Source organism: Rhodococcus sp. NPDC006774 (assembly GCF_040636045.1).
GTDB lineage: Bacteria > Actinomycetota > Actinomycetes > Mycobacteriales > Mycobacteriaceae > Rhodococcoides.
In genome coordinates this window covers 171,203-224,196 of record NZ_JBEYIW010000011.1, presented here as the reverse complement: position 1 = coordinate 224,196, position 52,994 = coordinate 171,203, and the positions used below count along the sequence as shown (strand labels likewise).

Annotated in this window: 54 protein-coding genes (1 of these 54 cut by a window edge); 39 read left to right on the top strand and 15 right to left on the bottom strand. The window is 64.0% G+C overall.

The features are described from left to right. Positions 1-264: 264 nt before the first annotated feature. The gene (locus tag ABZ677_RS18395) at positions 265-1,773 is read left to right on the top strand and encodes a diguanylate cyclase (RefSeq protein ID WP_358371862.1); all 1,509 of its coding nucleotides are present in this window, start codon (positions 265-267) and stop codon (positions 1,771-1,773) included. Positions 1,774-1,854: 81 nt separating this feature from the next. Here the strand turns inward: ABZ677_RS18395 and ABZ677_RS18390 are convergent, their stop codons facing one another. Then, positions 1,855-2,688 carry an NAD(P)-dependent oxidoreductase gene (locus tag ABZ677_RS18390; RefSeq protein ID WP_358371859.1) on the bottom strand — a complete coding sequence of 278 codons (834 nt, stop codon included), beginning with the start codon at positions 2,686-2,688 and terminating at the stop codon, positions 1,855-1,857. A gap of 229 nt (positions 2,689-2,917) precedes the next feature. On the opposite strand from ABZ677_RS18390, the gene ABZ677_RS18385 reads away from it, so the two are divergent. Beyond that, positions 2,918-3,511 carry a TetR/AcrR family transcriptional regulator gene (locus ABZ677_RS18385; RefSeq protein WP_052047980.1) on the top strand — a complete coding sequence of 198 codons (594 nt, stop codon included), beginning with the start codon at positions 2,918-2,920 and terminating at the stop codon, positions 3,509-3,511. A gap of 60 nt (positions 3,512-3,571) precedes the next feature. On the opposite strand, the gene ABZ677_RS18380 is transcribed toward ABZ677_RS18385, so the two are convergent. After that, on the bottom strand, positions 3,572-3,811 hold the full coding sequence (locus ABZ677_RS18380; protein WP_358371856.1) for a hypothetical protein: 240 nt from the start codon (positions 3,809-3,811) through the stop codon (positions 3,572-3,574). 133 nt (positions 3,812-3,944) lie between these two features. On the opposite strand from ABZ677_RS18380, the gene ABZ677_RS18375 reads away from it, so the two are divergent. Beyond that, a complete protein-coding gene (locus ABZ677_RS18375; RefSeq protein ID WP_358371853.1) occupies positions 3,945-4,865 on the top strand; it encodes an oxygenase MpaB family protein in 921 nt (306 codons plus the stop codon). After that, entirely contained in the window at positions 4,862-6,697 is a 1,836-nt protein-coding gene (locus ABZ677_RS18370; RefSeq protein ID WP_358371850.1) for a long-chain fatty acid--CoA ligase, read from the top strand. Before ABZ677_RS18375 ends, ABZ677_RS18370 begins: the two co-directional genes overlap by 4 nt. A gap of 20 nt (positions 6,698-6,717) precedes the next feature. On the opposite strand, the gene ABZ677_RS18365 is transcribed toward ABZ677_RS18370, so the two are convergent. Continuing rightward, positions 6,718-7,563, bottom strand: coding sequence for an acyl-CoA thioesterase domain-containing protein (locus tag ABZ677_RS18365; protein ID WP_358371847.1), 846 nt, complete (start codon positions 7,561-7,563; stop codon positions 6,718-6,720). 253 nt (positions 7,564-7,816) lie between these two features. Here ABZ677_RS18365 and ABZ677_RS18360 point away from each other — a divergent pair, with 253 nt between their 5' ends. From ABZ677_RS18360 to ABZ677_RS18335, 6 genes are all read left to right on the top strand, one after another. Beyond that, positions 7,817-8,593, top strand: coding sequence for a hypothetical protein (locus ABZ677_RS18360; protein WP_032367208.1), 777 nt, complete (start codon positions 7,817-7,819; stop codon positions 8,591-8,593). Further along, the gene (locus ABZ677_RS18355; RefSeq protein WP_358371844.1) at positions 8,590-9,171 is read left to right on the top strand and encodes a cytochrome c oxidase subunit 3; all 582 of its coding nucleotides are present in this window, start codon (positions 8,590-8,592) and stop codon (positions 9,169-9,171) included. Before ABZ677_RS18360 ends, ABZ677_RS18355 begins: the two co-directional genes overlap by 4 nt. Beyond that, complete coding sequence (locus ABZ677_RS18350; protein WP_358371841.1) at positions 9,132-9,446, top strand: cytochrome C oxidase subunit IV family protein; 315 nt, start codon at positions 9,132-9,134, stop codon at positions 9,444-9,446. Before ABZ677_RS18355 ends, ABZ677_RS18350 begins: the two co-directional genes overlap by 40 nt. 95 nt (positions 9,447-9,541) lie before the next feature. Next, complete coding sequence (locus tag ABZ677_RS18345) at positions 9,542-10,270, top strand: hypothetical protein (RefSeq protein WP_358371839.1); 729 nt, start codon at positions 9,542-9,544, stop codon at positions 10,268-10,270. Between the two features lie 16 nt (positions 10,271-10,286). Then, positions 10,287-10,937: a cytochrome c oxidase subunit 3 gene (locus ABZ677_RS18340; protein WP_358371836.1), complete on the top strand. Its 651-nt coding sequence runs from the start codon at positions 10,287-10,289 to the stop codon at positions 10,935-10,937. Continuing rightward, positions 10,934-11,215, top strand: a complete 282-nt coding sequence (locus tag ABZ677_RS18335; protein ID WP_052073961.1) for a cytochrome C oxidase subunit IV family protein — start codon at positions 10,934-10,936, stop codon at positions 11,213-11,215. The genes ABZ677_RS18340 and ABZ677_RS18335 overlap by 4 nt, the downstream gene beginning before the upstream one ends. A gap of 13 nt (positions 11,216-11,228) precedes the next feature. Here the strand turns inward: ABZ677_RS18335 and ABZ677_RS18330 are convergent, their stop codons facing one another. Both ABZ677_RS18330 and ABZ677_RS18325 read right to left on the bottom strand, forming a co-directional pair. Beyond that, the gene (locus ABZ677_RS18330) at positions 11,229-11,960 is read right to left on the bottom strand and encodes a nitroreductase (RefSeq protein ID WP_256986279.1); all 732 of its coding nucleotides are present in this window, start codon (positions 11,958-11,960) and stop codon (positions 11,229-11,231) included. After that, positions 11,957-12,931 carry an NADPH:quinone oxidoreductase family protein gene (locus tag ABZ677_RS18325; RefSeq protein WP_358371833.1) on the bottom strand — a complete coding sequence of 325 codons (975 nt, stop codon included), beginning with the start codon at positions 12,929-12,931 and terminating at the stop codon, positions 11,957-11,959. The genes ABZ677_RS18330 and ABZ677_RS18325 overlap by 4 nt, the downstream gene beginning before the upstream one ends. Positions 12,932-13,025: 94 nt before the next feature. Here ABZ677_RS18325 and ABZ677_RS18320 point away from each other — a divergent pair, with 94 nt between their 5' ends. Then, complete coding sequence (locus tag ABZ677_RS18320; protein WP_032367205.1) at positions 13,026-13,460, top strand: nuclear transport factor 2 family protein; 435 nt, start codon at positions 13,026-13,028, stop codon at positions 13,458-13,460. Positions 13,461-13,542: 82 nt separating this feature from the next. Here ABZ677_RS18320 and ABZ677_RS18315 read toward each other — a convergent pair whose 3' ends face one another. Continuing rightward, on the bottom strand, positions 13,543-14,583 hold the full coding sequence (locus tag ABZ677_RS18315; RefSeq protein WP_094737148.1) for an LLM class F420-dependent oxidoreductase: 1,041 nt from the start codon (positions 14,581-14,583) through the stop codon (positions 13,543-13,545). Positions 14,584-14,713: 130 nt separating this feature from the next. On the opposite strand from ABZ677_RS18315, the gene ABZ677_RS18310 reads away from it, so the two are divergent. The 3 genes from ABZ677_RS18310 to ABZ677_RS18300 all read left to right on the top strand — a co-directional run bounded on the left by ABZ677_RS18310 (position 14,714) and on the right by ABZ677_RS18300 (position 19,042). Continuing rightward, on the top strand, positions 14,714-16,366 hold the full coding sequence (locus ABZ677_RS18310) for a class I adenylate-forming enzyme family protein (protein WP_358371829.1): 1,653 nt from the start codon (positions 14,714-14,716) through the stop codon (positions 16,364-16,366). 122 nt (positions 16,367-16,488) lie between these two features. Beyond that, on the top strand, positions 16,489-17,649 hold the full coding sequence (locus ABZ677_RS18305; RefSeq protein WP_032367203.1) for an acyl-CoA dehydrogenase family protein: 1,161 nt from the start codon (positions 16,489-16,491) through the stop codon (positions 17,647-17,649). 70 nt (positions 17,650-17,719) lie between these two features. Continuing rightward, positions 17,720-19,042 (top strand): FAD-dependent oxidoreductase, encoded by a 1,323-nt coding sequence (locus ABZ677_RS18300; protein ID WP_037194320.1) that lies wholly within the window; start codon positions 17,720-17,722, stop codon positions 19,040-19,042. Between the two features lie 84 nt (positions 19,043-19,126). Here the strand turns inward: ABZ677_RS18300 and ABZ677_RS18295 are convergent, their stop codons facing one another. The 8 genes from ABZ677_RS18295 to ABZ677_RS18260 form a co-directional block, all read right to left on the bottom strand. Continuing rightward, on the bottom strand, positions 19,127-20,689 hold the full coding sequence (locus ABZ677_RS18295; RefSeq protein WP_052047986.1) for a carboxyl transferase domain-containing protein: 1,563 nt from the start codon (positions 20,687-20,689) through the stop codon (positions 19,127-19,129). After that, positions 20,689-21,846 carry an acyl-CoA dehydrogenase family protein gene (locus ABZ677_RS18290; protein ID WP_037194322.1) on the bottom strand — a complete coding sequence of 386 codons (1,158 nt, stop codon included), beginning with the start codon at positions 21,844-21,846 and terminating at the stop codon, positions 20,689-20,691. Before ABZ677_RS18290 ends, ABZ677_RS18295 begins: the two co-directional genes overlap by 1 nt. Positions 21,847-21,894: 48 nt before the next feature. Next, complete coding sequence (locus ABZ677_RS18285) at positions 21,895-22,911, bottom strand: acyl dehydratase (protein WP_358371825.1); 1,017 nt, start codon at positions 22,909-22,911, stop codon at positions 21,895-21,897. Continuing rightward, positions 22,908-23,756: a CoA ester lyase gene (locus ABZ677_RS18280; protein ID WP_037194662.1), complete on the bottom strand. Its 849-nt coding sequence runs from the start codon at positions 23,754-23,756 to the stop codon at positions 22,908-22,910. Before ABZ677_RS18280 ends, ABZ677_RS18285 begins: the two co-directional genes overlap by 4 nt. A 104-nt stretch (positions 23,757-23,860) precedes the next feature. Continuing rightward, positions 23,861-25,009: an acyl-CoA dehydrogenase family protein gene (locus ABZ677_RS18275; protein WP_358371823.1), complete on the bottom strand. Its 1,149-nt coding sequence runs from the start codon at positions 25,007-25,009 to the stop codon at positions 23,861-23,863. A 1-nt stretch (position 25,010) separates the two neighbouring features. Continuing rightward, positions 25,011-26,162, bottom strand: a complete 1,152-nt coding sequence (locus ABZ677_RS18270; RefSeq protein ID WP_037194328.1) for an acetyl-CoA C-acetyltransferase — start codon at positions 26,160-26,162, stop codon at positions 25,011-25,013. Positions 26,163-26,188: 26 nt separating this feature from the next. Continuing rightward, positions 26,189-26,863 carry a TetR/AcrR family transcriptional regulator gene (locus tag ABZ677_RS18265; protein WP_358371820.1) on the bottom strand — a complete coding sequence of 225 codons (675 nt, stop codon included), beginning with the start codon at positions 26,861-26,863 and terminating at the stop codon, positions 26,189-26,191. Positions 26,864-26,870: 7 nt separating this feature from the next. Beyond that, on the bottom strand, positions 26,871-27,668 hold the full coding sequence (locus ABZ677_RS18260) for an SDR family oxidoreductase (protein WP_094739954.1): 798 nt from the start codon (positions 27,666-27,668) through the stop codon (positions 26,871-26,873). A 92-nt stretch (positions 27,669-27,760) separates the two neighbouring features. On the opposite strand from ABZ677_RS18260, the gene ABZ677_RS18255 reads away from it, so the two are divergent. From ABZ677_RS18255 to ABZ677_RS18180, 16 genes are all read left to right on the top strand, one after another. Then, a complete protein-coding gene (locus ABZ677_RS18255) occupies positions 27,761-28,213 on the top strand; it encodes a MaoC family dehydratase (RefSeq protein WP_032367194.1) in 453 nt (150 codons plus the stop codon). Positions 28,214-28,224: 11 nt separating this feature from the next. Further along, positions 28,225-28,965, top strand: a complete 741-nt coding sequence (fabG, locus tag ABZ677_RS18250) for a 3-oxoacyl-ACP reductase FabG (RefSeq protein WP_358371878.1) — start codon at positions 28,225-28,227, stop codon at positions 28,963-28,965. Next, entirely contained in the window at positions 28,962-29,720 is a 759-nt protein-coding gene (locus tag ABZ677_RS18245) for an enoyl-CoA hydratase/isomerase family protein (RefSeq protein ID WP_358371816.1), read from the top strand. The genes fabG and ABZ677_RS18245 overlap by 4 nt, the downstream gene beginning before the upstream one ends. Before the next feature lie 30 nt (positions 29,721-29,750). Then, the gene (locus ABZ677_RS18240; protein WP_032367191.1) at positions 29,751-30,566 is read left to right on the top strand and encodes an enoyl-CoA hydratase-related protein; all 816 of its coding nucleotides are present in this window, start codon (positions 29,751-29,753) and stop codon (positions 30,564-30,566) included. 8 nt (positions 30,567-30,574) lie between these two features. Next, the gene (locus tag ABZ677_RS18235) at positions 30,575-31,357 is read left to right on the top strand and encodes an enoyl-CoA hydratase-related protein (protein ID WP_358371814.1); all 783 of its coding nucleotides are present in this window, start codon (positions 30,575-30,577) and stop codon (positions 31,355-31,357) included. A gap of 65 nt (positions 31,358-31,422) precedes the next feature. Beyond that, positions 31,423-33,162 (top strand): AMP-binding protein, encoded by a 1,740-nt coding sequence (locus ABZ677_RS18230; RefSeq protein WP_358371812.1) that lies wholly within the window; start codon positions 31,423-31,425, stop codon positions 33,160-33,162. A gap of 20 nt (positions 33,163-33,182) precedes the next feature. After that, on the top strand, positions 33,183-34,457 hold the full coding sequence (locus ABZ677_RS18225; protein WP_230592042.1) for an aromatic ring-hydroxylating dioxygenase subunit alpha: 1,275 nt from the start codon (positions 33,183-33,185) through the stop codon (positions 34,455-34,457). Continuing rightward, positions 34,454-34,984: an aromatic-ring-hydroxylating dioxygenase subunit beta gene (locus ABZ677_RS18220; RefSeq protein ID WP_358371809.1), complete on the top strand. Its 531-nt coding sequence runs from the start codon at positions 34,454-34,456 to the stop codon at positions 34,982-34,984. Before ABZ677_RS18225 ends, ABZ677_RS18220 begins: the two co-directional genes overlap by 4 nt. After that, entirely contained in the window at positions 34,981-35,241 is a 261-nt protein-coding gene (locus tag ABZ677_RS18215) for a hypothetical protein (protein ID WP_052073958.1), read from the top strand. The genes ABZ677_RS18220 and ABZ677_RS18215 overlap by 4 nt, the downstream gene beginning before the upstream one ends. Continuing rightward, positions 35,231-36,529: an acetyl-CoA hydrolase/transferase C-terminal domain-containing protein gene (locus ABZ677_RS18210; RefSeq protein WP_358371805.1), complete on the top strand. Its 1,299-nt coding sequence runs from the start codon at positions 35,231-35,233 to the stop codon at positions 36,527-36,529. Before ABZ677_RS18215 ends, ABZ677_RS18210 begins: the two co-directional genes overlap by 11 nt. After that, positions 36,526-37,731, top strand: a complete 1,206-nt coding sequence (locus ABZ677_RS18205; RefSeq protein WP_358371802.1) for an acetyl-CoA C-acetyltransferase — start codon at positions 36,526-36,528, stop codon at positions 37,729-37,731. Before ABZ677_RS18210 ends, ABZ677_RS18205 begins: the two co-directional genes overlap by 4 nt. A gap of 1 nt (position 37,732) precedes the next feature. Continuing rightward, the gene (locus ABZ677_RS18200) at positions 37,733-39,130 is read left to right on the top strand and encodes an OB-fold domain-containing protein (RefSeq protein WP_358371799.1); all 1,398 of its coding nucleotides are present in this window, start codon (positions 37,733-37,735) and stop codon (positions 39,128-39,130) included. Beyond that, the gene (locus tag ABZ677_RS18195) at positions 39,127-40,323 is read left to right on the top strand and encodes an acetyl-CoA acetyltransferase (protein WP_358371796.1); all 1,197 of its coding nucleotides are present in this window, start codon (positions 39,127-39,129) and stop codon (positions 40,321-40,323) included. The genes ABZ677_RS18200 and ABZ677_RS18195 overlap by 4 nt, the downstream gene beginning before the upstream one ends. Positions 40,324-40,394: 71 nt before the next feature. Then, positions 40,395-41,603, top strand: a complete 1,209-nt coding sequence (locus ABZ677_RS18190) for an enoyl-CoA hydratase-related protein (RefSeq protein WP_358371793.1) — start codon at positions 40,395-40,397, stop codon at positions 41,601-41,603. A gap of 43 nt (positions 41,604-41,646) precedes the next feature. Continuing rightward, on the top strand, positions 41,647-41,838 hold the full coding sequence (locus tag ABZ677_RS18185; protein ID WP_032367183.1) for a ferredoxin: 192 nt from the start codon (positions 41,647-41,649) through the stop codon (positions 41,836-41,838). Between the two features lie 34 nt (positions 41,839-41,872). Beyond that, entirely contained in the window at positions 41,873-43,126 is a 1,254-nt protein-coding gene (locus ABZ677_RS18180; protein ID WP_358371790.1) for an FAD-dependent oxidoreductase, read from the top strand. A 28-nt stretch (positions 43,127-43,154) separates the two neighbouring features. On the opposite strand, the gene ABZ677_RS18175 is transcribed toward ABZ677_RS18180, so the two are convergent. Beyond that, the gene (locus ABZ677_RS18175; protein ID WP_032367181.1) at positions 43,155-43,871 is read right to left on the bottom strand and encodes a TetR/AcrR family transcriptional regulator; all 717 of its coding nucleotides are present in this window, start codon (positions 43,869-43,871) and stop codon (positions 43,155-43,157) included. A gap of 107 nt (positions 43,872-43,978) precedes the next feature. Between ABZ677_RS18175 and ABZ677_RS18170 the strand changes: the two genes are divergently transcribed. The 9 genes from ABZ677_RS18170 to ABZ677_RS18130 form a co-directional block, all read left to right on the top strand. After that, positions 43,979-45,187: a helix-turn-helix domain-containing protein gene (locus ABZ677_RS18170; protein ID WP_358371787.1), complete on the top strand. Its 1,209-nt coding sequence runs from the start codon at positions 43,979-43,981 to the stop codon at positions 45,185-45,187. Positions 45,188-45,504: 317 nt separating this feature from the next. Continuing rightward, positions 45,505-46,188, top strand: a complete 684-nt coding sequence (locus tag ABZ677_RS18165) for an ABC transporter permease (protein ID WP_094633173.1) — start codon at positions 45,505-45,507, stop codon at positions 46,186-46,188. Between the two features lie 72 nt (positions 46,189-46,260). After that, entirely contained in the window at positions 46,261-47,079 is an 819-nt protein-coding gene (locus ABZ677_RS18160) for an ABC transporter permease (RefSeq protein ID WP_052048012.1), read from the top strand. After that, positions 47,076-48,275 carry an MCE family protein gene (locus ABZ677_RS18155; RefSeq protein ID WP_358371785.1) on the top strand — a complete coding sequence of 400 codons (1,200 nt, stop codon included), beginning with the start codon at positions 47,076-47,078 and terminating at the stop codon, positions 48,273-48,275. Before ABZ677_RS18160 ends, ABZ677_RS18155 begins: the two co-directional genes overlap by 4 nt. Continuing rightward, positions 48,272-49,285: an MCE family protein gene (locus ABZ677_RS18150; RefSeq protein WP_358371782.1), complete on the top strand. Its 1,014-nt coding sequence runs from the start codon at positions 48,272-48,274 to the stop codon at positions 49,283-49,285. Before ABZ677_RS18155 ends, ABZ677_RS18150 begins: the two co-directional genes overlap by 4 nt. A gap of 16 nt (positions 49,286-49,301) precedes the next feature. Then, the gene (locus ABZ677_RS18145; protein ID WP_358371779.1) at positions 49,302-50,297 is read left to right on the top strand and encodes an MCE family protein; all 996 of its coding nucleotides are present in this window, start codon (positions 49,302-49,304) and stop codon (positions 50,295-50,297) included. Beyond that, positions 50,294-51,412: an MCE family protein gene (locus ABZ677_RS18140; protein WP_358371776.1), complete on the top strand. Its 1,119-nt coding sequence runs from the start codon at positions 50,294-50,296 to the stop codon at positions 51,410-51,412. The genes ABZ677_RS18145 and ABZ677_RS18140 overlap by 4 nt, the downstream gene beginning before the upstream one ends. Further along, entirely contained in the window at positions 51,412-52,512 is a 1,101-nt protein-coding gene (locus tag ABZ677_RS18135) for an MCE family protein (protein WP_358371773.1), read from the top strand. Before ABZ677_RS18140 ends, ABZ677_RS18135 begins: the two co-directional genes overlap by 1 nt. Continuing rightward, positions 52,509-52,994: the 5' portion of an MlaD family protein gene (locus ABZ677_RS18130; protein WP_358371771.1), read on the top strand. Its footprint extends 1,014 nt past the window's final position; 486 of the gene's 1,500 nt are visible here — the first part of the coding sequence; it begins with the start codon at positions 52,509-52,511; its stop codon lies beyond the right edge, outside the window. The genes ABZ677_RS18135 and ABZ677_RS18130 overlap by 4 nt, the downstream gene beginning before the upstream one ends.

The window sequence follows — 52,994 nt, the reverse complement described above, 5'->3', positions numbered from 1 at the left end:
CGCGGGCCGGTACGGGCCTACCTGGATGCGGTCTCGGTGCCGGGCACCGACGGCAGACTTCGGGTGCCGCACCCGGTCGACGTGTTCGCCGCGACCCGTCGTCGACCGGTCGAGCGAAGAGCGGGCCCGGCGACGGTCGTGTAGTGCTTGGGCTGTTCGGATACTCGGTGTCGTCCGTGCCCTCGTCGTGTACGAGCAGGAAACAAGCCCGAGATCCGCAGCCAATGAACAGACGGCGCACCGTTGCTGCTGGACAATGACCGCATGACTCGACGACTCACCCTCAGCGGGGACGCGCTCACGAAGATGATGAACGTTGCGCATCAGCTGGGTGGCGGTCGAGACCTCGACGACATCTTGCACATCGTTGCTCGCACTGTCATCGACGTGATCGGTTTCGACGCCGTCGCGGTCAACGTCCGCCGCGACGACGGCGATCTGGAAGTGAGGGCTGTCATCGGCCCACCCGAAGTGGAAGAGCTCCGTGGGGGCCGCATGTCGGAAGAGCAGTGGCGTGAGATGCTCGGGTCCTGCGAACGATGGGGCGGACTGTTCTTCTCTCGCGCCCTGGAACTTCCGCCCGACGTCCCGAGTGCCGACCCGTGGCGTGAGCGTCTGTCCGGTCGCGACAACCATCGCGTCTCGTCCTCGAAAGCGGACTCGTCCGAGCCCTGGCAGGCGGAGTTCGCTCTGCTGGCACCGATTTGGTCCGAGGGTCGAACCGGCGAAACTCTACAGGGCGTGATCAGCCTCGACCTGCCCAGGAGCGGCCGCACTCCCGACGCCGAACAGCGGATGTTGCTCCACCTCTTCGCAATTCAAGTCGGAATCGCCCTCGACCGGGTGTCCGAGGCGAACCATGCCTCCGATCGGGTCAGTCTGTACCGCTCGGCCTTCGCGGAGTCGCCGCTCGCAACGGTGCTGCTGGACGCACAGTTTCGCTTGACCGACGTCAACGACGCCTTCCTGCAGTTGGCCGACGCGGTACCCGGTGAGTTGGATCAGCGGCACCTGGACGATCTTCTCGACATCGGTTCGGCGGAATGGGCAGCGCGACTGGGGCGACTCGAACCGGGGAAGGCGGTGTCGGTGTCGAGCGAGCTCCGCCTGCACCATCCTCGCGGTATGCCATGGGACCGCTGGGTGGAAGTGACGGTCCGTCGAGTGGACAGCATGAACGACGAACCCCGGTACGTATGCACGCTCACCGATCGCACCGACGCTCGTAACGAGATCATGGCGATCCGTCACCGAGCCGACCACGACGCGCTCACCGGTCTCAGCGCCCGACCCGTCTGGCTCTCGGATCTCGAACATCGACTGACTCGGCGTAACGCCACGAGACCGGACGTTTTCGAGGTCGTGGGAGTCTTGTTCTGCGACCTCGATTCCTTCAAGCGGGTCAACGACATCTCGGGACATCACGCCGGTGACGAGACTCTCGTGACAATCGCTGGTCTGCTGATGCAGGTGACCGAGCCCGCTGATTCGGTATGTCGTTGGGGCGGTGACGAATTCGCGATAGTGACCACTCGTGACTCGGTTGCCGCACTGACGGGCCTGGCCGCGGCGATCACCTCTGCCATCGACGACATGGCGGCATCGGCCGATCCGGCGGACCCGGTTGCCGGAGTATCGATCTCGATCGGGATCGCGGCCACGCACGATACGACGCGCGTCGAATCGGCCACGATGTTCACCGAAGTCGCCGACAGGGCCCTGTACCGTGCCAAGAGCGACCCGCACAACCGGGTACGGGTCACCGAGATCTGAGATCGGTTGCCCGCCTGGCGTCGTGTGTGCTCCGGTGAAACGGATCCACCCGTACAGAACCTCGGCGGGGCCGATCGGCTGTCAGGGCGTGGGATCGACGAAGATGTCGAGAGAGATGGGTTCTTCCCCGCCGTACGGACCGAGATCGGTGATTCCGGATTCGGCAAGGACGTCGACGTCGATCAGAGTTCGACCGTTGATCTCTCCCTGTTTGCGATCGAGCACGGCGACCGCGGCGTCGGCCATGATTCGAGGGGATCGCGAATGTGCCACTCCGGCTTTGCCTCCGAGGAGGTTCTCCACTGCAGCCGTGGCGATCGTACTCTGCGGCCACAGGCAGTTGCTCGAAATCGGAAGGTGTGCAAATTCTGCAGCGAACCCGAGTGTCGCGAGCGTCATGCCGTATTTCGCGAGCATGTAGCCCGGATGTTCGCCGAGCCACTTCTGTGACATGTTCAGCGGCGGCGACAGCGTGAGAACGTGCGGGTTCGGTGACTCGACGAGGTGAGGGAGGCACGCCTGGGTCAACGCGAACGTGCCACGGACGTTCACCTGCTGCATGAGATCGAACCGCTTGAGCGGAAGCTCCTGCGTAGGAGCGAGATTGAGCACGCTGGCGTTGTTGACGACGATATCGATTCCGCCGAATCGGTCCACTGCCGTCGAAGCGGCCTTGGCGATGTCCTCGTCCTTGCGCACGTCGCCGACCACGGCAACTGCGTCGCCGCCGGCGGCGATGATGTCGGCGACCGCAGTGTGGACGGTGCCGGGAAGGCGGGGATCGGGGGTGTCCGTCTTGGCGAGGAGTACGACGTTTCCGCCGCGTTCGGCGATGGCGATGGCGATTGCCAACCCGATCCCACGACTACCTCCCGACATCACTGCGGTTCGTCCTTCGAAGCTTCGTTCGGTCATCGGTGACTGCTTTCGTTCGAGTACTGGCGGGCTGTGAAGAGGCGCGGTCGTCTGCCGGCGACTGCGGAGAGTCCCGTGCGTGCCTTTGGATTGAACATCGATTTCACCACACAGTCAAGACTGACTGCTTTTGGCTCGATGGTCCAGACACGCTCGCGCACGGCAGTATTGCGACACGTTCGCGAGTGGTGCGTTTGCTGTGGGCGCACTCAGCGGCAACACTCGACGTATGCAATCACGCAGCCTCGTCACGCAGAACCGCATTCTGAATGCCGCAGTGCAGGCCCTGGTCGAGTTCGGCTATGCGGGCGCGTCGACGGTGAAGATTCAGGAACTGGCGGACGTGAGCCGAGGCCGCATGCTGCACCAGTATCCGTCGCGGGACGAGCTGTTGGTCGCGGCCGTTCAGCACCTGGCGTCGGCTCGTGTCGATGACGCCGGCGCGCAGGTCGATTGGCCCGCCGCACCCGGCGCACGGATCTGTGCCGTGGTGGATGCGATGTGGTCGACGTACCAGCAGGACTATTTCTGGGCGGCGACCGAACTGTGGATCGGGGCTCGGCACAACGACGGACTCCGCCGTGCGCTGGTCCCGGTGGAACGCGCATTGAACAAGCGAGTCCGCACCGCGACCGATGCGATGTTCGGAGTGCCCTTCATCGACGCACCGGCATACCCGGTGGTGCGTGAACTGCTCAACACCAGCATGCGCGGTGTGGCGCTGACGTACGCGTTCGACCGACGGAGGCCGAGCAGCGAGCCGGATCTGGCGTTGTGGAAGGACTTGGCGCTGGACCGGCTGCTCGGGCCGGATTGCCGCTGATGGTCGGTCTGATCGTCTTCCTCGACGATCGAGACCTCGCGACGAAAAACTGAGCCCCTGTCATTCGCCGATGCGGCGTGAGCGCACGGGAGGTCGCGTCGAGTAGTTCAAGAGGCGTTCACGGAGCGCCGGTTCGAGGTGTTCCGTGCTCGGGCTTCTCAGCTGCTCGGCAAGCCGACGTCGATATTCGACCATGTGCAGCCCGAACTCCACGAACACATCTGCCGCCGACGCGCCTCCGTACGGCTCCCATGCCACCGCAAATGCCATCAATGGGTCGACCGAGTCGAGGGGTGTCATCGTTCGCTCCTGGTTCGTTCGATCCGTCCGATCGTCGATTAAATATTGACACGAAGGCGTTCCTAGTTGCATGGTGAACTGAGAACGGTGCCGTTCCTGATTGGTGCCGATGACGGAATGCGGAGGAACGGTCATGGCGTCGAGCGCAGCACTGATGTCTCGGAAATGGGTGACGGGTCGGGCGGTCGGCCGCCGGATCGAGGAACTCGACCCGGTCGTCGGCAATGAGGAAGCCACTCATCTGAGCCTCGAAGTGCGTTATGGGGACGCCGTTTTCGCTCACGCCGCATACACCGTGGCCTTTGCCCGTCAGGTGGCAATTCCGTCCATTGCGCGAATTCTGTACCGGACCGGAACCGGCGACATGATGCATGACGTACGCAGACGCAACGACGACACGTTGCTCTTCTTCGGAGAGATGCTCCATCACGGGCATTCGAGCGAATACGGCCGATCGGTCATCGACCGGATGGAGCAGATCCACTCGCGATTCGGAATCACCGACGACGACAAGCTGTACACACTGGGATCGCTGGCTTTCGAGCCGGATCGCATCGTCGAACACCTCGGGTTGAACGTCTTCACCGACAACGAGCGTGAAGCGCGCTTCCACTTCTGGCGCCAGGTCGGCGAATACATGGGACTCGACGTCCCGCAGACGCGGGAGGGGTTCTTGCGCTGGACCTTCGACTACGAGGCCGGCTACGAGCACACCGACGGGGCCCGCAAGATCGTCGATCAACTGTTCCTCGATTGGCAGGAGCGGTGGTTCCCCGGTCACACGAAGCGCCTCGCTGACGGCATTCTGCTGTCGGTGTTCTCCGAGGACCTGCGTGCACTCCATCGGCTGCCCGACCCGTCGGCCGGCTACCGGCGGGTGGTGCCGCCGGCAATCGGTGCCTACCTGGCATTTCAGGGCGTTCGCCCGCATCGGCCCCACCGATCCTGGTCCGATCACTTCGGAACGCGGCATCCCAAACCGCTGGACATACCGACGCTCGGCCACCGCAAGTCCATCGTGCGCGCGATCCGCCCGGCAGGAGAAGGCCGTTGAGCAGCACAGGGATCGGTTCGCCGCTGACGGTATGCGAGGCGTTTCAGCGGACCAGGAAGATCGATCCCGGTGCCGTCGCATTCCGTACCCCGGGTGACGCGGTCACGGTGACGTGGGCCGAGTACGACTCTCGGGTGCGGGCATTGGCCTCCGGTTTGCATGCGCTCGGTGTGCGCCGCGGCGACGTCGTTGCCCTGATGATGCGCAACCGTCCCGATTTTGCGCTCGTGGACACTGCCGCAATGCATGTGGGTGCTACGACACTGTCGGTGTACAACACGTCCTCCGCAGCGCAGGTAGCGTACGTTCTCGGTCATTCCGGTGCCCGAATCATGCTGTGCGAGAGCGGAATGGTCTCCACTGTCGTGGCCAGCGGAGCCGAGCTCGATCACCTCGTGTCGATGGATGGCCCCGTCGAAGGTGCGGACTTGACCTTCGCGGAACTGGAAACGATGCAGTCCACTACCCTCGATTTCGAAAGTAGCTGGGAAGCAACGAAACCGGACGACATCGTCACGCTCGTCTACACCTCGGGCACCACCGGCGATCCCAAGGCCGTCGAGATCTCGCACGCGAACGTCCTTGCTGCGGCCTTCGGCCTGAATGCGGTGATCCCCATCGAATTCGGCGATCGAATCACCTCGTTCATGCCTGCCGCGCACATAGCGGACCGGGTCTCGAGTCTGTACTGGATGGCGATCCTCGGCATGCAAGTGACCTACGTCGAGGACGCCAAGGCCATTCTCCCCGCGTTGATCGACACGCGGCCCACGGTGTGGTTCGCGGTTCCCCGGGTGTGGGAGAAATTTCGGGCAGCGCTCGAAGCGAAGGTCGATTCCATGACCGACGACTCCGCTCGGGAAACCACCCGTCGAGCAATCGAACTGGGGCGCCGGCGTTCACGCGCCCGGCTCGGCGGACCCGACTTGTCCGCCGAGGACGCCGCCGAGTGGCGGACGTTGGACGCTCGGGTGTTGTCGCAGCTGCGCGCCGCCATCGGCCTGGATCAGGCGCGTGCGTCGATTTGTGGCTCGGCACCCATTTCACCCGCGACGCTCGAGTTCTTCCTTGCCATCGGGATCACCGTCGTCGAGGTGTGGGGCATGACGGAGACCACCGGAATCGGAACGATGAACCCGCCGGACGCTATTCGGCTCGGTTCGGTCGGAAGGGTGTTCCCCGGAAACGAGATCTCGGTGGCCGAGGACGGAGAGCTGCTCGTTCGAGGGCCGGTCTGTTTCGGTCGTTACCGGCATGCGCCGGAACTGACCGTGGCGGCCATCGACGGTGACGGATGGGTGCGCACCGGGGACATCGCGACCATCGATTCGGACGGGTACGTGCGCATCGTCGATCGCAAGAAAGAAATTCTGATCAACGCTGCCGGTAAGAACATGTCGCCGGCGAACATCGAGAACGCAGTGAAGGCCGCGTGTCCGCTGATCGCCACCGTCGCCGTCATCGGCGATGCGAGACCGTTCAACGTGGCACTGGTGACGTTGGACCCGGACGCAGCCGCGGCGCTTGCCGCCAGGCTGGGAATCGGCGATATACCGAGCGAAGCTCTGGCACAGGACGAACGGATCGCGGCGGTGGTGGCCGATGGGATCGCAGCGGCGAACGAGAACCTCTCGCGGGTGGAGCAGATCAAACGTCACCGCATACTGGGTGGGGTCTGGGACGCCGGTGGTGACGAGCTGACCCCGACGCTCAAGCTGCGGCGCAAGCCGATCTCCGAGAAATACGCAACCGAGATCGAGGAGCTGTACTCCTCGGGCACCGTGCACACCGTGCACACCGTGCACACCCTGGACAGTCTGGGCGGGCGCTGACAGCCGGCTTCCGAACAGGGTCAGGTCAGCAGGATCGTGCCGTGGGATCGTACGAGGGTCTTACCGTCCGCGGTGCGCAGCTCCGAATCGAGTAGGCAGAATCGGCGACCCCGTCGCACCAGGGTGGTCTCGATGATCAACTCGCCCATGGACAGCGCGGGGGAGCGGATGAGATCGACGCCGACGTCGGCGAGATAGAAGCCCTGTCCTCGTTCGGCAAGTGGCCGGGCGGCCACTTCGGTGGCAGTAGCCATGAGGCCGACGAGAACACCGCCCTGTACCGAACCGAAGGGATTGAGCATCCAGGACTTCGGCTCGACGCTCGCCGTGGTTGTCCCTGCCGACCTGTCGACGACCGTCAGGCCGTAGACATCGGCCGGGCCGCCGCTGTCGGAGGTCGATGTCGGACCGAGAGGTAGATCGGCGGGGGATAGGGCCGGTATGCCGTCGATCATCGACCGCTCCACCTTCGCGGCGCGGGCGGTCGCGGTTGCCAGCACCACCCCGTCGCCGGTCCGAACTTCTGCGCGGCCGAGCGCTGTGCCCGTCGTGTCGTCTACGTGGACTGGCCAACCGTCGGCGACCAGTTCCGCGGAGTGGGACGTCGCGCCGGTCAGCGCGATCGACATGCTGGCGACCACGGCAATCGGTTGCGTCTCGCTTGCGCAATACCCTGCGGACCCGACTGTGCAATCCAAGAGCACACCGAACATCGGGAGTCCGAATCGGCCCACGTCGTCGGCGAGGGAAGGAATCGTGTTCTGCGCGAACGACACCGAACCGTGGTCCGATCGCACGTAGCGCACGCCCATGGCGGCGGCCGCCGCATCGCGACTCAGTAGCGCCGATGTTGCCGAATCTTGCATCAGGAATTGTCCCCTCGTAGACGTTCTCCTGGGACTGTAGCTCAAATTTACGTACCGTTATATTTCTCGCTCACCACTCGTTCTCGCTGGGGTGCGACCGCTCGAGTGTTGTCAGGGGCGGTCGCCTCGGCTAAGTTCCATGTGACCCAGGACATAGCCGCGTAAACATCAGGCATCAGAATTGAATACAGATTCGATTCTCTGAGAATTTCGGCGGTGTCCCACCTCTCCGAACCTCGAAGGAGCTCATGCTGTGGCAACTCCGACCACCCCGCCGGGCGTCAGTCCGATCGACCGATCACCTGCCGTCACTGCGAGCCACGGCATCGACTACACAATTCTCCGCGTCTGCGTGTACTCCGGAGCCGCCTACGTGGTGCTCGGCCTGCTGGGATTTGCGGTGTTCGCCGGATTCTGGCCGCCGCCTGCGGAGAGCCTGACGGCGCGGGAGATCGGAGACTTCTTCCGCGAGAACAGCGTCGACATCCGCATCGGGATGGTGTTGATGGCAATGTGTGGGCCGTTCTACTTCGTCTGGAGCGCAGTGCTTTCCAAGATCGTGAGCCGCATCGAGGGTCCGATGGGCGTGCTGTCGAGCGTCGAACTGCTGGGCGGACTGCTGACCGGGCTCGTCACGTTCACCCCCGCAGTCATCTGGGCGACGGCCGCATTTCGCGTCGACGCTCGGTCGGACGAGACGATTGCGCTCTTCTACGACTACGGCTGGCTGTTCTTCGACCTGACCTTCGTCTGCTCGTCGTTGCAGAGTGTCGCGTTGGGAGTGGCAATCCTGCGGGATCGACGCTCGACGCCTCTGTTCCCCAGCTGGGTCGCGTGGGTGTGCTTCCTCACCGCAGTGACCTATGTGCCTTTGGTCGGGGTCCCGTTCTTCCAGTCGGGTCCCTTCGCATGGCATGGCCTGATCAACTTCTGGGCCGTGTTCGTCATGTTCTTCATCATGATCTTCGTCGTGAGTCCGTACGCGTACAGAGCATTGCGCGTTCTGCAGGCGGAAGATTCACGAGTGTGATCGACGTCGGACATGCTCGTGCGAAATCCGGGCGGTTGCCCGGTATCGAGGGCGTGTGGGTGCTCATCTGTGGTGACCTGGCCATCTTCACCCTCCTGTTCGGATCGTTCATGCATGCACGGTCGACAGCGGTTCCGGAGTTCGAGTCCGGACGGCAATTCCTCTCTCCCGACTGGGGTGGGCTCAATACCCTCGTTCTGCTGACGAGTTCGTGGTTCGTCGTCCAGGCGCTCCTTGCCCTGCGGGCGGGAAGGGTCGGGGAGGGGCGGCGCTGGATCGGCGCAGGGGCCGCACTCGGCGCCGTGTTCGCAGTCTCGAAGGCCTTCGAGTACGCCCGGGAGATGCGGCACGGATTCACCCCTGCGTCGAGCGAGTTCTCGATGTACTACTACTCGCTGACCGGCATCCACCTGGTGCACGTCCTCTGTGGCACAGTGGGTTTGACGGTCTTCGCGCTCGTCCGCACACGCGCTGCACGCGCGGGTGCTTCCGCAGGATTCGAGAGCATGGCGATCTACTGGCACATGGTGGATCTGCTGTGGATCTTTCTGTTCCCGATGCTCTACCTTCTGAAGTGAAAGCGTTACGTCCGGTTTCCTCGGTCACCGGCGTGTGGTTGCTGTTGATGACCGCCACCGTCCTCACCACGTGGGTACTCTCCGACGGAGCTGTCGGCGGGGAGGTCGCCACAGTGGTCGTCCTGCTCATCGCGGGCTCGAAGGTCCGGCTCGTGATGCGGTACTTCATGGAATTACGCGATGCCGGTCGGATTCCACGGGTGATGCTCGAAGTCTGGGTCCTCGGGGTGACACTGATGATCGTCGGCTTCTACATGCTCGCCCCGATGGGCTGAGGGGCCATTGACTCCTCGCTGCGGCCTACGTTACGTTTCTAATCCACAATCGAATCCGGCCTCCATGTGCGGTAAGACCATCGGAGACAAATCCAATGAACCCACGTGTGCTCACGGTGTGCGCTTTCGGCGGCCCGGCTGCGGTGATCGTCACTCTTGTCGGTTGGTCGATCGCGGGGGTGCTGCCGCTGCCGATCGGCCCGGGCGCTCCACAGGCCGAGGTCATGAGCTTCTACCTCGACAACAGCGTCAGAACCGGTACGGGCTTCGTCATCGCCTCGCTGGGAATCGTGCTCTATGCGCCGCTGGTCGCACTGACGACCATGCACATGCTGCGCATCGAGGGTAGAAGGCCGGTCCTGGCCTTCACTCAGTTGGTCACCGGCACAGCGACATTGCTCATCAACGGACTGCCCATGCTGCTGTGGGCACTGGCGACGTTCCGGGCCGACCGGAGCGCCGATACCGTGCTGCTTCTGCACGACATGGGATGGCTCATCCTCTTCCCGGGCATCATGTTGTTCTGCCTGCAGAACATCTCGATCGGCCTGGCGGTCGTCACCAGTGACGGCTCGGTCTTCCCGCGGTGGCTCGGATATCTGAACTTCTTCGTCGCGCTGTCGTTCGTGCCCGATCCACTCGCCTTCTTCTTCCACTCGGGCCCCCTCGCATGGAACGGCGTCTTCGTGTTCTGGCTCGCACTGACGACCTACTGCATCTTCTTGTGTGCGATGACGTGGGCATGCCTGCGGGCCAACGCCACACTCGGCAGCGCGCTGGACCGCCCACGTCGTCGGGACGAGACCGTACTGTCCTCCTCATGAGGGCTCCGAGATCGTCATGAGCGAGCGTATGCCCGAATTCCTCTGGGACGATGAAGAATCCGACAGCAGATCGGTAGTGGCCGAGCGAGGTGTGCCGCGCCCGCAGACACCGGGACTGCCCGCGGAAACGGGGCTGTGGCTGTTCGTACTCGGGGACATGACGGTCTTCGGATGGTTCTTCCTCGTGTTCATGTGGGAGCGCCGTCGCGACGAGGGTCTGTTCGTGAGGTCATCGGCTGCCCTGTACCAACCGATCGGCGTGGCCAACACCCTTGTCCTTCTGGTCAGTTCGCTGCTGGTGGTACTCGCGCTGCATGCACATCGGGTCGGTCGTCGGCCATCGGCAATTCGGTACCTCGGTGGTGCAGGTCTGTGTGCCGTCACCTTCGCCGGACTGAAGGCAGTCGAGTACACGCTCGAGATTCGGGCCGGCCATACGCCGACCGAGAACACGTTCTTTCTCTTCTACTTCGCGCTGACCGGTATTCACCTGGTTCATGTGCTGGTCGGTGCGTTGCTTCTCGGGGGATGGTGGCGAGTCGCGCGACGCGACAACTCGTGGAGCCGTGACCGTCTCTTCGTCGAATCGGCTGCAGTCTACTGGCACATGGTCGATCTGCTGTGGATCGTCATCTTCACTCTCGTCTACTTGGTGGGTGCCGAATGAACGACGAGACCACGACCTTCCCGCAGCGGGCGGTGATCGTATGGGTGCTGTTGGTGGCGTTGACGATCTCGACGTTCTGGCTCGGCACACACCAACCGTTCGGCAGCACCGACACACGGGTTGCGTCGGCGCTGGTGATCGCGCTGGCCTTCGCCAAGGTGTACTTCATCGTCGCCGATTTCATGGAGGTGCGGCACGCCCCCCGCGCGCTGAAGATTGCCTTCGGCATCTGGTTCACCACGATCGGTGGTGCCATCGTGGTGCTGAACCTCGTCTGAGCAAGATTCCTCGTCAGGAGTCGATCCAGTCGACCACCTCGTCGATGTCGGCCCGGCTGGTTCGGAAGCTGTTCGTCGGGTCGTCCGTGTCGGCGTATCCGAACGAGATTCCGCAGACGATCGTACGGTCGGTTGCGAGGCCGAGTTCGGCGCGAATCACGCTCGGGTACATGGCCAGCGCGGCCTGTGCGATGCTACCGACCCCGTGGGCCGTCGCCGCAAGCAGGAAGCTGCTGACGTATCCGCCGCAGTCGACGGCTCCGTAGGAACCGAGCGCCTCGTCGGAATGCACGATCGCTACGTGCGGGGCGTCGAAGAACGAGAAGTTGCGAAGCGACTGCTCCATCTGTCGCTGGTGGTCGCCGCGTTCGATGCCGAGCGCGTTGTAGAGCTGCAGACCGCTCTCGCGACGACGCGTTCGGTGCACATCCCGGTACTCACGGGGAAAGGGGATGTCCGGTGAATCCGTGCGGCCCTCCGTTGCGGCCGCGGTCAGGGCGCTCCGTAGCCTGTCCGTTCCCGCACCGCTGGTGATCGAGAGCTGCCACGCCTGGCTGTTGCACCAGGACGCCGTCCGCTGAGCGGTGTCCAGAATCGACCGAATCGTCTGGCGTGGTACGGGTTCGGGCATGAACGAGCGGCAACTCGTGCGCACCGCCATCAGATGATTCAGGGTGTCGACGGCGCCGTCCGGTAGCTCGGACGAGCGGCGGGTATCGAGCACGGATCGGATGTCGTTCGTCATGAGATTCCTTCGATGATGGTGGTGCCGAGTTTGTCGCGTCCTGCGACCAGACGTACCGCGTCGGCGGCGTCGTCGAGCGTGAAGCGTCCGGTGATGGGCGGGGTGATCCGGCCGGAGGCGAGCAGTTCTTCCAGTGCGTCGCGGTTCTGGGCGGCCTGAACGGGTTCGCGGTTCTCGAAGTCGGCGATCTCGTATCCGATGATAGACGAGCCCTTGAGCAGCACCAGATTCATCGGTACCCGGGCCGGCCCGCCGGCGGCGAATCCCACGATCACGAACCGACCGCCGTAACCTGTTGCCCGAAGCGCAGGTTCGGTGATGTCTCCTCCGACCATGTCCAGTACTACGTCCGCGCCCTGTGGGCACACGGCCTTGAGAGCGTCCTTGAACCCGGGTTCGGTATACGACACCACTTCGTCGGCCCCGATATCACGGCAGAACTGCAGCTTGTCCGCTGTGGACGCGCAGGCAATCACTCTGGCACCGAGCGCCTTTCCGATGAGGATGGCAGCGCTGCCCGCGCCACCCGAGGCTCCCAGGACCACCAGGTCCTCGCTTTCCCGCAGCGAGCCCTTCGAGACGATCGCGTCGTATGCCGTCCGGTACGGCACACCGGCCAAGCAGGCCAGGTCGAAGGGGAGGGCATCGGGGGTCGGGCGGAGCTTGTCCTCGGATATCGCAATGCGCTCGGCGAAGCCTCCGACGAATGCCAGTCCGTGTACGCGATCGCCCACCGAGAATCGCGTGCACGCATCTCCTACCTCGACGACGACGCCGGCAACGTTGTTCCCCGGAACGAACGGACGAGGCACGGGAATCTGATAGATCCCCCGCATGACGAGGGTATCGACGAAGTCGACCGAGGCCGCGCGTATGTCGAGCAGTACCTGGCGCGGCCCGGGGAGCGGGTCGGCGACCTCCTGCACGCGCAACTCGTTCAGGTCTGCGTCGTCACAGAGCAGGGCCTTCATGGCGAGTCCTTCCGGAAATGTCGACCGGGTGTCACGAATTCCGTGACAATAATCGAATCTAGGATAGATTATTTGCAACTACAGAGGAGAGATCATGACGCCCCATCCTACCGACCCGGAGTTCACTCAAGCGTTCTCGAAGGCGTGGACCGACGACCCCGATGCCTTGGTGGAGTTCTTTGCACCCGAAGCCTACTACCGCGACATGGCGTTCGAGCCGAAGTATGTTGGACGTGAGGCAATCTCGAAATTTCATCGGTACATGTTGAAGTTCGCGCCCGACTCGTTCATCGAGTTCGAGGACATTCGAGCCGCAGATGGCCGCTTCTACGGAAAGTGGCGGTGGTCCGGTACCTACGGCGGCCCCCTCCGGTTACGCAACGGGAAGGTGATCGACGCGTCGGGCAAGCAGTTCACGGTGTTCGGGGTGGCGATTTGCGAGTACGGCGACGACGGAAGACTGACGAGCCACGAGGACTATTGGGACCTGGCAACCGTCCTCGACCAGGTCGGCGTCACGATCGCCTGACCGAGAGTTACTTCCCTGCTTGCCTGCCTGCCGGTCGTGATCGGTGAGCCCGGTGCCGACCGGTAGCGGCACCGGGCCGAGATCATCCGATCAGGTTGCGGAGCAATGCGATCTGGGCAATGCGCTCGGCCGAGTCCTTCGTGACCGGGGTGACGTTGAGTGTGGTGACGCCGGCCTCGGCGAACGCGGCGATTCGTTCCTTCACGTAACCGGCGGGTCCGATGAGGTTGACGGCTCGGGCCAGGTCGTCGGGTACCGCAGCGGCCGCCTCGTCCTTTCTCCCCGCGAGATACAGGTCCTGGATCGTCGCCGCCTCGGCGGCGTAGCCGTATCGGCATGCCAGATCGTTGTAGAAGTTCTTGCCCTTCGCTCCCATGCCGCCGATGTACAGCGCCAGATGCGGTTTCACACCGGCGAGGTATTTGTCTGCGTCCTCACCGATGGCCAAGGTCGGTCCGGCATAGATGTCGAGCTCGCCCAGCGACGGATCCCGTCTGGCCTTGCCCGCGGCAAGCGCATCGCCCCACACCGAGTGCGCCTTCTCCGGGGCGAAGAAGATCGGTTGCCAGCCTTCGGCGATCTCGGCCGTGAGCTCGACGTTCTTCGGCCCGATAGCCGCAACGAGGATCGGGATCTTCTCTCGCACCGGATGATTGATGAGTTTGAGCGGCTTGCCGAGTCCGGTTCCCCTGTCGGCCGGAAGCGGAATCTGGTAGTGCTTGCCCTGGTGCTGAACGCGCTCCCGTCGCCACACCTGTCGGCAGATGTCCACCACTTCTCGGGTACGAGCGAGGGGAGCGTCGTAGGTGACCCCGTGAAAGCCTTCGACCACCTGCGGACCGGACGCGCCCAGGCCGAGGACGAATCTGCCGTCCGATACGTAGTCGAGGCCTGCGGCAGTCATTGCTGTCAGTGACGGTGTGCGGGTGTAGATCTGGATGATGCCCGACGCGAGCTGCACCGTCGAGGTAGTGGCAGCAAGGTAGCCGAGTTGGCTGACGGCGTCGAAGGAATACGCTTCCGGGACGAAGATGATGTCGAGCCCGACCTTCTCGAGCTCGGCCACCTCGGCTGCGGATTCTCGGAAACCGCCCGAGTAGTCGATCATGGTTCCGATTCGCATTGCTCTCCTGATCGGCGTTCTCGCGGTGAACTTCACCGACGTATTCTCGTAATTTTTAATCCATATTATGTAAAACTGCAAGGACGCGATCAGGAGTCGCGCGCTGGTCTGTGCTCGAAACGGAGGACATATGACAACACTGGAGACTCGCCCGGCCGATCGAGAGCGCGATCCTCTCGTCATGTCGTTCTGGGAACGAGACACGAGCTCGGATCTGGTCGACCACACGGTGGGTGGCGTACTCGCCGAACGCGCGGTCACTCACTCCGCGGTGACCGCGCTGATCGGAACTCGCCACGGAGACGGTGCGGAGCTTCGCTTGACCTACGCCGAACTGTACGAGGAGGCGCTGAAGGTGGCGACGGCTCTGCGGCAGCTGGCCGAGCCGGGGGAGTTCGTCGCCCTGTGGGCACCGAACAACGTCGAGTGGCCGATAATTCAGTTCGGTGCGGCCCTCGCAGGCGTCGTCCTGGTTGCATTGAACCCGGTTCTTCGACGCGGCGAACTCGACTACGCACTCGGACACTCCGGCGCACGCGTTCTGATCCATGCGGATTCGAGCCGCGACTACGACATGGCCGAGGTGGCGTCGAGCATCGCGGGGGATCGATCGGACTTGATCGTGATCAGCCTGTCCGAGCGCGCTCGCTGGCGGGCGGACGAGGTAGCCGCCGAGACGTTGTCCAACGTTCCCCACGATCCTCTCGCGCCCGTCATGCTGCAGTACACCTCGGGGACCACGGGAAAGCCGAAGGGGGTGCTGCTCTCTCATCGATCTCTGGTCAACGTTGCCAAGCTCACGATGGAGTACGTCGGGATCGAGTCGGGATCGGTCGCGGTCAATCCGCTGCCGATGTTCCACACCGCGGCGTGTGTGGTCGCAACGCTCGGGCCGGTGTGGGTCGGTGGCACGGTGGTCCTGATCGAACAGTTCGCCCCGGCTCCGGTGATCGAGACCGCGCGGCGTGAATCAGCGGACCTGTTGTTCTACGTGCCGGCCGTACTCGGGGCCATCCTCGAATCCGTTCGAGGTGAGGAGGGCAACGCACCGCACGTGACCACGATGTTCGGCGGGGCCGCACCAGTGCCCTCGGCGATGATCGAATCTGCCGAGAGAGTGTTCGGATCGGCGGTGTTGAATGTGTTCGGGCAGACAGAACTATCGCCGGTGCTGTCCGCGACCCGGCGGACCGATTCGCGGCGGGACCAGTTGACGACCGTCGGACACCCGTTGGCCCAGGTGGACTGCAAGGTGATCGACCCGGTGACGGGCGACGTGCTGCCGATCGGCGAGGTCGGTGAAATCTGCGCTCGCGGTTACCTGCAGTTCCTGGAGTACTGGAAGGATCCCGACGCGACCGCGCGAGCGCTGGACCGCGACGGCTTCGTGCGCACCGGCGATCTGGGCTCGATGGACTCGCGCGGCTACCTGACGCTGGCCGGTCGGCTCAAGGATCTCATCATCAGGGGAGGGGAGAACATTTCCCCGCTCGAGATCGAGTCGGCGCTGCTGGCCGTCGATTCTGTTCTGGACGCCACCGTGATCGGACTTGCCGACGCCCGGCTGGGTGAGGTGGTGGCCGTGGTGGTTCGAGTTCGCGGTGAGGCCGCCGCGGACTTGCGCGAGCAGCTCGAGCGGCATGCTCGGGCGGTCCTTTCGCCGTACAAGGTGCCGAGTCGGTGGTTCCTGGCCGAAGAATTACCGCTGACTCCGACCGGCAAGATCCGTAAGTTCCGGGTTGTCGAGGGCATTCGGAACGACGAGTTCCACGAGTTGCTCTGACTTCGCCGTCTGCGGCAGAAGCGAGGACTCGGTTGACTCCGATATATTTTTATCTATATTAGATTATGAACGAGCTGGTGCGATCGCGCCGGCCACCCACACGAACAAGGGACGGTCCAGCCGTGCAGGGTCTGATCAACGACAACGACGAGCACCGCCTGATCCGAGAGAGCGTCGCCAAGATCGCGGACCGATACGGTGCCGCGTACTTCCTCGAGCGCGCGCGGGCGAACGGGAACATCGACGAGCTGTGGAAGGAACTGGGAGAATCCGGCCTTCTCGGAGTGCATCTACCCGAGGAATTCGGCGGCGGTGGCGGCGGAATGGCCGAGGCCGTGGTTGTCGTCGAAGAACTCGCTGCGCACGGTTTCCCGCTGCTGATCTGGGTCATCTCACCGGCCATCTGCGGCTCCATCGTCAACATGCACGGGTCGACCGAGATGAAGCAGAAGTGGCTGCCGGCGCTGGCCGACGGATCGAAGAAGATGTCCTTCGGACTGACCGAACCCGATGCGGGCTCGAACAGTCATGCTCTGAAGACGACAGCGACGCGCGACGGCGACGGCTGGGTACTCAACGGCGGAAAGTACTACATCTCGGCGGTGGACGAGGCCGACGCGCTTCTCGTGGTGGCCAAGGACGTCGAGCATTCGACGGGCGAGCGCAAGGCGCTGTCGCTCTTCGTCGTTCCGACCGATACTCCCGGCCTGACCCTGCAGAAGATCGACACCGCGATCGTCTCGCCCGACAAGCAGTTCACCGTGTTCCTCGACGGCGTGCGGGTGGGACCGGACGCACTGATCGGTGCGGCCGGCCAGGGATTGAAGCAGGTGTTCGCCGGACTCAATCCGGAGCGGATTCTGGTCGGTGCCATCTGTGGTGGGGTCGGTCGTTACGCGCTGGACAAGGCCGTCGACTACGCCAAGACCAGGGAGGTCTGGTCGGTTCCGATCGGGTCGCATCAGGGTGTGGCCCACCCGCTTGCGGCAGCGCAGATCGACGTCGAGCTCGGACGTCTCGCCACGGCGAAGAGTGCCGAGTTGTTCGATGCAGGCAAGCCGTCGGGCGAGGCCGCGAACATTGCCAAGTACGCGGCCTCCGAGGCCGCTCTGAAGGCGCTGGACCAGTCGATCCAGACACACGGTGGAAACGGACTCACCCACGAATACGGCTTGGCGGAGTTGTGGTTCGTCACTCGCTTGATGCGTACGGCACCGGTGAGCAAAGAGATGGTCCTGAACTTCGTCGCGCAGACCACCATGGGGCTGCCGCGCTCGTACTGACACCCCGTACCGACACAAAGCCAACGCGCCGAACTGGTTTCGGTGAGCTGATCTCGAGGAGCACAGAACGATGAGTACACCGGAAACACAGCAGTTCGATGTCGTGGTGGTCGGTGCGGGCGCAGGTGGCCTGTTCACCGCAGCTCGGCTGGCGCACAAAGGGTATCGGACTTTGGTGGTGGAATCCCTCGACAAGGTCGGCGGACGCGCATCCACCGACGAGATCGACGGATTCAAGGTCAACAACGGCGCAATCGTCATCGAGTTGGGTGGCATCACCGAGGAGACGTTCGCGGAGGTCGGGGCGAAATTCGACATCCGGATGCCGTCCCCTCCGATTCTGTACAGCATCGGTGGCAAGAACGTCGACGTCACCGGTGGCGGGTGGGGCTTCCTGCTCTCCAAACTGACCCGACAGGGTGCCAAACTGGTCAGCGGCCTCGGTGCTGCCCGCAACGACAGCGGCATGCCCGAGGACGAGCTGTCCACCGCGGAGTGGGTTTCGAAGTACACGAAGAACGAAGGTGTGCACGGGATCTTCCGCAACATGTGTGCGTCGGTGTTCGCCGTCAGCTCCACCGAGCTCCCTGCGAAGGTGTTCCTGACCTACTTCACGCGCAAGAGTGCGTTCAAGAAGTTCGGCTTCCACCCCCAGGGCACCATCGGTGTCTGGCAGTCGCTGGTCGAGTCCATCGAAGGCAACGGCGGGCAGGTGTGGCTGTCGACGTCCGCAGACCGCATTCTCGTCGAGGACGGCGTGGTGCGCGGAATCGTGGCAACACGTGGTGGAGTCGAGACGACGGTCGAGGCGCGCGTGGTGATCAGCGACGTCGGTCCGAGCGCAACGCTGAAGCTGACCGGCGACGACGCCGTGGGTGCGGATTACGCCGCCCAGGTACGTGCGGCCGATCGTCCGTGCTCGATGATCGCGGTGAACTTCGCCAGCCAGGAGCGCCTCGTCGACGTTCCCGGAATGCTGAGCTTCGCGAAATCGCGTCGCCTCGCGTACATCGCCAACTTCACCGAGACCTGCCCCGAAATGGCTCCGGACGGGTGGAACCTGTACGTGGGTGGTGCAATTCCCGAACCCTCGGTCGGCGATTTCGATTCCGACACCGAGGTCGAACTGGTCATGGAGGACCTGCGTGACGCGATCGAGAACTTCGACTCACGTGCACGGGTGATCTCGGTCAACGTCACTCGTGACGGCTGGCCACCGCAGCGGGCAGTGGCCGGCTTCGATCTACCGAACACGACACCGATCACGGGCCTGTGGAACGTGGGTGACGGAGTGAAGGAATTCGCCAACGGCGGAACCACGGCCTGCGCTGAAACGGCAAAGATCGTGGCCGACAGTGTGATCGAGAGCTTCCCTCTCGTTCACCAGAGCTGAACCGAACTCGGCCGGTGCCGATGCCTCCACGAAGGCATCGGCACCGGCCGAGTCGTTTCGAAGCCGGGATCGAAGAGGCCGAGCTCAGATCGGGGAGATGGATCTGCGTTTGTGCGGCACCCGCGGTGGGCGACGGGCAGCGACGCGGGAGAGTGTCTCGGCTATCAACCGGCGAGACTGCGACGGCAGTACGACGTCGTCCAGCCCGAATCCGTCGGCCGCATGGAACGGGTCGATGTTCTTCTCGAACCCGGCGATCAGCTCCGCCCGTCGAGCAGCCGGATCCTCCGCGGATTGCCAGTCACGGCGATAGGCGATGTCGACGGCTCCGTCCACCGGCATCGCGCAGATCTGCGCGGTGGGCCATGCCAGAGCCAGATCCGGTGAGTACCCGCGCCCACCGCCCATGGCGATGTACGCGGCTCCGTAGGCCTTGCGCACCACGATGCTGATTCGCGGAACGGTGGCCTCGGCCAGCTCGTACACCAGACGGCCGCTGCGCCGGGCCAATTGTGTTGTCTCGGCTGCCGATCCGATCAGGAATCCCGGCAGGTCGATCAAGATCAACAGCGGTAGACCGAAGGCATCGCACACCGCGATGAAGTGTGCCGCCTTCTCGCAGGCGGCACTGTCGAGTGCGCCGCCGAGGTGCAGGGGCTGATTGGCCACCACTCCGACGGCGCGACCGTCGACGCGAGCGAAGGCCGTCACCACGTTGGGGGCTGCCGTTTCGCGTAGCTCCAGTATCGAATCCTCGTCGCAGATGCCGCGAACGGCATCCCGCACGTCGTAACCCTGGCGTCCGCTCAGCGGAACGAGAGTGTCCAGATCGATGTCCTCGGGCCACCGGGCACCCATGATCCGAGGCGGGGCCTCGAGCGAATTGGACGGGAGGAAGCTCAGATACGCGCGGACTGCGTCGATAGCCTCGTGCTCGTCCTCCGCAGCGAAGTCGGCGACTCCGCGGCCGGCCTGAACCTCGGCACCGCCGATCTCCTCGTTGGTCATGTGCTCACCGGTGGCTGCCGCGACGAACGGTGACGAGGACATTCCCAGGGTCGAAATGCCTTTGACCATCACGACGAAGTCGCACAGGGCCGCCAGATTCGTTCCGACTCCGAAGCCGGGGCCCATCATGACGGTGACGATCGGTACCAATCCGGACAGATCGTCGAACTGCTGAAACAGCGGTGAGCCGAGCGCCGCGTGCCGGGAGTCGAGACCTTCCTGCATTCGGTGCCCGCCGCTGTCGCTCAGCACTATCAGGGGAATGCGGTCCAGCAATGCGCGTTCGGCGCATCGCGACAGCTTGGCCATGCCGACGGCCCCGGTGCTTCCGCCCAGAACCGTGAAATCGAACGCGGCGATGGCCGTTGCTCTGCCGTCGACATAGCCGATGCCGGTCACCATGGCGTCGGCCGGTGCCACCAGGGTGGGGCTGCCCGGTTGCGCCGGCCCCGGCCCGGCCAGCGCGCCGAACTCGAAGAACTCGCCCTCGCCGGTCAGTAGGTCGATTCGTTCTCGCGCCGTGAGCTTTCCGCGACGGTGCTGATGTTCGACGGCGTCCGGCCGAGCGACATCCGTCCCAGCGCGGTGTCGACTGTTCACTTCCTCGTGCAGGCACAGCCGCGCAGCGTCGTCACTCATCAGCTGTCCAGGCCACCGCGTGCCACGAGCTGCGAGACGATGACGTTTCGCTGTATTTCGTTGGTGCCTTCGCCGACGATCATCAGCGGTGCGTCGCGGAAGTATCGCTCGACGTCGTACTCGGTGGAATATCCGTAGCCGCCGTGGATGCGAACAGCGTCGAGGGCGATCTCCATGGCGACCTCCGATGCGTACAGCTTGGCCATGCCGGCTTCCATGTCGCACCGTTCGCCTGCCTCGAACTTCTCGGCGGCGTAGAGCACCAGCTGGCGAGCAGCGGTGAGCTTGGTGGCCATGTTCGCGAGGTAGTTGCCGATCGACTGGTGCTTCCAGATGGGCTTGCCGAAGCTCTCTCGGTCCTGCGAGTAGCGAAGTGCCGACTCGAGCGCAGCCCCGGCCACGCCCAAAGCCCGTGATGCGACCTGGATTCGGCCGGTCTCGAGGCCCTTCATCATCTGCGCGAAGCCTTTGCCCTCCGCCCCGCCGAGTACGGCGGACACCGGTACGCGGAAGTCCTCGAACGTCAGCTCGCAGCTCTCGACACCCTTGTAGCCGAGCTTGGGCAGATCACGCGAGACCGTCAGTCCTGGGCCGTGTTCGACGAGCAGGATGCTGATACCGCGATGTTTCGGCTCGGCCGTGGGATCGGTCTTGCACAGCAACGCGATCAGCTGCGAGCGGCGGGCATTGCTGATCCACGTCTTGGATCCGTTCACCACGAAGTCGTCGCCGTCCTTGCGCGCCACCGTCGTCATCGCCTGGAGGTCGGAGCCACCGCCCGGTTCGGTCAGCGCCATGGTGGCTCTGATCTCGCCGGTGGCCATCCGAGGCAGGTAGTGATTCTTCTGTTCTTCGGTCCCGAACGCGAGGATCAGTTTGGCGACCACGGTGTGTCCGCCCATTGCGCCGGCGAGGCTCATCCAGCCTCGGGACAGTTCCTCGGTGACCCTGGCATAACAGGGCATGCTGACGGGCGCTTCACCGTACGGTTCGGGAATCGCGAGTCCGTAGATCCCCATTTCCTTCATCTGCTCGATGAGCGCTTCGGGGTACGTGTTCGAGTGCTCGAGCACGTGGACGACAGGAAGCACCTCTTTGTCCACCCACGCTCGAACGGCATCGACGATCATTGCCTCGTCTTGAGATAGGGCGCTCATGGTTTCCTCTCGATCGTTGTCAGGTAGGCAAGGCAGGAATGCGGGCGATCAGGCCATCAGGGCGGAGAAGCGCCAGTCGAGTACGTCGGTGGAGTCCCCGTCGCCGACCGAGTGCACGACCGAGCGAAGGTGCAGGATCCCGCCCTCGCTCAGCGGTTCGGCGCCTTCGACGAATACGGTGCTGGTCAGGGTGTCGTTCTCGCGGACGGGTGCGAGGTGATCGCACGATTCCCAGCCCAGAACGGTGACGATGTTCGGCAGTGCCCGCGTGGCCTGAGCCAGCGCGAGGCCGATGGTGTGACCTCCGTACACCAGCCGTCCGAGCGGGCCCGAGCGCTGATCATGGTGTGTTGCTGCGATATTGAGACTCAAACGCGCCAGTTCCGTTGCGCTGGTGACGACGTCGGCGCTGCATTCGAATGTCACGCCCGCGAGCTCCGGCGAGAAGTGCGGTCCCTTCGCTCCTGTCCGGAACGTCGGGAGGTCGAGCCCGCCGACGATGGCGTCGCCCTCCTTGGTAACGGCAGGTGCGGTGGGCTCGAGAGTGTCGTCGTGACGCACTCGTCCTTCGTCGGGGTCGTCGCCGATCGGCAGCATGGCGCATCGATGGAAATCCAAGACGGTACGCCCGCGCTGATCGGTGGACTTCATGTGCAGCGCTGCCAGCCCGGTCGATCGACGTCCTGGCTTCGGTGAGTTCTCGCGTAGGCCGGTGACGGTGGTGACCGTGGTGAGGGAATCGCCGATTCGTGGGAGCGTGTAGAAGCGCAGACCCCGATAGAAGAGATTTGCCTTCACATGATGTGTGGCCGTAGTGGATTGGCCGATGGCGACGTCGCAGACCAGCGCCGGGTTCACCAGGGTTCCGCCGTGGCCGGCGACGCGTCGAGACAGACCGGCATCGAGTGGTAGGCGGAGCCGAATCCCGAGTATCGATTGATGAACTGCGGCCATTCCGTCGGTGAAGGTCACCGTCGGGGCCGTGTCGAACACGTGGCCGACCGACAGTTCGTCGAAGTACGGGCCACCGACCAGGACGGGGGACCGTACGGTGTTCTCGCTCATCGCCGACCGGCCTGCGCCAGTACGCGACGGGCTGCTACAGCAACGGCCTCGTCCAGCATCTGTCCGTCCAGCAACGCCGCGCCCGCACCCGCGTCCTCGGCAACCGCGAGTGATTCGACGACGCGCCGAGCGTGCTCCACCTGTTCGGCAGTGGGTGTGAACGCCGTTGTCACCGTGGCGATCTGTGCCGGATGGATGACCCATTTGCCGTCGAAGCCCAGCTGGGCCGACCACGTCACCGCACTCCGGAACTTCTCGTCGTCGGCGATCCCGAGGGCCGGGCCGTCGATGGCAGCCACCCCTGCCGCGCGGGCCGCGAGCAGAACCCGATCTTGGATGGAGATCCACTGTCGGATGTCCGCGGGGGATCGTCCGATCGCTGCGCCGAGGTCCGCGTAACCGATGATCACCGCACTCAGTCGCTCCGAAGCGGCGCAGATCTCGCGCGCGTTCAGAATCCCCTCGGGTGTCTCCAACAGGGCTTGAATCCGCAGTCCTGAGTTGTGCTCGAGAGCCCGGTCGACATCCTCGATGTCCCTGCGCGAGTGGACCTTCGGAAGGACGATGCCGGTGAGGTGAGCGCACTGCGACACAGCAGCCACGTCGTCCGCGTACCAGGGAGAGTCGGGCGCATTGATGCGTACCGACACGGTGCGCCCGGCCGCATGCTCGTCGGCCAGACGCACTGCCGTATCGCGAGCCATCTGCTTCTGCGCCGGCACCACGGCATCCTCGAGATCGAGAACGACCTCGTCCGCGTCCGAGTGCAGGGCTTTGAGCGCTTTGCGTTCGTCGGATGCCGGTGCGATGAGCACCGATCGCCTTCGATGGCCGCTGAGGGACATTCCACTCCGTCCGAGGTCCGTGGTCTCGTCGGCTCGATACCCGACGAGGTGGTCGAGAACGGTGACGCCCGAGGATCTGTGCACTCGAGCGTCACCGTTGTCTTTCATGCGATCAGGTCGCGACCGATGATCTGCTTCATGATTTCGGTGGTGCCGCCGTAGATCGTCTGGATGCGAGTGTCCACGTACGCTTTTCCGACGGCGTATTCGTTCATGAATCCGTACCCGCCGTGCAACTGCAGGCACCGATCGATGACCCGCTTCTGCAGTTCGCTCACGAACCACTTGCCCTTGGCTGCATCGACGTCACTGAGGGTGCCGTCGTTGTACGCGCGCACAGAGCGATCGACGTAGGCCTCGGCGATGTCGATCTCGGTCGACATCTCGGCCAGCTCGAACTGAATGTGCTGGAAGGTCGAGATCGGCTTGCCGAATGCCTTGCGGTCCTTGCAGTACGCCACGGTGATGTCGAAGATCGCCCGGGTGGTGGCCAGCGCCATGGCGGTGACCCCGAGCCGCTCCCTCGGGAGGTGGCCCATCAGATACTGCAGTCCGAGCCCCTCCTCACCGAGAAGGTTGCTCGCCGGAACACGCGCATCCTCGAAGAACAGTTCCGCGGTGTCCTGGCCGGGGAGGCCGATCTTGTCGAGCTTGCGGCCCCGCTCGAAACCCGGTGTGTCCCGTTCGACGACGAAGAGGCTGAAGCCACGCGAGCCGCCCTCGGGGTTGGTACGCACAGCGACGACGAGCAGATCGGCCATGATTCCGCTGGAGATGAACGTCTTCTGGCCGTTGAGGATGTACTCGTTGCCCTCGCGTCGGGCAGAAGTCTTGATGCCACGCAGATCGCTTCCGGTTCCCGGCTCGGTCATCGCCAGCGCGCCGATCTTCTCACCGGAGGCGATCGAGGGCAGCCACCGCTGCTTCTGATCGTCGGTCGTCAGATCGAGCAGGTACGCCAGGAACAGGTCGTCCTGCAGAGCGACGGTGAGGCCGAACGACAGTGCGTTGATGCGGGCGACTTCTTCGCACACGACCATGCGGTATCGATAGTCGGTCTCGCCGGAACCGCCGTACTGCTCGGGGATCTGGATTCCGTACAAGCCCTGCGAGGCGGCCTTCGCGAAGACCTCGCGGTCGATCCACCGGGCCTCGTCCCACTTGTCCTTGTGCGGCTCGACCTCGCGAGCGAGGAAGTCGCGCACCGATTCCCGATAGATCTCGTGATCCTCGGTGTAGAGCTGACGATCCATGTCAGAGCCTTTCGATGATGGTGACGTTGGCCTGGCCGCCGCCCTCGCACATGGTCTGCAGGCCGTAGCGTCCGCCGGTGCGCTCCAGCTCGTGCAGCATCGAGACCATCAGCCGTGCCCCGGTGCAGCCGATCGGGTGACCGAGAGCGATCGCGCCGCCGTTGGGATTGACCTTCGCCGGGTCGGCACCGATGTCGGCCAACCAGGCGAGCACGACCGGCGCGAATGCCTCGTTGATTTCGACGACGTCGATGTCGTCGATGGACATGCCCGTCTTCTTGAGGGCGTGCTGTGTTGCCGGAATGGGAGCGCTCAGCATCATCACGGGGTCTGCTCCGAGGACCGACATGTGGTGAATACGGGCACGCGGAGTGAAGCCGTACTGTGCGACGGCGTCCTCCGAGGCGATCAGCAGGGCGGCCGAGCCATCCGAGATCTGGCTTGCGGCAGCGGCAGTCAGGGTGCCGCCCGGGGTGAGAGTCTGCAGCGAGGCCATCTTCTCGAGGGTGGTGTCGGCGCGCGGGCCCTCGTCCGTCGAGATCCCTGCGAACGGGGTGATCTCCCGCTCGAAGTGCCCGGCGGCGATGGCAGCAAGCGCGCGTTGGTGGCTGCGCAGCGCAAACGCCTCGCTGTCCTGTCGGCTGATGTTCCAGCGCTCGGCGATCATCTCGGCTCCGCGGAACTGGGAGATCTCTTCGCTGCCGTATCGAGCGGCCCAGCCGTCGGAACCGGTCCAGGGATCGGTGGAGCCGAAGGGCTCGCCGGCGGTGAAGGCGCTCAGAATCGGGTACTGGCTCATTTTCTGGACGCCGCCGGCGACGATCAGGTCGGTGGTGCCGCTCATGACGCCCTGTGCAGCGAAATGTACTGCCTGCTGGGCGGATCCGCACTGGCGGTCGATCGTGACGCCGGGAACCGTTTCCGGCAGACCGGCGGCGAGGGCTGCGGTCCGGGCGATGTCGCCTGCCTGCGAGCCGATGTTGTCCAGGCAACCGAGGATCACGTCGTCGATCGCGGCGGGATCGAACGAATTGCGCTCGACGAGTGTCTTGATGACGTGTGCGGCCATGTCGGCCGGATGTGACTGTGCGAAACCTCCTTTGCGGCGTCCCACAGCGGTACGGGTGGCGTCGACGATATAGGCCTCGGGCATGTGTCCTCCTGGTTGCTGACGATATTTCAAGAATTTAACATAGACTCAAAAGTGGAACCACCGTCGCCGGGATCTGCGGGGATCCCGAAAAGCCCGGCGCATACGATGCTTTGCGCAGTGGCGACCAACACGTCGATCGAGTCGGTCGAGGTGCGCCACCACTCCGGCGTCCAGTTCAGTGCCCCGATGACGAGCATGCGCGCAATCCCGAGGTCGAGGTCCGGTAGGAGCAGGCCCTCGCTGCGTGCGGTTTCGAGGAGCGTGCGCCACATCCGGTGGTACCTGTCGCTCTCCGCCTGCTGGGCGCCGCGGACCTGTTCCGTCAGCTGGCTGGTGTTCCGGGTGACCGCCGTGGCGAACTCCGACAACTCGAGTTCCACCCGCAGGTGCGCCTCGACCGCAACCCGGATTCGTTCACGGGGCCCGGCATCATCGGGAACCGAGGCCAGGGCGGACTCGACGTGCTCGCGCACTCGACGCTGACCCACTCGCATGACCTCGGCGATCAATTCGTCCCGAGACGCGAAGTAGTAGTAGACGCCGGGAGTTCGTACGTCGGCCTCGGCGGCGATATCGGACAATCGGGTGGCTGCATACCCTTTGGTGCTCAACACCGTGGCCGCAGCGGTCAATATTCGCTGGCGAGTGGCATCGCCGCGATCGCGGGTGGGCGACGAGGTTCTGGTGTTGCTCGGCTTCACGGCGTGCTCATGGCATCGTGTATCCGCCGCTGACGGAGAACATCTGACCGGTCACCTGGCGGGCGGCGGATTCGGAGGACAGCCACAGAACCGACTTGGCGACGTCGTCGGCGGTCGTCAGCCGACGTAGGGGAGTGTCCTTCCGTAGATACTCGATCTGCTTGTCGTTGAAGACGGCGTCCTGGCCGACCGACCACAGGCTTCCGCTGCCCACCGCCTCCGGTCCGTCCGGGATGACCAGGCCGGGGCAGACGATGTTGGATCGAATTCCGTGCCTGCCCTGCTCTTTTGCGGTCGTTCGGGCCAGCGCGACCACCGCCGCTTTGGTGGCCCCGTAGATCCCCTGGCGAATCTGTCCGAACGCCGCGTCGCTGGCAATGAAGACGATCGAGCCGCACCCCGCCTCGGTCATCGGCTTCAGGGCTGCCTGGGTGGTTGCTACCGCGGTGTAGAAATTCACCTCGACGGTCCGTTGCCAGCGTGCGCGATCGGTGTCCTCGCTCAGGAACCCCGGCACGCTCCACCCCGCGTTGTTGACCAGGACGTCGATGCCGCCCCAGTTGCTCGTGACCGTATCGACGGCTGCGTCGGCGGCGTCCGGGTCGGTCAGGTCGCCCGCGCAGACCAGCGCGGACTCCGCACCCAGTGCGAGGGCTTCTGCGGCAACCTTGTCCGCCTGCTCGCCGTCGATGTCGCTGATGACGATCCGGCAGCCTTCCTCCGCAAAGGCGTGGACGATGCCCCGTCCGATGTTGGACGCGCCTCCGGTCACCAGCACCCGCGCGCCGACCAATCCGAGATCCATTCTTGCCCCTTCGCTGCCGTCCGACGATTGACTGGACGCTTACTTTAATTTAGATTCAATTCAAATACTATACCTACGAGATGGGGCGCTGTATGAAGATCTTCGAGGGGTTGCACGAGCTGAAGGACGCAGCCGGATGCGATCTCGGAACCACCGACTGGCTGGTCGTCGACCAGGAGCGGGTCGATCTGTTTGCCGATGCAACCGGCGATCACCAGTGGATCCATGTCGATCCCGAGCGAGCTGCGTCCGGGCCGTTCGGAGGCACCATCGCCCACGGCCTGCTCACGCTGTCGCTGCTGCCGCTGTTCCTGAACCAGCTCTACCGGGTCGACAACATTTCGATGGCTGTGAACTACGGAATGAACAAGGTGCGTTTTCCCAGCCCGGTTCGTGTCGGTGCCCGGCTCTCGGCCTCCGCCCGGATCGACAGTGTGCAGAGCCTGGAGGGTGCGGTGCAGGCGGTGTTCGTGACGACGATGAACGTCGAGGGTGCCACCAAGCCGGCGAGCGTCATCGAGTCCGTCGTGCGGTACATCGGATGAGCGGGCACGTAGTGGACGTGGCCCTGGTGCAGGGTAGGACGGCGATCGTCACCGGCGCAGCCCAGGGGATAGGCCTCGAGATCGCTCGGGTGCTGCACGCAGGTGGTGCGTCGGTCGTCCTGGCGGATCTCGACGCCGCAGCGGCCACTGCAGCTGCAGTGGCCCTCGGTGACCGTGCAATCGGAGTCGGTGCGGACGTCACGGACGAGGCCGCGGTCGACTCCCTGGTGGCGAGGGCCGTCGAGCATTTCGGCAGCCTCGACATCATGGTCAACAACGCAGGAATCACGCGGGACGCGTCCCTGAAGAAGATGACGGTCGACAATTTCGATGCTGTGATCACCGTGCATCTGCGTGGTACCTGGCTCGGTGTTCGGGCAGCGTCGGCCGTGATGCGCGAGCAGAAGTCCGGGTCGATCGTCAACATCTCGTCCCTGTCCGGGAAGTCGGGCAATCCCGGCCAGACGAACTACAGCGCCGCCAAGGCCGGCATCGTCGGCCTGACGAAGGCAGCGGCCAAGGAGTTGGCACACCACAACGTGCGGGTGAATTCGGTACAGCCCGGGCTGATCCGAACGGCGATGACCGAGGCGATGCCGCCCGAGGTGTTCGCCGAGCGCGAGGCCGCGATCCCGATGAAGCGAGCGGGAGAACCTCGGGAAGTGGCCAATGCAGTGCTCTTCCTCGCCAGTGAGTTGTCGAGCTACATCACCGGCGGTGTCCTCGAGGTCGGCGGAGGTCGATTGATGTGAGCGTCGTCGACACCGTCGTGGACGGCCGCGTCGGACGAGTCTTTCTGAATCGGCCCGAACAGATGAATGCCATCACGATCGAGCTTGGTCGTCAGTTGGAGGATGCGATCCGCACCCTGGGAACTCGGCCGGATGTCTGCGTCGTCGTCGTTCGCGGCCGGGGCGGAAACTTCTGCGTCGGTGGCGACTTCGGCGAGGTCGAGAGATTGCGGGAGTCGGGCCCGGCGGCATTGCAACCCTTGTTCGACAACTTCGGCGCGGCCTGCGCCGCGATTTCGGAGGTCGAGGTGCCGGTCATTGCCGTCGTCGAGGGCTACGCCATGGCAGGCGGATTCGAGTTCATGCAGGCCGCCGACATAGTGCTGGTACGCAACGACGCCAAGATCGCGGACAATCACTCGAATTTCGGCCAGGTCCCCGGTGGTGGCGGGTCGCAGCGGCTACCTCGACTCGTCGGAAGGCAACGGGCACTGGGGCATATCCTCTCCGGCGATCGTCTCTCGGGCCGGGATGCAGTCGAGTGGGGAATTGCCTATCGCGGGTTCGAGCCCGACGAATTCGATTCCGGTGTCGACGGTTTCGTTCGGAGACTCACCGAAAAGCGCAGGGACGCACTCGTGGGCATCAAACGGTTGGTGTGCGATGGATCCGCGACATCTCTGAGCGAGGGCCTCGCCATGGAACGCGAGGCCGTTGTCGCCCACATATCCGGCGAGGCCGGGGGCTCCGGTGTATCCAGCTTCAACAGCAGGTAGTCCAACGCATCCCCGAGGAAGAGGAATTCGATGACAGTGAGCAACACATTGATCGAGACCGGTCCGGTACTGCTGGAGGTCGAGGATTCGGGCGTCGCGCGACTGCGGCTCAATCGCCCGGAATCGTCCAACGGAATGAACGTCGAGTTCCTGGTCGCGCTGCACACAGCGATTCTCCGGTGCCACTCCGAGCCCACCGTGAAGGTCGTCGTCATCTCCGGGGAAGGCCGGAACTTCTGCACCGGCGGTGACGTGAAGACCTTTCAGTCCAAGGGAGCCGACCTACCGGAATATCTTCGGGAAGCCACGGCGTGGCTGCAGATCGCCACATCTGCACTGATTCAGCTGAAAGTCCCGGTCATCGCCGCGGTCCACGGATACGCCGCAGGCGGCGGGGGTTTCGGCCTGGTGTGCGCAGCCGACCTGGTGATAGCAACGGAGTCGGCGAAGTTCTTCTCCGGCGCGGTCCGCGTCGGGATGGCACCGGATGCGGGCGTGACGGTGACGTTGACCCAGCTCGTCGGACTGCGCAAGGCGATGGAAATCTTGCTCACCAACTCGGTGTTGTCGGCGGCGGAAGCCAAGGACTGCGGAATCGTGACGTCGGTCGTCCCCGACGCCGAGTTGCCCAGCGCAGTTGACGAACTCGCGCTCGGTCTGGCGCAGCTGCCCCCTCTCGCGCTGGCCGCGACCAAGCGGTTGGTGTGGGCCGGTATCGGTGCAGGCGTGGCAGGTCAGCTTCCCGAAGAAGCGCGAACGGTATCGGAGCTGTCCGGAACGGCAGACGCGCTCGAAGGACTGGCGGCCGTGCTCGAGCGTCGTACCCCCACGTTCGTCGGGCGGTGAGTCGAACTGTGACGACGGACGAACACACCCTGGTGACGGTCGAGGATCGAGACAGCGTCCGAGTTCTCACACTCAACCGTCCGCGGGTGAAGAACGCGATCGACATGCCACTGCGCGTAGTCCTCGCCGAGGCAGTGGAAGCGGCGATGGACGACGACTCGGTGCGAGCGATCGTGTTGACCGGTGCAGGCGGGGCGTTCTGCTCGGGTGGTGACATCTCGACGATGGCGCGTCAAGCTCCCGAGCTGACCCGCCCGCGAGCGCAGGCGGCGCAGCGGGTGATTCGTGCACTCTGGCGAGGTAAGCCGGTGATCGCGGCCGTGGAGGGCCCGGCCTTCGGGGCGGGCACGGCGCTGGCGCTGGCCTGCGATCGTGTGGTCGCCGCGCGAGACAGCCTGTTCGGCACCACGTTCACCGGGGTGGGGCTGGCAGGGGACATGGGAATCTTCACCAGCCTGCCCGATCGCATCGGAGTCGCAGCAGCGAAGCAGTTGCTGATGTTCCCGCGGCGCATCTCGGGATCGGAAGCGGGAGAACTCGGTCTGGTCGATTCCGTCGTCGAACCCGGTGCTGCTCTCGACGCCGCGCTGGCCGATGCGGCCGCCGCGGCAGCAGGTCCCCCGTTGGCGTTGGCGGCGATCAAGGCGACATTGGCGAGCGGGATCGTCGACCGCGATGCGCGGCTCGATCTGGAAGTGGAGAACCAAGCGGTTCTGTTCGACACCGAGGACTTCGCCGAGGGTGTGCAGGCATTTCATGCGAGACGTCGACCGCAATTCGTGGGTCGGTGAGGGATGAACGGTTCTCTGCGCTCGGGTACATTTATTAATCTAACGGAGAATAAAGTGAGGCTGGCATGACTACCGGTATCGAGGATCGGCGCAGTGCGCTGATGAGCGAGCATCCCGAGTGGACACCACGCACTCTGGACGGCTGGCTCGACGAGTGCGCCGATCGCTATCGGCACCGTCCGTTGGTGCTGACGGAGGAGGTCACGTACTCGTACTCCGACGTGGCCGAACAGTCACGCCGCCTTGCGGACGGCCTGGCCTCGCTCGGGGTCCAGCGAGGTGATCGGGTCGGCCTGCTCATGGCCAACCACCCCGAGTTCGTCCCCCTCAAGTTCGCGATCGCGCGCGTCGGAGCGATCGCCATCCCCTTCAATTATCTGTACCGCCAGAACGAACTGGAATACGTTCTGCAGCAGTCCGAGTGCCGGGTGCTGATCACGATGAACGCGTACTCGACGCTCGATTACGTGGCCATGCTCGACGAGATCGCACCGGGGTGGGATTCGCTGTCGTTCGCGACACGGCCCGATTCGGCCGCCGACGCGGTGCCCGCTCTGCGTTCGGTCGTCGTGCTCGACACCGGCGGTACTCGACGCGTGAGTGCCATGACCGTGGCCGACCTGTCGGACCTCGGCATCGAGAATGCCGACGCGGCCGTGGGCCACGGTGCGGATCCGACCGACATCGGCGACATGCTCTACACCTCGGGGACCACAGGTTCGCCCAAAGGTGTACTCGTCACCCACGATGCGGTGCTGCGCACCGGGTACGCGTCCGCCCTGACCAGAGCGTACGAGGACGGACGTCGAATCCTGTTCTCGCTACCGTGCTATCACATGTTCGGCTACGTCGAGGGTCTACTGTCGGTCATGTTCGTCGGCGGTGCCATCGTTCCTCAGACCTCGTTCAGCCCCGTCGGCTATCTCGCGGGAATCGAACGATTCGGGGCAACGGACATTCTCTGCGTGCCGACGATGGCTGTGGCGATCGTCGAACATCCCGACCGGCACAAGTACGATCTCCGGTCACTGACCGCGATCCTGTGCGGATCGGCCCCGGCCCCGGTGTGGCTGTGGGAGAAGGTCGAACGTGAATTCGGCGTCTCCGAGATCGTGACCGGATACGGCATGACCGAGTGCGGCGGGGCAATGACACTCACGCTGCCCGAGGACCCGCTCTCCCTCACATCCGATACCGTCGGCCGGCCCAAACTCGCCGGCGCGGCCAGCATCGAAGGATCGGACTCGTTGGTGGTCTATCGCACCGTCGATCCGCTCACCGGTGAACTGCAGCCGAACGGCTCCGAAGGCGAACTGGTGTCCTCGGGTCCCTCGACGATGAAGGGGTACTGGAACAAGCCCGAGGAAACTGCGGCGGCGCTGCGGGGCGGGTGGCTCCACTCGGGCGACCTCGGCCTGGTCCGAGACGACGGGTACCTCCAGGTGACCGGGCGCAGCAAGGAGCTCTACAAGAGCGGCGGCGAGCTGGTCATGCCGAAGGAGATCGAGGATCTGCTCGCGGCACACGAGGGCATCAGCCAGGTCTTCGCGATAGGCCTGTTGGACGACCGATGGGGCGAGATCGGTTGTGCCGTCGTGGTTCGTGCACCCGGCTCGACCGTCACAGCAGCCGAGCTGATCGAGCTGTGCCGATCGAATCTGGCGCGATTCAAAGTACCGAAGAAGGTCGTCTTCCTCGACGCCGAGGAGCTTCCGACAACCCCGACCGGCAAAGTGCAGAAGTTTCGACTGGTGCAGCTGGCGACAGCGGCAGCAGCCCAATCCATGGAAGGAAGTGGAGTATGACCGCAGTCGTCCCCGCAGGGATGGACACCACCGGTACCGGAAGTCCGTCCGGGGAGTCGAAGTACTCCCGATTGATCGAGCCGACCCGCGTGCACGGATCGCTCTACACCGATGAACAGATCTTCGCCGAGGAACTTGCCAAGATCTGGTACACCACATGGGTGTTCGTGGGTCACGAAAGTGAGATTCCCGAGCCCAACGACTACATCCGCAAGAAGCTCGGCCTGCAGGACGTGGTCATGACCCGTGACCGCGACGGCGAGGTGCATCTGTTGCTGAACCGGTGTGCACACCGAGCGAATCTGGTGTGCGACGACGCGCGCGGCAACTCGAGTTCGTTCCGTTGCCCGTACCACGGGTGGACGTACCGCAACACCGGTGAGCTGCTGGGGTATCCGTACAACAAGGGGTACGGCGGTAAGAACAACCTCGACCTGACCATGGGAAAGGTCCCACGAGTCGCGTCCTACCAGGGCTTCGTGTTCGGCAGCTTCGCGCAGGACGGACCCAGCCTCGTCGAGCACCTGGGCGGAGCCGCCGGTGAGATCGATCGGCTCGCGAATCTCTCGCCCGAGGGAAAGGTCGAACTCACCGCAGGGTGGCTGCAACACAAGACCAAGGCCAACTGGAAGCTGCTGACCGAGAACGAGACCGACGGCTATCACCCGCAATTCGTCCACGGATCGATATTCGGCGTGACCGGCTCGCCGATCGGCGCGCTGTACAGCGATGCGTCGACGGCCGTGACGCGAAACCTCGGAAACGGCCACAGCGAGAACGACCTTCGACCGGAGTTCCGCAAGTTCGACGAACCGATGCGCTGGTTCGGTACCACGGAATCTCGGGTACCGGATTACGTCGAGGCGATCCGGGCCCGTCACGGTGAGGATGCCGAACGAATTCTCGTCGAGGGCGCACCCCACGTCATGGTGTTCCCCAACCTGTTCATCGCCGAGATCCAGGTCTTCAACATTCAGCCTGTCGCCGCGGACGAGTGCGTGCAGTATGCAACCGCGGTGCAGCTCGCCGGAGCGCCGGAACTGAACAAGCGCATGATCTCTCAGTCGATCGGCTCCGTCGGACCGGCCGGAATGCTGCTCGCGGACGACACCGAGATGTACGAGCGAAACCAGCGCGGCGTCGGCATGCTCGCACCGGAGTGGCTCGACGTGCGTCGCGGTATCCATCGCGAGCAGACCGACGAGAACGGGTTCACGATCGGCACGGCCACGGACGAGGTCGGGATGCGCGGCTTCTGGGCTCACTACAAGAAACTGATGGAGGCCGACCAGTGAAAACAGCAGAGATCGCCGACGGACTCGTCGATGTGCCGGCAGGAACCGATCTTCGTGAGGTCGAGCAGTTCCTCTATCGAGAAGCACGATTCGCCGACGAGAACGATTACGACTCGTGGGAGGCGCTGTGGACCGACGACGCCATCTACTGGGTTCCCGCCTCGGACATGGACTCGGACCCGCTGACCTGTGTGTCGATCATCTACGACAACAGGAATCGTATTTCGACTCGGCTGAAGCAGGTTCGTACCGGAAAGCGGTATGCCCAGGCACCGCCGTCGCACATGCGCCGCCTGCTGTCCAACGTCGAGATTCTGGGCGGTCGACGGAATCCGGCGGGCGGGGTGGACGTCGAAGTAGGGTGCAACTTCATCGTCTTCGAGTCCAGGACGCGAGGCAACGAGATCTGGGGCGGACGCACCACGTATCGGCTGCGACGAACGGAGACCGGCTTCGCGCTGGCCTACAAGAAGGTCGTGCTCGTCGATCACGACAAAGCCGTTGCCACAATGGGTTTCTTGATATGACGGTGGTGGGGACAGGCAGTTCCGACGCAGGCGATACCTCGCCCGGCGACATCGTCGGCAGCGAGTTCGCCGAAGTCGAGGTGACGTTCGACCGCTCCGGCAACGGCATTCGGCTTCGCCTGGAGGATCTGCGGACCGGGCGGGTTCGGTTTCTCGATGCGTTGGAACTGGAGACCATCGTATGGCTCAGCGACGGCCATCTGAATCAGTTGCTCGATCCGTCGTCCGACAGATGGAACAACAACAGTGCCGGGTAGCGTGATCGGCGCAGAACAGTCACTCGATCTCACGCGATTCGTTCGGCCCGGCGACAGCATCGTATGGGGTCAGGCGTGCGGTGAGCCGCAGACCTTGACCGAACGTCTTGTTGCACAACGCCATCAGATCGGTCCGGTTCGGTGTTTTGTCGGAATCCCGGCTCGGTCGATCCTGCAGCCGGAGTCGGTCGACGGCCTCTCGTTGTCCTCGTACTGCGGGACCGGCAGCAATGCCGCACTGCACCAGGCAGGATTGCTCGAGATCGCACCGGTGCACTACTCGCGCATTCCGGACTTGTTGACGTCCGGTCCGGCGCGGGCCGATGTGGTGTTCGTTCAGGTCTCGGCTGCCGACGAGACCGGTCGACATTCGATGAGCTTGACCGACGACTACCTCTCGGCCGTCATCGATTCGGCCGCCGTCGTGATCGTCGAGATCAACGACAGGGCACCGGTGGTTGCGGGTGCCAGGACTCTCGGCCCAGGGGAGTGGACCGCGGCCGTTCGCAGCTCGCGTGAGCCGGCGCAGATGGAGTCGGCTCACGCGAGCGACGTCGTGCACGCAGTGGCGCGGAACGTGGCGTCGTTGATCGAGGACGGAGCGACCCTTCAATTCGGGATCGGTGCCGTACCCGAGGCAGTGCTGCGTGAGCTGCACGGTCGACGCGATCTCGGTATCCACAGTGGCGTTCTCAACGAAGCCGCCATGGAATTGATGGAGTCGGGGGCGGCCACCGGAGCACGCAAGTCGCTCGACCGCGGCATTGCCGTCGCGGGGTTCGTCACCGGTACGCGTCGACTCTTCGACTTCGTGGATCGAAACCCCGCCGTGAACGTCAGATCGACCGGCTACACCCATGATTCGGCGATACTGTCCGCGCAGCATGCTCTTGCCGCGATCAACTCGGCCATCGAGGTCGACGTGTTCGGAGCGGTCAATGCCGAGGTCGCGGCGGGGAAGTACGTCGGTGCAGTCGGCGGGGCCATGGACTTCCTGCGCGGTGCGGCCGCATCACGTGGCGGACTACCGATCGTGGCTCTGCCATCGTCGGCCCGCGGGCGGAGCAGAATCGTGGCCGCACTCGGCGGTCCGGTCAGCACACCGCGGGCCGACGCGGCAATCATCGTGACAGAGAACGGCATTGCCGACCTTCGGGGGTTGTCGCTCGAACGCCGGGTCGAGGAAATGCTGAGGCTGGCCGACCCGGTGCACCGCGGCGAACTAGCGGCCGCGGCCGAGCCGATTCTTCGAGGAGAACATCAGTTGACGAGAGGAACTGTCAGATGAGACGCGCAGCAATCGTGGCACCACTGAGAACCCCGGTGGGTGCCTTCGGCGGTGCCCTGCGCCCGGTTCCGGCCGAAAACCTGGCCTCGGCGGTGATCCAGGCCGTGGTGGCTGCGTCGGGAGTCGATCCCGAACGGATCGAGGACGTGGCGTTCGCGCAGTCGTATGCCAACTCCGAAGCCCCGTGTATCGGACGATGGGCTGCGCTCGATGCCGGACTCCCGGTGGCAGTTCCTGGCTTTCAGACCGACCGGCGATGCGGGGGCGGGCTGCAAGCTGTGGTCACCGCGTCGATGATGATCCAGACGGGCGCGGCGGACGTCGTCCTTGCGGGTGGGGTGGAGTCGATGAGCAACATCGAGCACTACACCACCTCGGCTCGCTGGGGTTCTCGGTCGGGAAACCTCGCACTGTACGACCGGCTCGATCGCGGGCGGGAACGGTCGCAGCCGGAATGGCGGTTCGGGCGTATCAGCGGAATGATCGAAACGGCCGAGAATCTGGCGCAGAAGTACGAGATATCCCGCGAGCGGGCAGACGAGTTCGCGGTGCGCAGTCACCGCGCCGCCGCTCGAGCGTGGGCGGACGGTTCGTTCGACGCCGAGATCGTCCCGGTGAATGTTCCCCAGCGCAAGGGTGATCCGATCACGGTCACCCGGGACGAGGGGGTTCGACCCGACTCGTCGATGGAGACTCTCTCTCGCCTGCGTCCCCTCATCGTCGGGGGAACGGTCACCGCGGGAAACGCGGCCCAGCAGAACGACGCGTCGAGTGCCTGTCTGGTCGTGGCCGAGGACAGGTTGGAAGAGTTGGGTCTCGAGCCCATCGGCTTCCTGCACAGTTGGGCGGCCGTCGGATGCGAGCCGTCGATGATGGGGATCGGACCGGTCGGCGCAGTGCAGAAGTTGTTCGCCAAGAACGGCCTGGGTTTCGCGGATCTGGATCTGATCGAGATCAACGAGGCCTTCGCTGTACAGGTTCTGGCGGTGCTGTCCGGCTGGGGTCTGACACTCGACGACGTCGATTCCAGACTCAACGTCAACGGTTCCGGTATTTCCCTCGGGCACCCGATCGGTGCCACCGGTGGACGCATCATGACGACGATGCTCAACGAACTGCAGCGTCGCCGGGGGCGGTACGCACTCGAGACCATGTGCATCGGCGGCGGCCAGGGAATCGCCGCCATGTTCGAGAGGGCCTGACATGACTGCCGAGTTGGTGTCCTACGCCGCGTACCTCCCCACCTACCGACTGGCACCCGAGGACATCGGTGGCCGAGTGGGCGGAGCTGATCGGGTGGTGGCCTCGTTCGACGAGGACAGCACGACCATCGCCGTGGAGGCAGCCTCCGCCGCGTCGGCGGCGGAGTACGTACCGGCAACGGTGTACTTCGCGAGCTCGTCTCACGCATACGCGGACAAGACCAATGCCGTTGCAGTTCATGCTGCCTTGGGTTTGCCCTCCGACGTGTTCTGCGCGGATTTCGGCGGCACCGGAAAGTCCTCGATGGCCGCACTGCGGTGCGCGGCCGAATCCGGCGGTATGGCCGTCATGTCCGACGTGCGGACCGGACGACCCGGTTCCTCGGACGAGCGGTCGGGCGGCGACGGCGGAGCTGCGTTCGTCTTCGCCGAGACCACCGAACAGGGCACCGGAATCGCAGCATTGCTGTCCACGGCGTCGTCGACGCTCGAATTCCTCGATCGCTGGCGGGATCCGGCGTCGATCGGCGGCAGCCAGTGGGAAGAGCGCTACGGCCAGGAGGAGTACACCCCGTTGATCGCGGAGGTGCAGCGCCGGGCGCTCGCTGCCGCGGGGGTCGATGCACCGGACCACGTCGTACTCACCTCGCCGAACAGTGGAATCCGAAAGCGGCTGACCGCGTTGGCCTCCGGAACCGTCTCGACGGTCACGTCGACGTTGGGGTTCAGTGGTGCAGCCGACGTGGGGATCGCGCTGGCGGAGGTATTGGACTCGGCTGCGCCGGGGGAGACCGTTCTGGTCCTGTCCGCGGTCGACGGATGCGATGCTCTGGTTCTGCGCGTCCTTCCCGGCATCGTGAACCATCGTGCGAGACGTCCTGTTGCCGAACAACGCAGCGGGGGACACCGGATCTCGTATCTGACCTACTTGTCGTGGCGCGGGCTCCTCGACCGTGAGCCGCCGCGACGGCCCGAACCCGATCGACCGGCCGCGCCGCCCTCGGGGCGCGCGACGGCATGGAAGTTCGCATTCGTCGGATCCGGTTGTGATCGCTGCGGATTCGTCCACCTTCCGCCCGCGAGAGTGTGTCGCGGTTGCGGCAGCGTCGACTCCATGCACCCGGAATCTCGGCGAGGTGCGCGCGGGACGGTGGCTACGTCGACTATCGATCGCCTGGCGTTCTCGCCGTCGCCTCCGGTGGTGGAGGCCGTCGTCGACTTCGACGGCGGTGGCCGGTACTCACTGGAGGTCGCCGACGGCGCGGCGTCCTCGGTGACGGTGGGAAGTCGCGTCGAGCTGTCGTTTCGACGGCTGTTCACCGCGGGTGGAGTGCACAACTATTTCTGGAAGGCGCGACCGGTGAGCGAGGATCGTTCCGCAGTGGAGGAGTCGGTATGACCAGCAATGGGATTCGAGACCGTGTTGCGGTGGTCGGGATGGGCTGCACCGCCTTCGGTGAGCGGTGGGACAAGTCTGCCGACGATCTCGTGATCGATGCCGTGCAGGAATGTCTGCCGGCCGACGGACGGCTGAGCCTGGTGGACGTCGACGCGTACTGGCTCGGCACTCTCGGATCCGGACAGTCCGGACTGGCGTTGAGCAGGCCGTTGGGCATCGACTACAAACCCGTCACCCGGGTCGAGAACTATTGCGCCACCGGCTCCGAGGCCTTCCGCAATGCGTGTTACGCGGTCGCCTCCGGTGCCTACGACACGGTGATGGCCGTCGGCGTCGAGAAGCTCAAGGACTCGGGCTTCTCGGGTTTGCTGCGTGCGGATCCGCCTGCGGACGGCACAGCCAGTGAGTTGTCACTCACGGCGCCGGCGGCGTTCTCGTTGCTCGATCCTGCCTACTGCGCGAAGTACGGCGTCGATCCGAACGACATGCGCAGCGCAATGACGCACGTGGCGTGGAAGAACCACGTCAACGGGTCGAAGAACGAGAAGGCTCAGTTCCGGAAGGAAGTCGAACGCTCGAAGATCGAAGGTGCCGCCAAGGTGGCAGGGAGACTCGGTGTCTTCGACTGCTCGGGAGTGTCCGACGGGGCTGCCTGCGCGCTGATCGTCCGGGCCGAGGACGCGCTGAACTACACGGACACACCGATGTACGTCAAAGGCCTGTCGCTGGCTGCGGGGCCGATGCGCGGTGCGGTGGATCCGGCCTACGACTTCACGACCTTCCCCGAGGTGGTCCACAGTGCGCGCGACGCCTACGCACAGGCAGGTATCGAGGATCCGCGCCGAGAATTGTCGCTGGCGGAGGTGCACGACTGCTTCACTCCGACCGAGATCGTCCTGATGGAGGACCTCGGTTTCAGTGACCGTGGACAGGCCTGGAAGGAGATGCTGGCCGGAGATTTCGACTCCGACGGCAGCCTTCCCGTCAACCCGGACGGTGGCCTGAAGTCCTTCGGGCATCCGGTCGGTGCCAGCGGGCTGCGGATGCTCTACGAGTGCTGGTTGCAGTTCTCCGGGCGCGCAGGGCGTCGCCAATTGGACGATCCAAGGCTGGCGCTGACGCACAATCTGGGTGGTCGTCCCGGCGGTTGCGTCTCCTTCGTCTCGGTCGTCGGCAACTCGCCGAGTCGATAGTCGAGCAGCGCCTTGACGGGCGAGGCTATTTTTATTTATATTAAATTCGACAACCACGACGAAGGGGCATCATGGCGGAGGCCGGACCGATCGAGACCGCTCGCGCGCTGTATGCGGCGTTGGCCAGTGGTGACCGTGAGGTGCTGAAGAACGTCCTGCATCCCAGCTTCCGTGGCCACGTAACGGAGGGGCTCCCGTTCGGCCTCGGCGGAGACTACTCCGACGCGGCAGACATGCGGCGGAATTTCTGGGGTGGCATCGCCAAGGAATATTCGGCGGCGGCCCGCCCGGAAGAATTCGTCGGGCTCGAGGACGGACGGCTCTACGTGGCGGGAAGGTATGTCGGCACCGGTAGGTCGACGGGTGCCACCCTGGACGCGGAGTTCGTACACGTGCTGACCTTCGTCGACGGCAAAGTCTCGAAACTGGTGCAGCTGACCGACTCACAACGCTGGCACGAGGCAGTCGATCGAACAGCGCGGGGCGAACGGCAGCTGACGACCATCCGATATCGCGTCGAACAGTCGGTTGCGCGCATCACCCTCGATCGGCCCGAACAGCGCAACGCCATCGATCTCGCCCTGGCCGAGGACACGCTCGAAGTGGCCCGACGGTGCGCGGCGGATCCGACCGTGCGAGCGGTGCTCATCGAAGGATCGGGAACCAACCTCACTGTCGGCGGCGACATCACCTATTTCGTCGACGGCGACCCCGAGCAGATCGGACCGCTGCTGCGGCGGATGACCGGCCCGTTCCACGAAGCGTTCCGGCTGTTCAGCATGCTCGATGTACCCATCGTGACTGCTGCGCAAGGTGCCGTTGCCGGCGGCGGTCTCGGCTTCGTGTTCGCCGCCGACTTCGTGCTTGCGGCTCCGAACGCGCATTTCTCGACGGCGTTCGCAGCGATCGGATTGTCCGGCGACGGGGGCGGAAGCTGGTACCTGCCCCGGCTCGTCGGACCACGGCGTGCCGCGAAGATGTTCTTCCAGAACTACCGGGTAGGAGCCGAAGAGGCGGTGGAGTGGGGGCTGGTGACCGAGGTCGTCGACGCCGACCGGCTGGCCGACACGGCCTTCTCGCTTGCAGTATCGCTTGCGTCGGGCCCCACTCGAGCCTTCGGGAAGATGCGCCGACTACTTCGCGAATCGTCGACCAACACCCTGTCCGAGCACTTGCTCGACGAAATCGACGCTCTTGCGATCACCGGCGGGACGTCCGATGCGCGAGGTGCCATCGCCGCGTTCGTCGGTAAGCAAGCACCACAATTCGAAGGTCGCTGACCGTACCCGAAGAGGGGCGGTGAGCCGAGTGAAAGGAAATACGATGAAGGTCGTCGTCGATCGAACGAAGTGCACCGGATTGGGCATCTGCGAATCCCTGGCACCTGCCTTTTTCGAGGTGGATGATTCCGGTGATCTGCTCGCGCTCAAGGAGGACATCGAGCCCGACGAGTTGGCCGAGGTCGAGGAAGCCATTGCCGGCTGCCCCACCGAAGCCTTGCGAATCGAGCACTGACCGTGTTGGACACCCCCGGCAAGGTCACCGTCACATGACCGGTGTGTCGGCCGACAGCAGGCATCTGGTTGTCGTCGGTGCCTCGCTGGCCGGACTCAGAGCGGTCGAGAGTGCGCGGAAAGCCGGATTCGAAGGCACGATCACCCTGATCGGTGCCGAGAAACATCTTCCGTACGACCGGCCGCCGCTGTCCAAGGCATATCTCGAACCCGGTGTCGACGGGTCGAGCCCGGACGTCCCCTTCTTTCGTACTCCCGAGACCTTCGCCGACGAACTCGACGTGACGATGCTGCTCGGCAACCCGGCCACCGGGTTGAGTATCGAGGAAAGAACTGTGCAGGTGGGGGATTCGGATATCCCGTTCGATCTGCTGATCATCGCGACCGGGGCCCAGGCGCGAGCTCTGTCCGGTACCGAACATCTCGACGGAGTGCACGGACTACGCACCATCGACGATGCGATCGCCGTTCGGGCTGCACTGGATTCGGGTGCTCGGACAGTCGTCATCGGCGCGGGATTCATCGGGTCCGAGGTGGCCTCCAACGCCAACAAGCGTGGTATCCCCGTCACCGTCGTCGAGGCGCTGGCGACTCCGCTCGTGCGCGCGATCGGACCGTCGATGGGTCCGGCGATCGCGTCGCTGCACAACCGTAACGGCACCGAATTGCGGTGTGGAGTCGGAGTGGACCGCGTCGAAGGGAACGGCCGGGTCGAGCGGGTCGTGTTGGCCGACGGAACCGTGCTCCCGGCAGAACTGGTGATCGTCGGCATCGGCACCGTTCCTGCCACCGGGTGGCTCGAAGGCTCGGGATTGACCCTGGACAACGGGGTCCTGTGCGACGAGACGCTGTTCACCGGAATTCCCGGCATCTACGCAGCCGGTGACGTGGCCAACTGGCGCAACCCACTCTTCGACCGCCACCAGCGGCTCGAACACTGGACAAGCGCGGCGGAGCAGGGTGCTGCTGCGGCCAGAAACGCACTGGATCCGGCGGCGGCCAAGCCGTACTCGACGGTCCCGTACTTCTGGTCGGACTGGTACGACAGCCGCATCCAATTCGTCGGAATCACCGATGCCGACGAGGTTGTCCTGGTGGAGGGTGATGTCGACGTCCCCGGCAAGTGGGTGGCGCTCTACCGCAAAGGCGAGACCGTCGTCGGCGCACTCACCGTCAACGGACAGGCGGACATCATGAAGTACCGCGTGCTCATCTCGAAGAAGACGGACTGGTCGGCAGCGTTGGAGTTCGCGGAGAAGCGCAAACTGATCGCGGCGGCGAAAGTCTGACCGTGACGAGGCCGGCGACTCGCTCCGGTCAGATCGCGGTCTGACCGGAGCGGCGACGGGGCCGTGCCGGTGCGGCTGTCTTGCGCGGCGCTGCAGCAGCAGTCGACGTGGTTTTGGGAGACAAGCCGGCCGAGACGATGGACTGGGCGGTGGCGACCACGGTGTCGAGGGAGCCCCGGCGTGGGTTCCACCATTCGGCCGCCCAGTTCAATGCTCCGATGACGAGCATCCGCGCCATCTTCACATCGAGGTCGTCGCGAATCTGGCCCTCGTCTGCAGCGTCCTTGAACAGCTTCTGCCAGATCTTGCCGTACTTGGCCTCTTCGGCCACCTGCCGCGCTCGGATCGACTCGGGAAGCTGACCGGCATTGCGAATCGACGCGGTCGTGTAATCCGAGATCTCGAGTTCGTGTCGCAGGTGTGCCTCCACCGCCACCAGAATGCGGTCCATCGGACTCGACGCGGGATCGACCGCGTCCAACACTGCGAGCACGTGCCGGCGCATGTCGGCGATGCCGACCCACATCACTTCCTCGATGAGTTCTTCGCGCGAGGGGAAGTAGTAGTAGATGGCCGGTGCCTGAAGTTCCGCGTATTCCGCGACATCGGTCAGCCGCGTTCCCGCATACCCCTTGATGCTGAGCACATGAGCAGCCGCGTCCAGGATGCGGCCGCGAGTCCGTGCGGATTTCGATTCGGGCAGTTCGCCCTCGTCGGTGAGTTTCGCGGTCGCTTTTCGTGCCATGGTCCGACTATAGATGTGCCGGGCACAATTCACGGTTCCGACCGATGTTGCAGCACTGGATATGGTGCACTGTTCGAACCTGACTTCGAAAGCACGGAACGAGAAGAATGCCTCCGCGGAACGACGCTGCTACCCGGCCCGTCACGGCGCGCGGGCGGGCGCGACGAGAACAGATCACCGCCGTCGCGGCCGAGCTGTTCCATCAGCGTGGCTACGAGGACGTGACACTCGCGGAAGTTGCTCGACGAGTGGATCTCACGGCACCTGCTCTGTACCGGCACTTCTCGTCCAAGGAACAGCTGCTGATGGCGGCGGTGGTGTCGACCCTCGGACCCGCCGAGTCGGTGTTGCGGCAGTACGCCGATCGCGACGTCTCCCATCTCGTCGCGCCGATGATCGACGTCGCGCTCGAGCGACGTGAGATCTGGACTCTGGTGCAGCGCGAAGTTCGACATCTGGATGCCGACGACAGACGTGTGATCGAGGGCCGCTACGCGATGATCGTGCATACCGTGACCGCATCGGTCTCCGCCTCGTACGCGGACCTCTCCCCCGAGAACTGTCATCTGATCGCCTGCGCGATGCTCTCGGTTGCGGGCAGTCCATCGACCGACCCGGTGGACATGGATCTGTCCCGCTACAGAGAAGCGCTCGAGAACATCGAATTCGCACTGCTGTCCTTCGACCTTCGCCGGACTCCGGCGCGCCGTGACGGTGTCGGGGCTCTCGGCGATGGTGCTCGCCCTGGCTCCGATGAGGGCAGGACCGGGTCGAGGGTCACGGCCGTCGAGGACGCGGCCGTCGGACTGTTCTACCGGGTCGGTTACGCCGCGGTGACCGTGGACGACATCGGAGCCGCGGCCGGAATCACGGGTCCGAGTGTCTACCACTACGTCTCGTCCAAATCGGAGCTGCTGGTCGACGTCCTGTTCAGGGCGGTGACGATGGTGGCCGACGGTGCGCGCACGGCTCTGGCGCAGGCTGGGACGCCCGACGAGAAGCTGCGGGTGCTGGTGCGCAGCTATTGCGCAGTAGCTGCCGCGAACCGAGAGTTGTTCGGGGTCTACATCACCGAAGCCGGAAACGTGCCTCTCGGAGACGCTCGTCGGCTCCGTGAGTCGATGGCACGAGATGTCGATCGGTGGGTCGAGGCAGTCATGCGATCGAGGCCGGGACTCGACGTGAACGACGCACGCGTTCGTGTCTTCGCGGCCCGCCGCGTGGTGACCGACATGGTCCGGCTCGAGCGAACCGACGAGGATCGTCTGGCCCACGTCACCGAGTTGCTGGCGCTCACCGTTCTTCAGGAGTCCTGAAACCGACCGAAGGTTTAATTTATCCAAGAATAAAGTTAATGAGCGTTAGGCCTTGCACATCGGCCGACGCTTGTGACAGGCTTCACAGGCGCGAGCGGCCCGCGGGGAAGCCGGTTCGTCGCCGCTGCCGGACAGGCAGGGTGCGCTGCGGGCAGGAAGCGAAATGCGTCCGCGGACAACCGACGTAGGAATCGAGAGGGGACCGGCTTGTCGTGAGTTCTGAATGCAAAGTAAAAAACGTCATAGAACAGGCTGCCGTCGGAGCCCCACGTCAGATCGGTAACTTCTACGCGACCGCGCTCGACGTGTTTCGCTTGATGTTCAAGCCGCCGTTCCACTTTCGTGAATTCGTGCAACAGGCGTGGTTCATCGCCAGTGTCTCGATCGTCCCGACTCTGTTGATGGCGATTCCCTTCTGCGTCATCGTGGTCTTCCAGATCAACCTCCTGCTCACCGAAATCGGCGCTGTCGACTTCTCCGGTGCAGGAGCAGGATTGGCCGTGGTTCGCGAGATCGGACCGGTCGTGACCGTGCTGGTGGTGGCCGGAGCCGGTGCAACCGCCATCTGCGCCGACCTGGGATCGAGGAAGATTCGCGAGGAACTCGACGCGATGGAAGTACTCGGCATCGATCCCGTTCATCGCCTCGTCGTTCCACGAGTACTCGCCTCCATGGTCGTGGCTCTCTTCCTGAACGGTCTGGTGACCACTGTCGGGCTGGTCGGCGGCTACACGTTCGCGGTGTTCCTGCAGGGTGCGACACCAGGACAATTCATCACCAGCATTCCGGTGCTCACCAGTTTCGGCGATCTGATCGTCAGTGAACTCAAGGCTGCAGTGTTCGGACTACTCGCCGGGTTGGTTGCCTGCCACCTGGGTCTTCGTGCCAAAGGCGGACCGAAGGGCGTCGGTGACGCTGTCAACCAAACGGTCGTGTTCAGCTTCGTGCTGCTGTTCCTCGCGAACTCGATCATCACGACCATCTCACTTCAGTTGAAGTAGTCAGGAAGGCCGAGCGTGTTCGATTCGTTGACGAAATCCGGAGCAGGCGGATCCCGTTTTGCTCGCGGAGTACTGCGCACGACGCGAAAGCCCCAGGATGCCTTGGTCGGACTGGGTCAGCAGGTGCATTTTCATCTCCGCAGTTTCCTGTGGATCCGACGCACCATCGTGCACTATCGCAAGGAAGTCGTCCGACTCATCGCCGAGGTCTCACTCGGGACAGGCGCTCTGGCCGTGATCGGCGGAAGCGTCGTGGTCATCGGTTTCCTCACTGCGGCAGCGGGATACGAGGTCGGTCAGCAGGGAACGAAGACTCTCGGCAACGTGGGCATTGCCGCGCTCGCCGGGTTCGTCTCGGCATTCATCAATACCCGCGAGGCCATTCCCGTGGTGACCGGAGTGGCGTTGACTGCCACGGTCGGTGCCGGATTCACTGCACAACTGGGTGCCATGCGAGTCAGCGAGGAGATCGACGCACTCGAATCGATGTCGGTGCCGTCCATGCCGTATCTGGTGACGACGCGCATCATCGCCGGCTTCGTGGCGGTGATCCCGCTCTACGCGATCGCGCTCATCATGGGTTATCTCGCAACACAATTGGTCACCGTGGTGCTGGCAGGTGAGTCGAGTGGCACCTACGCCCACTACTTCAACGTCTTCCTCGTGCCCAGCGACGTGCTCTGGTCGCTGCTGAAAGTCCTTGCCATGGCGCTCATCGTGATGTCGGTCCACTGCTACCACGGGTACAACGCCAGCGGCGGCCCGGCAGGCGTCGGTGTGGCAGTGGGGCGCGCGGTCCGAACGTCGCTGATCGCCATCATGCTCGTCGACCTCCTGATCGGTATCGCCGTGTTCGGCGGCCCTGCGTCCAACGTTCGGATTTCGGGATGACGCGCACGCGGACGCGCCCAGCGGGCCAGGTGTCCCCGTCCGTGTATCTGGTACTCGGGGCGGTGCTGATCGTGGCCGTGGTGGCGTTGGCCTGGCTGTCCACTGCGTTCTACCGTGGTCTGTTCACCACAACCGAGGCGATCACGCTCGAACTCGACCGATCCGGCCTTCTCATGGATCCGGGGTCGGATGTGAAGCTGCGAGGGGTGGTGATCGGCTCCGTCGACACAGTCGAATATCGGGACGGGAGCGCCGTTCTCACCCTCGCGATCACGCCCGACGAACTTCGCAAGGTCCCGTCGAACGTCGCTGTGCATCTCGAACCGACCACGGTCTTCGGTCGCAAGTTCGTCACTCTCGAGATGCCGGCCGACCCGTCGCCGTCCTCGCTGCGTCCGGGGTCGACCATCGACGGCGGCTCCGTCACCGTCGAAGTCAACGACGTGTTCGCGAAACTGGTGTCGTTGCTCGACGTCGTGGACCCGCAGAAGGTCAATGCGACTCTGAGTGCAGTGGCGACCGCCCTCGACGGTAGGGGCGAGCAGGCAGGCACTCTGCTCACCGATCTCGACCGGTACCTCGCACAGTTCAACGGCAGCATCCCCACACTGCAACGCGACATCCCGAAAAGTGCCGACAACCTCGATACCTTCGCCGACGCAACACCCGAATTCCTCTCTCTCGCTGCGAATGTCAGCACGAGCAGCGACACCGTGGTCGACAAGCAGGCGCAGCTCACTGCATTCCTGGTCAGCTTCACCGCATTGGGCAACACGGGCGACGACTTCTTCCGGAACGTAAAGGAACCGATGATCTCAGCACTGTCCGCACTGAGGCCGACCACGGCTCTGTTGGCGAGGTACTCACCACAGACCGTGTGCTTCTTCCAAGGTATGAGCCAGAACGTTCCGCGGCTCGAGCAGGTGATCGGTGGAACGAAGCCGGGACTGAACGTGCAGTCCACCATCATCGTCGGCCAGCCCGAGTACACCTACCCGAACAACCTGCCTCTGGTCGGTCTCGACGACGGACCCAACTGCCGGAGCACTCCCGTCGACTACAGCGATCCACTGCCTCCGCACGTGCAGTTCCACGACGGCAGCGAGGCCTACACACGAGAGTTCACCGCCGGTGAACTCGCCGACTCCCCGTTGCTGAAACTGTTGTACGGGCCGACCTTCATCTTCGGCCGATGACCGCCAGAGCTCCGGGCCTGAAGTTGATCGTGTTCATGATCATCACGGCGCTCACGACCGCGCTTCTGGCAACGGTGGTCGGAAACATGAGATTCGGACCGACTCGGACGTTCGTGGGGGTGTTCGCGGACGCGTCGGGAATCGTGTCGGGCGAGGACGTCAAGCTCGCCGGGGTCCCGGTGGGCAAGGTGAATTCGGTCGACCTCGCGATGGACGGCTCGAACGTCGTCAGCAAGGTCTCGTTCACGGTGGACCGCGCGATCGTCTTGACCTCGGGCACCACACTGGCGATCAAGTTCAAGAATCTCATCGGTGATCGATACCTCGAAGTGTCCCAGGGCCCAGGCAGTCTCGACGCCCTTCCCGACGAATCGACGGTGCCCCTGGACAAGACCCAGGCGGCCCTCGATCTGGACGAACTCGTCAACGGCTTCAAGCCGCTGCTGCAGGGGCTCAGTCCCGAGGACACGAACATGTTCACGTCCTCACTCGTCCAAGTGCTCAACGGACAGTCGCAGGTCATCGGTTCGTTGGTGCAGCAGATCGGTTCGCTCACCGGAACCTTGGCGGACAAGGACGAGGTGATCGGCCGAGTGATCACGAACCTGAACAACGTGTTGGTCACCGTCGACAGCAGGCGCGGACAGTTCTCGTCGATGATCGATCGACTGCAGAAGATAGTCACAGGACTGTCCGATGACCGGGTGCGCGTGACAGACGCGATCACGAACGTCGATGCGGTGACCGCGACGCTGTCGTCCGTCCTGATTGAATCCAGACCCTCTCTGCAACAGGACATCACGCAGCTGGGCGCATTGTCGTCGAACTTGAACGCCAGTAGCGACACGTTGAACATGGTGCTCGGCCAGCTTCCCCAGGCGTACAAGTTGCTCGGCCGTGGCACCTACGGCAGCTTCTTCAACTTCTACCTCTGCGGTGTGGCAATCAAGTTCAGTGACCAGCTCACCACCCCCATGGCCGTATCGCCGACGCAGAGGTGCCAGCAATGATCGAGGGGTACCAGCAATGAAGCCGTTCCGAGACAGGAACCCGGTCCCCATCGGGATCGCAGGAACAGTGGGCATAGTTCTCGCGCTCGTCGTTGCCTTCAACTTCGACTCGCTCCAGTTCCTGAACGGAAGCAACACCTACACAGCGGAGTTCGTCGATGCCTCGGGTCTGCACACGGGAGACGACGTGCAGATCAGCGGTGTCAAGGTCGGAAAGGTATCCGACATCGGACTCGACGACGGCGTCGTCGAGGTCGAGTTCTCGGCGACGACGACCGACGTGGTTCTCGGCGACCGAACCGAGGCCGCCATCAAGGTCCAGACCGCGCTGGGACGACGCTATCTCGATCTGGAGCCGGCCGGTTCCGACGTGCTGCGGCCGGGCTCGACCATTCCACGTGAGCGCACGCGCGCCAGCTTCGACGTCAGTACCTCGTTGTCGGATCTGACCCGAACGGTCACGGACACCGATGTGCCGGACCTGTCGGGAACCTTGGACACCGCCGGTCAGGTCTTCGATCGACTGCCCGCCGATCTGCGCGGATCACTCGAGGGCGTGAACCGGCTCTCGCAGACGGTCTCGTCCCGAAACGACGAGCTGCACTCACTGTTCGAGCACGCCGACGGAGTGACCGGCGTACTCGCCGAGCGCAATACTCAACTCTCGCAACTCTTCACCGATGGCCAAGCATTGTTCACCTCGTTGAACGAGCGGTCGGACACCGTGCACTCGCTGCTACTGAACATTCGATCGGTATCGGCACAGTTGACGGCGACCGTGTCGGAGAACCGTGAGCAGATCGGGCCGACACTCGACCAGCTGAACAAGATCGCGCAGCTACTGCAGAACAACTACGACAACCTGAACCAGAGCTTGACCAGGGCTGCCCCGTTCGTACGGCAACTGGGCGAGTCGGTGGCGTCCGGTCCCTACTTCCAGGTGATCATCCAGAACCTCGTCCCCACCGATCTACGTGGTCAGCTCCCCAACAGCTTCGGAGGAGAGCGATGAAGCGCGCGAGTCGATGGATGCCCGCCACCGGACCTCTCGTGATAGGTCTGGTCGTGTGCGCTCTACTCGCATCGGTGGCGATCGTGGCCGTGGGACATATGTCGAAGATCAGCGTCACCGCCGATTTCACCAACTCGGTCGGGCTGTACGAGGGAGACCCGGTCACCATAGCCGGTGTCCCGGTCGGAACTGTCGACGCGATCACTCCCCAGGGCGCAACCGTTCGTGTGCACCTGACGTTCGACAGCGCGTACGACGTGCCCGCCGATGCGAGCGCAGCGATCGTCGCCCCGACGCTCGTGACAGGACGTTACGTTCAACTGGCTCCGACGTATTCGGGTGGGCCGACGTTGAGCGACGGCGCCGCCATTCCCGTCGAGCGCACCGCTGTTCCGGTGGAGTTCGACCAACTGAAGGACCAGCTCTCGCAGTTGACGGCAGATCTCGGCCCGGAAGGTCTCAACGCGGACGGTTCGGTCAACGAGCTGCTGGCCTCGTCGGCAGACGCGCTGTCCGGCAACGGCTCCACACTGGGAGAAACGGTGCGAAGCCTGTCCGAGGCGACGACCACGTTGAACGACAGCGGCGAGGACATCTTCGCTACGGTCCGCAATCTGCAGGCTTTCGTCTCCGCGCTCTCGGCCAACGACGAACAAGTCGATCGTTTCGTTCGGCAGTTGGCGGACCTGTCGACTCTGTTGAACAACAACAGAACCGAATTCGATGCAGCACTGCAGGAGCTGGTTCCGGCGATGGAGCAGGTGCGCACGTTCGTGGCGGACAACAAGGACCAGTTGAGTACCGATGTCACCCAGTTGGTCGACATCACACAGCTTCTGGTCAATCGTGAGGACGACATCGCCGAGCTGCTGCACGTGGCACCGACAGCATTGTCCAACCTGTACAACATCTGGGATCCGTCGGCCAATTCACTGACCGGGGCATTGGCGGTGCCGGATCGGGTCGACCCGCTCAACTTCATCTGCGGACTGCTCACGACCGTGGGAGCACCCCAGAATCAATGTGCCGACATCGCAGCTCAACTCGGTGGTGTGGCTGCGTACGCGGCTCCACCGGCACCGGCCGCGGACAGCCCCGAAGAAGGTGAACGCTGATGAACACGCGTGTACGCGGCGTCGCCGCTGCGGCAACACTGGCTGCCATGGGGGCGGTCACGGGATGCTCGTTCGACGGCCTCAATTCCTTTGCGCTTCCCGGCAACTCGACCGGGGGAGAGCCGGTGTTCACGATCGAGGTCGAGATGGCGGACGTGCAGAACCTGGTCGGTAACTCCGAGGTGAAGGCGGGCAACGTCACGATCGGAACCGTTCGATCGGTTCGGGTCGATTCCTCGATCGCAGTACTGACCGTCGATCTTCGGCAGGATGCGCACCTCGGCTCGAACTCCACGGCGACGCTGGCGCAGAAGAGCCTGCTCGGTGCGCAGTACCTGGAGCTCGCCACGCCGGCGGGGCAGGAGACCGTCGGGCAGCTGCGCGACGGTGACGTCATCCCGCTGTCGCGGACCAGCCGCTTTCCGGAAACCGAAGCGGTGCTGTCCACGCTCTCGCTGTTGCTCAACGGTGGTGGACTGCAGCAGATCAGAACGATCACCCGAGAATCCAACGCTGCGCTCGGTGGCAACGAGGAAGAGATCAACGCTCTCTTCGGCCGGGTGGCCACCTTCGTCGACGGTCTCGATTCGCAGCGTCAGGACATCGTCAGAGCGATCGACTCACTCGACCGGCTCAGCGGTGAACTCGCTTCTCAGACGGGCACCATCGACCGGGCGGTGACGTCGATACAACCGGCGCTCGAGGTGCTCGACGACCAGCAGCAGTTGCTGCGCGACATGCTCGGGTCGGTGGGATCGGCGGCCGCAGTGGCGAACGAGGCACTCGACGCGAGCAAGGACGATCTGACCGCCAACCTGGCCAACCTGGCTCCCACGTTGACCGAACTGGCTGCGACCGGCTCCACACTGGCCAATTCGTTGATCATTGCAGGCACGATTCCGTTCCCGGTCACGACGGCCGCCAACACGATTCGCGGTGACTACATCAACCTGTTCATGAATCTCGACATCTCGATTCCGACTCTGCAGAACGACGTACTCGGCAGCATTCCCGACCCGGCCTCGTTGCTCGGAATACGAACGGCCACCGGTGCCGTCGACCCGTTGCTCGCTCCCGTGGGCGGAGGGGAACCGCGATGACCAAGTTCGTTCGTGCCCAGTTGGTGGTGTTTCTGGTCCTGACCGTGGTGAGCCTGTCGTACGTCACCTACAACTACCTCGGACTCAAACGGGTCACCGGGATCGGGACCTATACCGTCGAGGCCCATTTCGTCGATGCGGCGGGGCTGTACGAGAACGCGATCGTGACGTATCGCGGCATCGACGTCGGGTTGGTCCGCAGCGTCTCGGTCACGCCGACCGATGTGGTTGCCGAGCTCCAGATCGACTCGGAGTATTCGATCCCGGCGTCGTCTGCAGCCGCCGTCAAGAGCGTCTCCGCCATCGGCGAGCAGTATGTGGATTTCACACCGGAATCGGAGGACGGCCCGTTCCTGGTGGACGGATCCGAAGTCTCGGTCGACTCGACGTCGGTGCCGACCTCGACGGGAACGCTGCTGTCCAACGCCCAGGCTCTACTGGCGTCGGTTCCCGGCGAAGACCTGCGTACGACGATCGACGAA

Bases quoted from the DNA above. Each gene is read 5' to 3' on its own strand.
- ABZ677_RS18240 (WP_032367191.1), top strand. From the start codon at position 29,751: ATGACAGTGAGCAACACATTGATCGAGACCGGTCCGGTACTGCTGGAG.
- ABZ677_RS18185 (WP_032367183.1), top strand. From the start codon at position 41,647: ATGAAGGTCGTCGTCGATCGAACGAAGTGCACCGGATTGGGCATCTGC.
- ABZ677_RS18320 (WP_032367205.1), top strand. From the start codon at position 13,026: ATGACGCCCCATCCTACCGACCCGGAGTTCACTCAAGCGTTCTCGAAG.
- ABZ677_RS18375 (WP_358371853.1), top strand. From the start codon at position 3,945: ATGGCGTCGAGCGCAGCACTGATGTCTCGGAAATGGGTGACGGGTCGG.
- ABZ677_RS18150 (WP_358371782.1), top strand. From the start codon at position 48,272: ATGACCGCCAGAGCTCCGGGCCTGAAGTTGATCGTGTTCATGATCATC.
- ABZ677_RS18385 (WP_052047980.1), top strand. From the start codon at position 2,918: ATGCAATCACGCAGCCTCGTCACGCAGAACCGCATTCTGAATGCCGCA.
- ABZ677_RS18295 (WP_052047986.1), bottom strand. From the start codon at position 20,689: ATGAGTGACGACGCTGCGCGGCTGTGCCTGCACGAGGAAGTGAACAGT.
- ABZ677_RS18255 (WP_032367194.1), top strand. From the start codon at position 27,761: ATGAAGATCTTCGAGGGGTTGCACGAGCTGAAGGACGCAGCCGGATGC.
- ABZ677_RS18195 (WP_358371796.1), top strand. From the start codon at position 39,127: ATGACCAGCAATGGGATTCGAGACCGTGTTGCGGTGGTCGGGATGGGC.
- ABZ677_RS18335 (WP_052073961.1), top strand. From the start codon at position 10,934: ATGAACGACGAGACCACGACCTTCCCGCAGCGGGCGGTGATCGTATGG.
- ABZ677_RS18270 (WP_037194328.1), bottom strand. From the start codon at position 26,162: ATGCCCGAGGCCTATATCGTCGACGCCACCCGTACCGCTGTGGGACGC.
- ABZ677_RS18175 (WP_032367181.1), bottom strand. From the start codon at position 43,871: ATGGCACGAAAAGCGACCGCGAAACTCACCGACGAGGGCGAACTGCCC.
- ABZ677_RS18380 (WP_358371856.1), bottom strand. From the start codon at position 3,811: ATGACACCCCTCGACTCGGTCGACCCATTGATGGCATTTGCGGTGGCA.
- ABZ677_RS18330 (WP_256986279.1), bottom strand. From the start codon at position 11,960: ATGACGAACGACATCCGATCCGTGCTCGATACCCGCCGCTCGTCCGAG.
- ABZ677_RS18225 (WP_230592042.1), top strand. From the start codon at position 33,183: ATGGACACCACCGGTACCGGAAGTCCGTCCGGGGAGTCGAAGTACTCC.
- ABZ677_RS18395 (WP_358371862.1), top strand. From the start codon at position 265: ATGACTCGACGACTCACCCTCAGCGGGGACGCGCTCACGAAGATGATG.
- ABZ677_RS18275 (WP_358371823.1), bottom strand. From the start codon at position 25,009: ATGGATCGTCAGCTCTACACCGAGGATCACGAGATCTATCGGGAATCG.
- ABZ677_RS18315 (WP_094737148.1), bottom strand. From the start codon at position 14,583: ATGCGAATCGGAACCATGATCGACTACTCGGGCGGTTTCCGAGAATCC.
- ABZ677_RS18390 (WP_358371859.1), bottom strand. From the start codon at position 2,688: ATGACCGAACGAAGCTTCGAAGGACGAACCGCAGTGATGTCGGGAGGT.
- ABZ677_RS18180 (WP_358371790.1), top strand. From the start codon at position 41,873: ATGACCGGTGTGTCGGCCGACAGCAGGCATCTGGTTGTCGTCGGTGCC.
- ABZ677_RS18135 (WP_358371773.1), top strand. From the start codon at position 51,412: ATGAACACGCGTGTACGCGGCGTCGCCGCTGCGGCAACACTGGCTGCC.
- ABZ677_RS18145 (WP_358371779.1), top strand. From the start codon at position 49,302: ATGAAGCCGTTCCGAGACAGGAACCCGGTCCCCATCGGGATCGCAGGA.
- ABZ677_RS18310 (WP_358371829.1), top strand. From the start codon at position 14,714: ATGACAACACTGGAGACTCGCCCGGCCGATCGAGAGCGCGATCCTCTC.
- ABZ677_RS18215 (WP_052073958.1), top strand. From the start codon at position 34,981: ATGACGGTGGTGGGGACAGGCAGTTCCGACGCAGGCGATACCTCGCCC.
- ABZ677_RS18300 (WP_037194320.1), top strand. From the start codon at position 17,720: ATGAGTACACCGGAAACACAGCAGTTCGATGTCGTGGTGGTCGGTGCG.
- ABZ677_RS18340 (WP_358371836.1), top strand. From the start codon at position 10,287: ATGAGCGAGCGTATGCCCGAATTCCTCTGGGACGATGAAGAATCCGAC.
- ABZ677_RS18205 (WP_358371802.1), top strand. From the start codon at position 36,526: ATGAGACGCGCAGCAATCGTGGCACCACTGAGAACCCCGGTGGGTGCC.
- ABZ677_RS18170 (WP_358371787.1), top strand. From the start codon at position 43,979: ATGCCTCCGCGGAACGACGCTGCTACCCGGCCCGTCACGGCGCGCGGG.
- ABZ677_RS18190 (WP_358371793.1), top strand. From the start codon at position 40,395: ATGGCGGAGGCCGGACCGATCGAGACCGCTCGCGCGCTGTATGCGGCG.
- ABZ677_RS18325 (WP_358371833.1), bottom strand. From the start codon at position 12,931: ATGAAGGCCCTGCTCTGTGACGACGCAGACCTGAACGAGTTGCGCGTG.
- ABZ677_RS18290 (WP_037194322.1), bottom strand. From the start codon at position 21,846: ATGAGCGCCCTATCTCAAGACGAGGCAATGATCGTCGATGCCGTTCGA.
- ABZ677_RS18280 (WP_037194662.1), bottom strand. From the start codon at position 23,756: ATGTCCCTCAGCGGCCATCGAAGGCGATCGGTGCTCATCGCACCGGCA.
- ABZ677_RS18155 (WP_358371785.1), top strand. From the start codon at position 47,076: ATGACGCGCACGCGGACGCGCCCAGCGGGCCAGGTGTCCCCGTCCGTG.
- ABZ677_RS18285 (WP_358371825.1), bottom strand. From the start codon at position 22,911: ATGAGCGAGAACACCGTACGGTCCCCCGTCCTGGTCGGTGGCCCGTAC.
- ABZ677_RS18165 (WP_094633173.1), top strand. From the start codon at position 45,505: ATGTTCAAGCCGCCGTTCCACTTTCGTGAATTCGTGCAACAGGCGTGG.
- ABZ677_RS18230 (WP_358371812.1), top strand. From the start codon at position 31,423: ATGACTACCGGTATCGAGGATCGGCGCAGTGCGCTGATGAGCGAGCAT.
- ABZ677_RS18365 (WP_358371847.1), bottom strand. From the start codon at position 7,563: ATGCAAGATTCGGCAACATCGGCGCTACTGAGTCGCGATGCGGCGGCC.
- ABZ677_RS18200 (WP_358371799.1), top strand. From the start codon at position 37,733: ATGACTGCCGAGTTGGTGTCCTACGCCGCGTACCTCCCCACCTACCGA.
- ABZ677_RS18345 (WP_358371839.1), top strand. From the start codon at position 9,542: ATGAACCCACGTGTGCTCACGGTGTGCGCTTTCGGCGGCCCGGCTGCG.
- ABZ677_RS18260 (WP_094739954.1), bottom strand. From the start codon at position 27,668: ATGGATCTCGGATTGGTCGGCGCGCGGGTGCTGGTGACCGGAGGCGCG.
- ABZ677_RS18140 (WP_358371776.1), top strand. From the start codon at position 50,294: ATGAAGCGCGCGAGTCGATGGATGCCCGCCACCGGACCTCTCGTGATA.